Source organism: Streptomyces sp. NPDC017056 (genome assembly GCF_044332485.1).
In the GTDB taxonomy this organism is placed as follows: Bacteria; Actinomycetota; Actinomycetes; order Streptomycetales; family Streptomycetaceae; genus Streptomyces.
This window is the reverse complement of record NZ_JBIRPD010000032.1, coordinates 1-57,671: the sequence shown is the minus strand read 5'-3', so window position 1 is coordinate 57,671 and position 57,671 is coordinate 1. Positions and strand designations below refer to the sequence as shown.

The 57,671-nt window shown below is 71.5% G+C and carries 45 protein-coding genes (1 of these 45 running past the window's edge); 25 read left to right on the top strand and 20 right to left on the bottom strand.

Annotated features, from left to right (window positions below):
• The 4 genes from ACH4OW_RS37315 to ACH4OW_RS37300 form a co-directional block, all read left to right on the top strand.
• Positions 1-762, top strand: partial view of an amino acid adenylation domain-containing protein gene (locus tag ACH4OW_RS37315; RefSeq protein ID WP_398033034.1) — the 3' portion only. 5,745 nt of this gene lie to the left of the window's left edge; the window shows 762 of its 6,507 coding nt (coding positions 5,746-6,507); its start codon lies off the left edge, out of view; the stop codon is at positions 760-762.
• Between the two features lie 206 nt (positions 763-968).
• Entirely contained in the window at positions 969-2,039 is a 1,071-nt protein-coding gene (gntD, locus tag ACH4OW_RS37310; RefSeq protein ID WP_360130982.1) for a guanitoxin biosynthesis L-enduracididine beta-hydroxylase GntD, read from the top strand.
• 57 nt (positions 2,040-2,096) lie between these two features.
• The gene (locus ACH4OW_RS37305; protein ID WP_398033032.1) at positions 2,097-2,867 is read left to right on the top strand and encodes an SDR family NAD(P)-dependent oxidoreductase; all 771 of its coding nucleotides are present in this window, start codon (positions 2,097-2,099) and stop codon (positions 2,865-2,867) included.
• Between the two features lie 55 nt (positions 2,868-2,922).
• Positions 2,923-4,185, top strand: coding sequence for a cytochrome P450 (locus ACH4OW_RS37300; protein ID WP_360130976.1), 1,263 nt, complete (start codon positions 2,923-2,925; stop codon positions 4,183-4,185).
• Here ACH4OW_RS37300 and ACH4OW_RS37295 read toward each other — a convergent pair.
• The gene (locus ACH4OW_RS37295; RefSeq protein WP_398033030.1) at positions 4,174-4,962 is read right to left on the bottom strand and encodes a thioesterase II family protein; all 789 of its coding nucleotides are present in this window, start codon (positions 4,960-4,962) and stop codon (positions 4,174-4,176) included. The two genes, ACH4OW_RS37300 and ACH4OW_RS37295, sit on opposite strands and share 12 nt — an antisense overlap.
• A 215-nt stretch (positions 4,963-5,177) precedes the next feature.
• On the opposite strand from ACH4OW_RS37295, the gene ACH4OW_RS37290 reads away from it, so the two are divergent.
• From ACH4OW_RS37290 to ACH4OW_RS37280, 3 genes are all read left to right on the top strand, one after another.
• Positions 5,178-6,812, top strand: coding sequence for an AMP-binding protein (locus ACH4OW_RS37290; RefSeq protein WP_398033026.1), 1,635 nt, complete (start codon positions 5,178-5,180; stop codon positions 6,810-6,812).
• Between the two features lie 103 nt (positions 6,813-6,915).
• On the top strand, positions 6,916-7,254 hold the full coding sequence (locus ACH4OW_RS37285; RefSeq protein WP_232817160.1) for a PadR family transcriptional regulator: 339 nt from the start codon (positions 6,916-6,918) through the stop codon (positions 7,252-7,254).
• Positions 7,251-8,201 (top strand): HAAS signaling domain-containing protein, encoded by a 951-nt coding sequence (locus ACH4OW_RS37280; protein WP_360130967.1) that lies wholly within the window; start codon positions 7,251-7,253, stop codon positions 8,199-8,201. The genes ACH4OW_RS37285 and ACH4OW_RS37280 overlap by 4 nt, the downstream gene beginning before the upstream one ends.
• A 100-nt stretch (positions 8,202-8,301) precedes the next feature.
• Here ACH4OW_RS37280 and ACH4OW_RS37275 read toward each other — a convergent pair whose 3' ends face one another.
• The gene (locus tag ACH4OW_RS37275) at positions 8,302-9,333 is read right to left on the bottom strand and encodes a diiron oxygenase (RefSeq protein ID WP_398033022.1); all 1,032 of its coding nucleotides are present in this window, start codon (positions 9,331-9,333) and stop codon (positions 8,302-8,304) included.
• A gap of 203 nt (positions 9,334-9,536) precedes the next feature.
• Here ACH4OW_RS37275 and ACH4OW_RS37270 point away from each other — a divergent pair, with 203 nt between their 5' ends.
• Positions 9,537-10,322, top strand: coding sequence for a thioesterase II family protein (locus ACH4OW_RS37270; protein ID WP_398033019.1), 786 nt, complete (start codon positions 9,537-9,539; stop codon positions 10,320-10,322).
• Here ACH4OW_RS37270 and ACH4OW_RS37265 read toward each other — a convergent pair.
• Positions 10,268-11,020, bottom strand: coding sequence for a 4'-phosphopantetheinyl transferase (locus ACH4OW_RS37265; protein WP_398033016.1), 753 nt, complete (start codon positions 11,018-11,020; stop codon positions 10,268-10,270). The two genes, ACH4OW_RS37270 and ACH4OW_RS37265, sit on opposite strands and share 55 nt — an antisense overlap.
• Positions 11,021-11,164: 144 nt before the next feature.
• Here ACH4OW_RS37265 and ACH4OW_RS37260 point away from each other — a divergent pair, with 144 nt between their 5' ends.
• Positions 11,165-12,484, top strand: coding sequence for an MFS transporter (locus ACH4OW_RS37260; protein WP_398033013.1), 1,320 nt, complete (start codon positions 11,165-11,167; stop codon positions 12,482-12,484).
• Positions 12,485-12,546: 62 nt separating this feature from the next.
• Complete coding sequence (locus ACH4OW_RS37255) at positions 12,547-13,575, top strand: 3-oxoacyl-[acyl-carrier-protein] synthase III C-terminal domain-containing protein (protein WP_398033011.1); 1,029 nt, start codon at positions 12,547-12,549, stop codon at positions 13,573-13,575.
• Between the two features lie 93 nt (positions 13,576-13,668).
• Here ACH4OW_RS37255 and ACH4OW_RS37250 read toward each other — a convergent pair whose 3' ends face one another.
• From ACH4OW_RS37250 to ACH4OW_RS37225, 6 genes are all read right to left on the bottom strand, one after another.
• Positions 13,669-14,841 carry a Glu/Leu/Phe/Val dehydrogenase dimerization domain-containing protein gene (locus tag ACH4OW_RS37250; protein ID WP_398033008.1) on the bottom strand — a complete coding sequence of 391 codons (1,173 nt, stop codon included), beginning with the start codon at positions 14,839-14,841 and terminating at the stop codon, positions 13,669-13,671.
• Positions 14,834-16,519 carry a thiamine pyrophosphate-binding protein gene (locus ACH4OW_RS37245; RefSeq protein ID WP_398033006.1) on the bottom strand — a complete coding sequence of 562 codons (1,686 nt, stop codon included), beginning with the start codon at positions 16,517-16,519 and terminating at the stop codon, positions 14,834-14,836. Before ACH4OW_RS37245 ends, ACH4OW_RS37250 begins: the two co-directional genes overlap by 8 nt.
• Positions 16,516-17,001, bottom strand: coding sequence for an SET domain-containing protein-lysine N-methyltransferase (locus ACH4OW_RS37240; protein ID WP_360130943.1), 486 nt, complete (start codon positions 16,999-17,001; stop codon positions 16,516-16,518). Before ACH4OW_RS37240 ends, ACH4OW_RS37245 begins: the two co-directional genes overlap by 4 nt.
• Positions 17,002-17,054: 53 nt before the next feature.
• Positions 17,055-18,320: a beta-ketoacyl-[acyl-carrier-protein] synthase family protein gene (locus ACH4OW_RS37235; protein WP_398033004.1), complete on the bottom strand. Its 1,266-nt coding sequence runs from the start codon at positions 18,318-18,320 to the stop codon at positions 17,055-17,057.
• Complete coding sequence (locus tag ACH4OW_RS37230) at positions 18,317-19,816, bottom strand: class I adenylate-forming enzyme family protein (RefSeq protein WP_398033001.1); 1,500 nt, start codon at positions 19,814-19,816, stop codon at positions 18,317-18,319. The genes ACH4OW_RS37235 and ACH4OW_RS37230 overlap by 4 nt, the downstream gene beginning before the upstream one ends.
• An 81-nt stretch (positions 19,817-19,897) precedes the next feature.
• Entirely contained in the window at positions 19,898-20,194 is a 297-nt protein-coding gene (locus tag ACH4OW_RS37225; RefSeq protein ID WP_360130934.1) for a phosphopantetheine-binding protein, read from the bottom strand.
• Between the two features lie 313 nt (positions 20,195-20,507).
• Here ACH4OW_RS37225 and ACH4OW_RS37220 point away from each other — a divergent pair, with 313 nt between their 5' ends.
• Complete coding sequence (locus ACH4OW_RS37220; protein WP_360130931.1) at positions 20,508-20,852, top strand: acyl carrier protein; 345 nt, start codon at positions 20,508-20,510, stop codon at positions 20,850-20,852.
• The gene (locus ACH4OW_RS37215) at positions 20,849-22,597 is read left to right on the top strand and encodes an acyl-CoA dehydrogenase family protein (RefSeq protein ID WP_360130928.1); all 1,749 of its coding nucleotides are present in this window, start codon (positions 20,849-20,851) and stop codon (positions 22,595-22,597) included. Before ACH4OW_RS37220 ends, ACH4OW_RS37215 begins: the two co-directional genes overlap by 4 nt.
• 52 nt (positions 22,598-22,649) lie before the next feature.
• On the opposite strand, the gene ACH4OW_RS37210 is transcribed toward ACH4OW_RS37215, so the two are convergent.
• Positions 22,650-24,023, bottom strand: coding sequence for a helix-turn-helix domain-containing protein (locus tag ACH4OW_RS37210; protein WP_398032997.1), 1,374 nt, complete (start codon positions 24,021-24,023; stop codon positions 22,650-22,652).
• Positions 24,024-24,527: 504 nt separating this feature from the next.
• Complete coding sequence (locus tag ACH4OW_RS37205; RefSeq protein ID WP_360130922.1) at positions 24,528-26,057, bottom strand: UDP-N-acetylglucosamine 1-carboxyvinyltransferase; 1,530 nt, start codon at positions 26,055-26,057, stop codon at positions 24,528-24,530.
• Between the two features lie 84 nt (positions 26,058-26,141).
• On the opposite strand from ACH4OW_RS37205, the gene ACH4OW_RS37200 reads away from it, so the two are divergent.
• Together ACH4OW_RS37200 and ACH4OW_RS37195 are read left to right on the top strand one after the other, a co-directional pair.
• Positions 26,142-27,182 (top strand): DUF1648 domain-containing protein, encoded by a 1,041-nt coding sequence (locus ACH4OW_RS37200; RefSeq protein WP_398032994.1) that lies wholly within the window; start codon positions 26,142-26,144, stop codon positions 27,180-27,182.
• A gap of 1 nt (position 27,183) precedes the next feature.
• Positions 27,184-27,543, top strand: coding sequence for a GntR family transcriptional regulator (locus tag ACH4OW_RS37195; RefSeq protein WP_360130917.1), 360 nt, complete (start codon positions 27,184-27,186; stop codon positions 27,541-27,543).
• A gap of 37 nt (positions 27,544-27,580) precedes the next feature.
• Here the strand turns inward: ACH4OW_RS37195 and ACH4OW_RS37190 are convergent, their stop codons facing one another.
• The 5 genes from ACH4OW_RS37190 to ACH4OW_RS37170 all read right to left on the bottom strand — a co-directional run bounded on the left by ACH4OW_RS37190 (position 27,581) and on the right by ACH4OW_RS37170 (position 32,925).
• Complete coding sequence (locus ACH4OW_RS37190; RefSeq protein ID WP_398032992.1) at positions 27,581-28,420, bottom strand: alpha/beta fold hydrolase; 840 nt, start codon at positions 28,418-28,420, stop codon at positions 27,581-27,583.
• A complete protein-coding gene (locus ACH4OW_RS37185; RefSeq protein WP_398032989.1) occupies positions 28,417-28,848 on the bottom strand; it encodes a helix-turn-helix domain-containing protein in 432 nt (143 codons plus the stop codon). The genes ACH4OW_RS37190 and ACH4OW_RS37185 overlap by 4 nt, the downstream gene beginning before the upstream one ends.
• Positions 28,849-28,932: 84 nt before the next feature.
• A complete protein-coding gene (locus ACH4OW_RS37180) occupies positions 28,933-31,011 on the bottom strand; it encodes an iron ABC transporter permease (RefSeq protein WP_398032987.1) in 2,079 nt (692 codons plus the stop codon).
• A 22-nt stretch (positions 31,012-31,033) separates the two neighbouring features.
• Positions 31,034-32,011: an ABC transporter substrate-binding protein gene (locus ACH4OW_RS37175; RefSeq protein WP_398032984.1), complete on the bottom strand. Its 978-nt coding sequence runs from the start codon at positions 32,009-32,011 to the stop codon at positions 31,034-31,036.
• Complete coding sequence (locus ACH4OW_RS37170) at positions 32,008-32,925, bottom strand: ABC transporter ATP-binding protein (RefSeq protein ID WP_398032981.1); 918 nt, start codon at positions 32,923-32,925, stop codon at positions 32,008-32,010. Before ACH4OW_RS37170 ends, ACH4OW_RS37175 begins: the two co-directional genes overlap by 4 nt.
• Before the next feature lie 264 nt (positions 32,926-33,189).
• On the opposite strand from ACH4OW_RS37170, the gene acnA reads away from it, so the two are divergent.
• Positions 33,190-35,907, top strand: a complete 2,718-nt coding sequence (gene acnA, locus ACH4OW_RS37165) for an aconitate hydratase AcnA (RefSeq protein WP_398032979.1) — start codon at positions 33,190-33,192, stop codon at positions 35,905-35,907.
• Between the two features lie 91 nt (positions 35,908-35,998).
• Here the strand turns inward: acnA and ACH4OW_RS37160 are convergent, their stop codons facing one another.
• Positions 35,999-36,928: an FG-GAP repeat domain-containing protein gene (locus ACH4OW_RS37160; RefSeq protein WP_398032976.1), complete on the bottom strand. Its 930-nt coding sequence runs from the start codon at positions 36,926-36,928 to the stop codon at positions 35,999-36,001.
• A 116-nt stretch (positions 36,929-37,044) separates the two neighbouring features.
• Positions 37,045-40,470, bottom strand: coding sequence for a GH92 family glycosyl hydrolase (locus ACH4OW_RS37155; protein WP_398032973.1), 3,426 nt, complete (start codon positions 40,468-40,470; stop codon positions 37,045-37,047).
• 419 nt (positions 40,471-40,889) lie between these two features.
• Here ACH4OW_RS37155 and ngcE point away from each other — a divergent pair, with 419 nt between their 5' ends.
• The 10 genes from ngcE (at position 40,890) to ACH4OW_RS37105 (ending at position 53,997) form a co-directional block, all read left to right on the top strand.
• Positions 40,890-42,332, top strand: coding sequence for an N-acetylglucosamine/diacetylchitobiose ABC transporter substrate-binding protein (gene ngcE / locus ACH4OW_RS37150; RefSeq protein WP_360130893.1), 1,443 nt, complete (start codon positions 40,890-40,892; stop codon positions 42,330-42,332).
• 69 nt (positions 42,333-42,401) lie between these two features.
• Positions 42,402-43,325 (top strand): sugar ABC transporter permease, encoded by a 924-nt coding sequence (locus ACH4OW_RS37145; protein WP_360130890.1) that lies wholly within the window; start codon positions 42,402-42,404, stop codon positions 43,323-43,325.
• Positions 43,322-44,224: a carbohydrate ABC transporter permease gene (locus ACH4OW_RS37140; protein WP_398033061.1), complete on the top strand. Its 903-nt coding sequence runs from the start codon at positions 43,322-43,324 to the stop codon at positions 44,222-44,224. The genes ACH4OW_RS37145 and ACH4OW_RS37140 overlap by 4 nt, the downstream gene beginning before the upstream one ends.
• 258 nt (positions 44,225-44,482) lie before the next feature.
• Positions 44,483-45,760 (top strand): ROK family protein, encoded by a 1,278-nt coding sequence (locus ACH4OW_RS37135; protein ID WP_398032970.1) that lies wholly within the window; start codon positions 44,483-44,485, stop codon positions 45,758-45,760.
• 149 nt (positions 45,761-45,909) lie between these two features.
• Positions 45,910-47,019 carry a substrate-binding domain-containing protein gene (locus ACH4OW_RS37130; RefSeq protein ID WP_360130881.1) on the top strand — a complete coding sequence of 370 codons (1,110 nt, stop codon included), beginning with the start codon at positions 45,910-45,912 and terminating at the stop codon, positions 47,017-47,019.
• Between the two features lie 86 nt (positions 47,020-47,105).
• Positions 47,106-47,894, top strand: a complete 789-nt coding sequence (locus ACH4OW_RS37125) for an ATP-binding cassette domain-containing protein (RefSeq protein WP_360141107.1) — start codon at positions 47,106-47,108, stop codon at positions 47,892-47,894.
• A complete protein-coding gene (locus ACH4OW_RS37120; protein ID WP_398032966.1) occupies positions 47,891-49,174 on the top strand; it encodes a sugar ABC transporter permease in 1,284 nt (427 codons plus the stop codon). The genes ACH4OW_RS37125 and ACH4OW_RS37120 overlap by 4 nt, the downstream gene beginning before the upstream one ends.
• Before the next feature lie 487 nt (positions 49,175-49,661).
• Positions 49,662-51,602: a 1-deoxy-D-xylulose-5-phosphate synthase gene (gene dxs, locus ACH4OW_RS37115; protein ID WP_360141101.1), complete on the top strand. Its 1,941-nt coding sequence runs from the start codon at positions 49,662-49,664 to the stop codon at positions 51,600-51,602.
• Between the two features lie 413 nt (positions 51,603-52,015).
• Entirely contained in the window at positions 52,016-53,524 is a 1,509-nt protein-coding gene (locus ACH4OW_RS37110) for an amino acid permease (protein ID WP_398033059.1), read from the top strand.
• Positions 53,521-53,997 (top strand): NUDIX domain-containing protein, encoded by a 477-nt coding sequence (locus ACH4OW_RS37105; RefSeq protein ID WP_398033057.1) that lies wholly within the window; start codon positions 53,521-53,523, stop codon positions 53,995-53,997. Before ACH4OW_RS37110 ends, ACH4OW_RS37105 begins: the two co-directional genes overlap by 4 nt.
• Positions 53,998-54,039: 42 nt before the next feature.
• On the opposite strand, the gene ACH4OW_RS37100 is transcribed toward ACH4OW_RS37105, so the two are convergent.
• Positions 54,040-56,166 carry a 3-hydroxyacyl-CoA dehydrogenase NAD-binding domain-containing protein gene (locus ACH4OW_RS37100; protein ID WP_398032963.1) on the bottom strand — a complete coding sequence of 709 codons (2,127 nt, stop codon included), beginning with the start codon at positions 56,164-56,166 and terminating at the stop codon, positions 54,040-54,042.
• Positions 56,163-57,383, bottom strand: coding sequence for an acetyl-CoA C-acyltransferase (locus tag ACH4OW_RS37095; RefSeq protein WP_360141095.1), 1,221 nt, complete (start codon positions 57,381-57,383; stop codon positions 56,163-56,165). The genes ACH4OW_RS37100 and ACH4OW_RS37095 overlap by 4 nt, the downstream gene beginning before the upstream one ends.
• Positions 57,384-57,671: the final 288 nt, after the last annotated feature.

Here is a 57,671-nt window from a genome sequence, read left to right as displayed (position 1 = left end):
CTGACCGCCGAGCGTTTCGTGGCCGACCCGTACGGCCCCGCCGGGTCGCGGATGTACCGCTCGGGAGACCTCGCCTGCCGCAGGCCGGACGGCACCCTGGAGTACCTGGGCCGGGTCGACCGGCAGGTCAAGGTGCGTGGTTACCGCATCGAACCCGGTGAGATCGAAGCCGTACTGGCCGAGGACCCCGCGGTCGCGCAGGCGGCCGTGGTCGTCCGCGAGGACCGCCCCGGCCTGCGCCGCCTCGTGGCGTACGTCGCCCCCGTGGCCGGCGCCGGGCCCGACCCGGCGGCGCTGCGCGGCAGGGTCGCCGCCGCACTGCCCGAGTACCTGGTGCCCGCGGTCGTGGTCCCCCTGGACCGGCTGCCGGTCACCCCGAGCGGCAAACTCGACCGGGACGCCCTGCCCGAGCCGGACTTCGCCGCGGCCGCGGACAGCCGTGCGCCGCGCACCGACCGCGAGAAGCAGCTGTGCGAGCTGTTCGCGAAGGCCCTCGGGACGAGCCGAATCGGCATCGACGACAGCTTCTTCGACCTCGGCGGCGACTCGATCGTCTCCATCAGGCTGGTCACCCTGGCCCGCGCGGAGGGCCTGGACATGACGCCCCGGGACGTGTTCACGCACAAGACGGTCGCCGAACTCGCCACCGCGGTGAAGGAGCTCGACCCGGCTTCGGAGGCCGACGCCCCCGAAGAGCCGCTGATCACCTTGGGCCACGACGAACTCGCCGAGTTCGGCGAGGACTGGCGGGACACGGAGTAGGCCGCCCCTCCGGGGCCACCCGCACCGACCCCTCCGCACCGATCCCTTCGCACTGATCCCTTTTCGTACGACCGCTGGACCGCACCCAGGCCGGGACCCTGCTCGGCCGGTCCGGCGCGCACAGCAGGCGGCCCGGCCCCCGGCGCGGGCCGCACAGGACCGAACGCCGAAGACCCCCGTGGTCCCGACCCGGTGAGGACACCGACATGCCCCTTACGCTTCCACCCGCTTCCGCGTCCCGCCCGGCCGTGGCCGACACCGCGCTCGACACCCCGCTGGAGTTCCACCTCGACGCCGACGAGGTGGCCGAGCTGCGAGCCGCGGCGGACAAGCTCGGCGAGGTCTGCGGCGATCCCGCCTTGCCGGACTTCTACGACCGGGCGCAGCTCGCCGAGGAACTGCTGCCCGCCCGGCTGCGCTCCTTCCTGACGGCATACCGCCGTACCGCGCGGTCGGCCGCCTGCCTGCTGCACGGTTTCCCGGTGGACGAGGAGCGCCTCGGCCCCACGCCCGGGCACTGGCGGGAGGCCATCGGCGACGAGACCGCACGGGCCCAGGAGACGTGGCTGGCGCTGTGCGGCCTGGCGCTGGGCGACCCGTTCGGCTGGGTGACCCTCCAGGAGGGCCGCATCGTCCAGAACATACTGCCCATCCGCGGCGACGAGGCGCGCCAGAGCGGGCACGGCAGCGAAACCCTCCTGGAGTTCCACACCGAGGACGGCTTCCACCCCAACCGCTGCGACTACCTCCTGCTGTTCGGGCTGCGCAACCCCGACCGGGTGCCCACCATCGTGGCGTCCGTGAGCGACGTACGGCTCGACGACCGCGACCGCACGGTCCTCGCGGAGGACCGCTTCCACATCCTGCCGGACACCGAGCACATCCGGCAGCTGGAGGCGCACGCCCCGGACCACCCCGCGCTGCCCAGGCTGCGTGCCATGCGCGACCGGCCGGCGCCGGCCGCTGTGCTCTCCGGCGACCGGCTCAACCCCTATCTGCGCATCGACCGGCCCTTCATGAACGTACGGACCGGCGACACCGAGGCCGAGGGCGCGCTCGACCGGCTGATGGCCGAGCTGCAACGCGTCCAGCAGGACGTCGCCGTGGGCCCGGGCTCGCTGCTGATCGTCGACAACTACCGCGCGGTGCACGGCCGCAGGCCCTTCACCGCCCGCTACGACGGCACCGACCGCTGGCTCAAGAAGCTGACCGTCAGCCGCAACCTGCGCCAGCACTTCAACGGCTACGCGTTCGACCACCCGCGCGTCATCGTCTGAGCCCGGCCCACCCACTTCCCGTACCGACCAAGCAGACCAGCAGAAGGGCAGCACCCCGTGCGTACCGTCATCGTCTCCGGAGCGTCCAGCGGAATCGGGCACGCCACCGCCGAGCGCTTCGCCGGCGCAGGCGACTTCGTCGTCAACCTCGACGTGCAGGCCCCGCCCGCGGACACGGTGACCGGCCCCCGGGAGGGGGGCGGCCACCTGCGCTGGGTCAACCAGGACGTCGCCGACTGGGAGGGAGTGCGGGCGGCCGTCGACGAGGTCAGGGCCGAACGCGGCCGGCTCGACGTGGTGATCGCCAACGCGGGCATCAGCGTCCGGCACGGCATCCTCGACCTGACCGAGGCCGAGGCCCGGCGCACCCTGGACGTCAACCTGATGGGCGTCCTCGCCCTGTGGCGCCACAGCGTTCCGCACCTGCTGGACCAGGGCGGGGGCGTGCTGCTGGCCACCGCTTCGGTCAACGGCATGCGGGGCTACCCGCTGTACGCCGACTACAACGCCTCCAAGGCCGGTGTGGCCTCGCTGTGCCAGACCTTCGCCATCGAGCTGGCTCCGCTGATCCGCACCGCCTGCGTCGCGCCCGGCGCCGTGCTGACGCCCATGCAGCGGGCCGAGTACACCGACGCCATGCTCGACGAGGTCAACGAGCGCATCCCCGCCCGCCGGCACGCCCGGCCCGAGGAGATCGCCGATTTCTTCTGGTTCCTGGCCTCGCCGGAGGCCGCGTTCGTCTCCGGCCAGCAGTTCGTGGTGGACGGCGCCGAGACCGCCGGGGCCACCACCGCGTTCTTCCCCGGCCCCACCGGGCCGACGCGGTGACCGCCACCGCACCCGTACCGCACGACCGGGTTCCCACTTCGGCAGGAGTTCCACGATGACCGCCATGACCAGCCGCCCCGAGCCGGCCCAGGACGCGCCGGAGGACGTGGACCTCGCGGACCCGCTGCTGCACGCCCGCCACGACCTGGGGCCGCTGTGGCGCCGGCTGCGCACGGAGGCCCCGGTCCACTGGCAGCCGGAGCGCGGCGGCAGACCGGGGTTCTGGGTCGTCAGCCGCCACGCGGACGTCGTCGCGGTGCTCAACGACCACAAGACCTTCACCTCCGAGCGCGGCAACGTGCTCGACACCCTGCTGGCCGGCGGTGACTCGGCCGCCGGCAAGATGCTCGCCGTCACCGACGGGGGCCCGCACAAGGCCCTGCGCAGCGCCCTGCTCAAGCCGTTCTCGCCGCGTGCGCTCGACGTCGTCGTGGACAGCGTGCGGCGGGGCACCCGGGCCCTGGTCCAGGAGGCGGTGGACCGGGGCACGGTGGACTTCGCCGCGGACGTCGCCGCGCACATCCCGCTCGGCGCGATCTGCGACCTGCTCGGTGTGCCGCTCGCCGACCGCCGCCAGATCATCGAGCTGACCTCCTCCGCGCTGTCCTCGGCGGACGGCGTCCCCACGGAGGAAGCGACCTGGTCGTCCCGCAACGGCCTGCTGTTCTACTTCTCCGAACTGGCCGCGGCGCGCCGCGCGAAGCCGCTGGACGACGTGATCAGCCTCCTGGTGACCAAGGAGATCGACGGCCGCCCGCTGTCGCACGAAGAGATCGTCTTCAACTGCTACAGCATCATCATGGGCGGCCACGAGACCACCCGGTTCGCCATGGTCGGCGGGCTGCGTGCGCTGATGGAGCGGCCGGAGCAGTGGCACGCGCTCAAGACCGGCCGGGTGAGCACGGCCTCGGCGGTCGAGGAAGTGCTGCGCTGGACGACGCCCGCGCTGCACAGCGGCCGTACCGCCACGCAGGATGCCTTCTTCGGCGGGCAGTTCGTCGAGGCGGGCGACATCGTCACCACCTGGATGGCCTCGGCCAACCGTGACGAGCGGGTCTTCGACCGGCCCGAGGAATTCGACCTGGCGCGCACTCCCAACAAGCACCTGTCGTTCGCCCACGGGTCGCACTTCTGCCTCGGCGCGTTCCTGGCCCGCGCCGAGCTGGCGGCCCTGCTGGAGAGCCTGTGCGACCTGGTCGCCGTCGCGGAGCCCGCGGGCGAACCTGGGTACGTCTTCTCCAACTTCCTGAGCGGCTTCTCGTCCCTGCCGGTCACGCTCGTACCGGAGGCATCCCGGCCCGCGCTGCTACAGCGCTGACAGTGCCGCCAGTTCCCCGGCCACCGCCGCCACCGTGGTCCGGGCATGGCTCTGCGGGAAGTAGTGCCCGCCGGGCAGGACGTGCATCCGGTGTTCAGCCGTGGTGTACAGGTTCCACGGGGCCACGTGCGCCACCGGGGACACCGTGTCCTCGGCGCCGGCGAAGGCGACCAGCGGGCAGCTCACGGCGGTCGGCCGCGGCAGGAGGTAGCCCTCCGCGAAAGCCACGTCGCTGCGTACCGCGCGCAGCAGGTCCCGCAGGAAGTCGGGAAAGCCGAGCAGTTCGTCGGGCAGTCCGCCGCTGCCGCGCAGCCAGGCGATCAGCCGGGCCTCGTCGCCGCCCGCGACGGTCTCGCCTTCGAGCGGCACATGGGGAGCGCGCGATCCCGACACCAGCAGGGCGCTCGGCCGCCGCAGGTCCGCTCCCCGCCCGGTCTCCCGCTCGATCCGCCGCGTCAGCTCGTAGCCGAGCAGGGCGCCGAAGCTGTGCCCGAAGAACGCGTACGGCACGGTGAACTCGCCGCGCAGCGCCTCGAACAGGGCGTCCACCAGCGCGTCGAAGGACCGCGGCAGGGGTTCGTCGATGCGGGAGCCGCGGCCGGGCAGCTCGACCGGCGCCAGCTCGACCCCCTCGGGGAGGAACGGCCGCCAGGAGCGGAAGGTGCCGGCGCCCCCTCCGGCGTGCGGCAGGCAGATGAGCCGTGACCGGAGCGGTCCGGCGACGTGCCGGGCACTGATCCAGCCGGCGGTGTCCTGGGCGGGGTTCGAAGCGCGCATGGGGCCAGCCTCCGCACTGCCGCAGGCGTCGGCCAGGCAACCGACCGGCAACCGGGATGCTGGTCGAGATGCCGCCGGGCCGCGGGGGAGTTACCGGCCGCTTGCCTGGCCGGGGCGGGGGGCGCGCCGCGATGCTGCGCAGCAGGCGGGCACGTACTCCGCGCCCCGTGCGTACCGGACGTGCCGCACCTCCCTGACCTTCCGAGAGGACACGTATGTTGGGTATACCGGACCGGGGCCTGCTGGAGTGGCTGGACGAGCCGTCCGCCGAGCGCGGCCTGTACTACGCGAACCGCGGCGACGGCTGGGACTTCACGTCCTACCGCGACCTGGCGGAGCTGGTGCTGCGGACCGCCGCCGCACTGCGCGCGAAGGGCGTCGGCGAGGGCGACACGGTGGGGCTGGTGCTGCGCTCCAGCCCCGGTTTCGTCGCCGGTTTCTTCGGCGCGCTGGCCGCCGGTGCGACGCCGTGCTCCATCGCCCCGCCGTTCGCCTTCCAGCGGGCCGACGAGTACGAGCGGCACGCGGCCCACCTGTTCGAGACGGCCGGGCCCAAGTACACCCTCTGCGACGACGAGTCCCTGGAGCGGATCCGCAAGGTCACCGCGGGGGCCGGGGTGCCCGAGCCGGAGGTCTTCGAACAACTCGTCGCGGGCGTGGCACCGCTGGAGCGGCCGCTGCCGCTGCCGGAGACCGCGCTGGTGCAGTTCACCTCGGGCTCCAGCGGCTTCTCGCGCGGCGTGCGGATCTCCGCCGAAGCCCTGCGGGCCAACCTCACCGGCATGCGCCGCTGGATCGGCTGGACCCCGGAACGCCCCGGCATCAGCTGGCTGCCGGTGCACCACGACATGGGGCTCGTGGGCTTCGTGCTGAACGCGGTCGTCACCGGCTGCGACGGCTGGATGATGCAGCCGGACGACTTCATCCGCTCGCCGCTGCGCTATCTGCGGTGCGTCAGCGAGCAGGGCGCCGCCATGACGGGCATGCCGAACTTCGGCCTCGCCTACATCCTGCGCCGGGTCAGGCCCGCCCAGTTGGAGGGGCTGCGCTTCGACACGATGCGGGCCGTGATCATCGGGGCCGAGCGGGTCGACCCGCAGGTGCTGGAGGATTTCCACGCGTTGCTGGGGCCGCACGGCCTCGACCGCGGCGCGCTGCTGCCCGCGTACGGCGGCGCGGAGGCGACGCTCGCGGTGACCGGTCTGCGGCCCGGCGAAGGCTGGTCGACGCGGGTGCCGGATGACGGGGACGCCGCGTCGCTGGCCGGCACGGCGGTGGTCGGCTGCGGCCGTCCGCTGGAGGGCCGGCAGGTGCGGATCGTCTCGGAGGACGGCGAGGAGCTGCCGGACGGCCAGGTCGGCGAGATCGTCGTCACCGGTGTGTCGATCGCGAGCGGCTACGTCGGCGACGAGGGTTCCGCGTCCGGCACCAGCCTCGCCGGCGAGGGGCTGGAGTCCGGCGACGCGGGCTTCGTGCGCGAGGGGCAGCTGTTCGTGATCGGCCGGCTCGGCGACGGGCTCAAGGTCAGCGGGAAGATGGTCTTCGCCGAGAGCCTGGAGACCCTGCTGCACCAGCGGGGCGTTCCCGAGCGTCGGGTCGCCGTCCTGCTCGGTGTGCGGGACGGCCGGGCCACCGGGGTGGCGGTCTTCGGCGGGGTGCAGGACGGCTGGCGGGAGGCCGCCCACGAGGTGCTTTCGGAGTGGCTGGGCGACGCCGACCTCCTGGCCGTCGAGCTGCCCCGCGGCGGCATCGCGGTCACGTCCAGCGGCAAGCCCCGCCGCCGGGTCGCCTGGAAGGCGCTGTGCGCGGGGGAGTTCGCCGATGCCCTCACCCCGCTGACGGGGGCGTGACCCGGAGGGAGGCCGGGCGGGAGGGTGACGCCGCCAAGCCCTGGCACGTCGCCCACTAGTGTTCCGTAGACAATGGTGTGCGACGCACACTATGGTGTCTCACGTGTCCGTAGAAGAACTGACTCTCGCCCAGGCCCACGAACTGCGCCGCGGGACGGTGGTCCTGGCCTGCCTGGCGCTGCTCCGGGAGCCGAGTTACGGCTATGCGCTCCTGGAGACGCTCAACGGCGCCGGGGTCTCCGTCGACGGCAACACCCTCTACCCCTTGCTGCGCAGGCTGGAGAAGCAGGGCCTGCTCACCAGCGAATGGAACACCGACGAATCCCGGCCGCGGAAGTTCTACCGGGTGAGCCCCGACGGCTCCCTGGTCCTCGCCGGCCTGGTCCGCGAGTGGCAGGACCTCTCGGCCACGATCGCACGACTCACCAAGGAGAACGGATGAGCACCAGCACTCTCACCGAGCGCTACGTGGAGGAAGTCGTCCGGCGGCTCCCGGCCGACCAGCGCGACGACATCGGAGAGGAGCTGCGCGCCACGATCGCCGACACCATCGAGGCCCGCCGGGCGGCGGACCCGCGGTCGGCCGAGCGCGACGTGCTCACCGAGATGGGCGACCCCGTCCGGTACGCCGCCCGCTACACCGGCCGGCCGCTCGCGCTGATCGGGCCGGACCTCTACCCGGCGTACATACGCCTGCTGGTGCTGCTGCTGTCCACCGTGCTGCCGGTGATCACCGTCGTGGCCGTGGTGGTGGAACTGGCCGACAGCGGCGACGTCGGCGCGGCGGTCGGCGAAGGCGTCACCACCGTACTGACGCTGGGCGCCCAGATGGTCGCCTGGCTCACCCTCTTCTTCGCCCTGGCCGACCGGTTCCGCGGCCGCGACGGCGCGCCCGCCCGCGCCGGCACGTGGAGCGTCACCGACCTGCCCGAGCCCCGGAAGAAGGAGAAGGGCGGCGCCATGGTCGCCCTCGGAGCGGCGTGGTACGCGCTGCTGATCTCCCTGACCGTGTGGCAGCACGTCGCGAAGCCCTACGGGTCCGACGGCCACGGCGGCGGCAAGGCCGTCGAGGTGCTCGACCCGGCCCTGTGGTCGGGCTGGATCTGGCCCGTTCTCCTCGGCCTCGCCGGCATGCTGGCGGTCTCGGCGGCCCGGATCGCCGCACAGGGGTGGACCGTTCGCCTCGCCGTCCTGAACGCCGCGGCCAGGGCCGTGTTCGCCCTGCCGCTCGCCTGGGTCCTCCACCGCCGGCTGTTCTTCAACCCGGAGTTCCTGAAAACCGCGGCCACGGAAGCGCTGACGCAGCAGGTCTACTCCGGGGTGGCCGTCATCGTGCTGCTCCTCGCCGCGAGCGCCGTGTGGACGGGCTTCCGCTCGGCCCGGCGCTGAGCGGGGGCTTCCGGTGGCACCGGCGCCCGACGCGCCGGTGCCCGGGTGGAGTCCACCCGGGCACCGCGTACCGCCGGCAGGCCGGCCCGCACCGCCGCCCTCAGCGGAGCCGCAGGGTCTCCGGGCGCACCAGGTTCTCCGCGAGCAGCAGGTCCTTGACCCGGTCCGACAGCATGTCCAACTGCCGGAGCACGAAGATGACCTGCTGGAACAGCATCTGCCGGTAGGTGGCCATCATCGGGTTGGTCCGCGCGAAGCGCAGCCCCTTGGCCACGTCGAGGTCCATCCGCTCCCAGACCTCGCGCAGCATGAACCGGCGCGACATCAGCTGGATCGCCTCCAGCAGGAAGTCCTCGCGCTCCCGCAGCTCCGCGGACGTGACCTGGCTGTACATGCCGGTGAGCGCGGTGACGCCGAAGGCGATGTGCCGGGCCTCGTCCTGCGCGACCATCCGGGTGATCTGCCGGATCACCGGGTCGCCGAAGCCGCTGCTCGCCAGGCGCAGCGCGGTGATCGCCAGGCCCTCGACGACCACCTGCATGCCGAGGTAGACAATGTCCCACCGGGACTCCGACAGCAGGTCGTGCAGCAGCGTCTTGAGCCCGGGGTTGATCGGGTAGACGGACTTGAGCTTCTCGTCGACGTACCGGGCGAACGCCTCGACGTGCCGTGCCTCGTCGGCGACCTGCGAGGCGGCGTACGTCTTGGCGTCCAGGTCGGGCACGGTCTCCACGAGCCGGGCCGTGGTCACGAGCGCACCCTGCTCGCCGTGCAGGAACTGGCTGCACATCCACGCCTGGTACTCCCAGCGGAACTGGGTCAGCAGCTCGCGCGGCACCGGACTGCCCTCGCCGACGACGAAGGACGCGAGCCGCGCACCGTTCTCCTCCGACAGCTCGGCGCCGAACTCGACGTCGTGGTCCCAGTCGATGTCGGTGGTGGCGTTCCACTGCGAGACCTTGTTCTTCTCGTAGAGGTTCCACACGCGGCTGTCGCGGTCCCCGTAGTTCCAGTTCAGACACGCCTGGAACATCGCGTCGACCTCCATGAGGTCGGCCTTGACAGCGTCCAGGGTGAAGAGCGTCGGGTCGGACGCCTCGGCGGGCACTGTCTCGTCGGGCACTGTGGTCATTGGATTGCGGTCCACCCCTCCGGCGCGGAACAGGACTGTTCGCCGTCAGTTTTGGTGCGCCGGACCCCTCTCTCCAGGAACTGCCGGGGCAATTTGACGGCAGACCGGTTGCCGGTCCCCTTGCCTGGCCCCGCCCTCCGGGCAGCCGCACGATGGAGCGCGGCGGGCAGCAGCCGCCGCACACCGGCCGAAGGAGAAGCGGGATGGGAACCCGTGCCACCGCACCAGCCGCCTCCCCGGAGGGGGCGCCGGCGCGCGACCGGGCCCGCCCGTGGATCGTCGGCCGGGTCACCGCGCCCGACCCGCGAATGCGGCTGATCTGCCTGCCGCAGGCGGGCGGCAGCGCCGGCACGTTCGCGCCCTGGCGCCTCGTGCCGCCGGCCGGGGTGGAACTGGCGACCGTGGAACTGCCCGGCCGGGGCGTGGGCAGCGCCGAGAGCCTGCCCGGCACCCTCGAAGAGCTGGCCGACGTCGTGATCGACAACATCCGCGACGAGTTCGACCGGCCCTACGCCCTGTTCGGGCACAGCTTCGGCGCGCTCCTCGGCTACGAGATCGCCGTCCGCGTCGCCCGGCGCGGCCTCACCCCGCCCAGCGCACTGCTCGTGTCCGCCGCGCGGGCGCCGCACACCCCGGTGCGCCGGCACGTCTCCGGGCTGGACGACGCCGGCCTGCTCGCCTGGCTGGACGGGTTCGGCGGCTTCCCGCCCGAGCTGGCCCGCTACCCGGCGTACCTCCAGTACGCGCTGCGCACGGTCCGCCGCGACCTCGCCCTCACCGAGTCCTACCTCGCCGCCGGGCCGGTCCGGGTCGGCTGCCCGCTGCACGTCTTCGGCGGTGCCGGCGACCCGCTCGTCAGCGGCGCCCAACTGGAGCGCTGGCGCGACTGCGCCGGGGCCGGTTTCACGCTCCGGTTGCTGCCCGGCGGGCACGACTACCCCTTCACCGGCGCCCAGGCGCTCGACGCGATCGTGTCCGTCCTGGACTGACCGGCGACCGGCCGGTGCTGCGGGGCGGCACCGTGCCTGGCCACGAGTGCCACCGCGGTGAGCACCAGCCCGTCCCGTGCGGTCCAACGGCCGGTGAACCCCGCCGCCCAAGGGCTCTCGGCAGGCCGGGCGGCAACCGGCGGTACCGTACGGAACGTGCCGTCGGCCCGCAGCCGCACGCGGTAGTCCCCGAAGCCGTACCGGGCCCCGGCCCAGGGCGAGAACGCCTTGTAGGACGCCTCCTTGGCGCAGAAGAGCACCCGGTCCAGCGGCACGCCGGCACCCTGCGGAAACTCCTCGCCGAGCCAGCCGCGCTCGGTGCCGGTGACGATCCGGTCCGCGACCGCACGCGGCAGCGGCTCCGCCGGTTCCGCGTCGATGCCCACGGCCGCGACGTCCGCGGCACGCGCGACGGCGGCCGCCCGGTACCCCCGGCAGTGGGTCATGCTGCCCACCACCCCGGCAGGCCAGCCGGGCGCACCCAGCGCACCGGGCACCAGCGGTACGGGCCGCACCCCGAGCCGGCCCAGCGCCGCGCGGGCGCAGCCCCGTACCGTGGTGAACTCCCTGCGGCGCTCCTCGAACACCCCCTCGACGACAGCCTGTTCGGCGGCGAAGAGCGCGACGGCCGCCTCGGGGCCCGCGTCGCCGAACGCCTCGTGGGCGGACACCCCCGCGGGGACGAGCTGACTGATCACCCGCAGATCATGCCACCGGCCCGCCGGCCGGGAGTTGCCGGTGGACTGCCTGGCCCGGCCCCCGGCGCATCGACCAGCATGCACAGGAGGTCCACGGCGCACGCCCGGACGAGCACACACCAACGGGCGGGGAGACGGGTACCCATGGCGCAGTCACGTCCCGCGGAGTCGGCACACGTCCCGAAGCAACCCCCGCCGTTGTGGCGTGACCGCGACTACCTGTACTGGTGGACCGGCAACGGCCTGTCCGCGCTCGGCACCAGCATGTCGACACTCGCCTTCCCGCTGCTCGTCCTCCACCTCACGGGATCGGCGGCGCAGGCAGGGCTCATCACCGTCCTGCACATGATCGGCCGGCTCGCCACCCTCGCGATCGGCGGAGTGCTCGCGGACCGGGTGAACCGCCGCGCCATCCTGTGCCTCGCCCCGCTGGCCCAGGCGCTGTCGATGGGCGCCGTCGCCCTGCTGGTGTACCAGGGCGACCCCTCCATCGCCGTGATCGGCGCCCTGGCACTGGCCGGCGGGCTCGCGGACGGGCTGCGCAACGCCGTGTCGATGCCGGTGCTGCGCCGGATCGTGCCCAAGGAGCAGGTCGCCGCCGCCACGGCCCAGAGCATGGGCAGGGACATGGTCGCGCAGCTGGTCGGAGCCCCCCTCGGCGGCCTGCTGTACGCGATGGGCCGCTGGATCCCGTTCCTCTTCGACGCGCTCTCCTTCCTCTTCGTCACCCTGGGGTCCGTATTGATCCGCCGCCCGCTGGGCCCTGACCGGCGCGCAGACGACCCGCCACGGCCCGGTCTGGCCACGGAGCTGCGGGACGGGCTGCGCATGATCAAGCGCAGCGACTACCTGGTGTTCACGATGGTCTGGGGAGCGCTGCTCAACGTGGTGGCGGAGGGCTTCATCCTGCTCTTCGTCGTGCTCGTGCAGCACCGCGGCGGCGGGCCCGCCGCCGTCGGCACCGCGACCTCCCTCGCGGTGGCGGGCGGTGTCCTCGGGGCCGTCGTCGGGCCGTGGCTGATGGGGCGGCTGGGCGCGCGACGCGTGCTCCTGCTGTCCGCGTGGGTCTTCGTGGCGTCCTTCGCCGCCGCCGTGGCGGTCCCCGGCCCGTGGCAGACCGGCCTGGTCGTCATGGTGGCCATGGTCGCCATGGTGCCGATGAACGTCGTCATCGAGTCCTACGAGGTCCGGCTCGTCCCGGACGAGTACCAGGGCAGGGTCGCGGCACTGAGCCGGTTCTTCGTCCAGGGCCTGCAGTGGATCGGCCCGCTGGCGGCGGGCGTCCTCGCCGACGCGGCCGGGGTGGAGGGGGCCGTGCTCGTCCTGACCGGGGCCATGGCCCTGCTCGCCGTGGCGCTGCACACCTCCCGGCGCCGCCTCACGGTCCTGGACCTACCGCTCGCCGAGGTACGGGAACTCGACCCGCCGCCGGCCGCCCGGCCGCTGCCCGAGCCGGTCGCGTAGCACCGGCCGCGCACCCCGGGGCACCACCCACCACCCACCGCAGGAGAAGGGAAGGACGACAAGTGAGACCGTCAGTGGAGATGGGCATCGTCTCGACCGGCATGGCGTTCGGCGAGCGCCGGGACGTGGCCGCCACGGCAGCCGACTACGTGCCCTACCCGGAGGACGTCGCCGTCCTCGGGTACGAGAGCTACCACCGGATCGCCGACGGCGGCACCGCGACCGCCCTCGCGGCCGAAGCGGCCCGGCAGGCCCTGGAGAACGCGGACCTCGACGTCACCGACATCGACCTGATCATCGTCGGCAACTCCGACGTCCCCGAGTACCTGGGCTGGGACGGTTCGGCGGCGCTCGCGCGGGCGCTGGGCGCCCACGGCACGCCCACGGTGCTCTTCACCCAGGCCTGCGCCGCCTGGTCGCTGGCGCTGGACCACGCGGCCGGCGCGATGGCGCTCTCCGCCGACACGGACACCGTGCTGGTGGTCCTGGTCAACGTGGTCAGCGAGGCGCACAGCAACCGGATGGACTTCAACGGCTCCATCGCCAGCGACGGCGCCGTCGCGGCCGTACTGCGCCGGGACCACCCGCGGTTCAGGCGGCTGGCCTCCGCCCGCTTCACCAACCCGGAGTTCGCCGACCTGTTCCGCATCGAGCTGGGCGGCGCCGCCGCGCCCCTGCCGCTGCCGGGCAACGACCACCTCCGGTCGAACCCCATGGTCGCGGTCTACGAGCACTTCGGACGGGACCCCGAGCGCTTCAAGGGGTTCATCGGGGAGATACACGGGCGGCTCGCCGACGTGGTCGGCCAGGCCCTCGCCAAGGCGGGCAAGGACCGCGAGGACCTCGCCCGGCTCGTCTACGTCAACGAGGGCCAGCCGGGCATGCGCGCGGTGGCCGAAGCGGTGGGCATCCCCTTCGAGCGCACCAACGCCGGACTCGCCCGCGAGCTGGGCCACATGGGCGCGGCCGACCAGCTGGTCTGCCTGTGGCGGCACGTCGAGGCGGGGGAGCTGGCGCGCGGCGACCTCGTGGCGCTCGCGGGCGTCGCGTCTCCGGGCATGCACTGGTTCTGCACGCTGATCGAGGTCTGAGCGGCGCGGCTCGCCTCCCGTACGCGAACAGGCCCGTCCGGGGCCGGGCCATCCGATGCCCCGGCCCCGGACGGGCCCTCACACGCCCCGGGGTCAGCCCCGGGGCCGGTCCCGCAAGAGCGCCATGCACGACTCGGCGCGGGCCGTGGCTGCCTCGCGCGGGGTCGCCGCCCCCTCGGCCGCGCCGTCGAGCGCCGACACGACGAGATCCTTCATCACGGAGGAAACGCGCTCGTACGCCGACTCGGCGGTCGGCTCGATGTCCCCGAACAGCGTCCACCACCACCAGGCGTTGCCCGCCGAGTTCGCGACGAAGTCGGGGATCACGGCCGTGCCCTTGGCGCACAGCGCGCGCTCTGCGCCGGGCGTCACCGAGATGTTGGCGCCCTCGACCACGTAACGCGCGGTCACCCGGTGGTGGTTGTTCTCGTCGATGGCGTACGGGATGGCCGCCGTCACCAGGACGTCGCACGGCACGGACAGCCAGTCGGACTCCACCGGCCGGTCACCGGGGCGCAGTTGCCCGCGGTCGACGAGGCCGTCCGCGGTGCGGTGCGCGAGCAGGTGCTCCACGTCCAGCCCCGCGGGGTTGGCCACCACGCCGCGCTGGTCGGCCACCGCCACCACCCGCAGCCCGGCCTCCGTGAGATAGCGGGCGATGGCGCCCCCCATCGTCCCGAAACCCTGCACCGCGGCGCTCGCCCCGCGCACCCGGTCGCCCCGGTGCTCCAGCGCGGCGACCGTGGCCCTGGCCACCCCGTAGCCGCCGATCAGATCGGCCAGCGAGATCCCGCCGACCTCCGCCGCGAACCCCGCCTGCAAGCGGGCGAGACCCGCCTCGGGGCCGTCCGGCACATGGGGCAGCGCCGCCTGCACGGTCGAGGCGATACGGGCCTCGGCCGCGGCCTCGTCGAGGGTCCGCTGCTGCACCCCGAGGTCCTCGCCGGTCGCCCAGCAGGTGTCGATGTAGGGCTTCATCGCGCGGAGATACCGGGTGAGCACACCGCGGGCCCCGGGGTGGCGCGGATCGAAGTCGATGCCGCCCTTCGCGCCGCCGTAGGGCACATAGCGGTCCGAGGGACGGTAGTTCAGCGCCTCCTTGAGGCTCATCGTCCTGGCGAGGTCCGCGACCTCCGCGAGGGTGCAGCCGCTGCGCATGCGCAGACCGCCGCTGGAGGCGCCGCCCAGCAGCCGGTCGATCACCAGGTAGCCGCGTGCCGTCGTCTCGGTGTCCGTCCAGACCACTTGCAGATAAGGGTCAGTCATTTCCGTCTCCCGGGGTCGGCGAGGGGTCGGGGACCGTGATCAGGGTCGGCCCCCGGCGTTCCAGGGCCGCGGCGACCTCGGCGGACACCGAGGCGGGGCTCGCGGCCACCACGCCGTGCGCGCCGTACGCGGCGGCCAGCGCGGTGAAGTCGGGGCTCGGCAGGTCGGCGCCCAGAGGCGGTACGCCCAGCCGGGACTGCTCCGTGCGCACCGAACCGTAACCGCCGTTGTCCACGATGACGACGGGCAGCGGCCTGCCCAGCAGGACCGCGGTGGCCAGCTCGTTGACGCTGAACTGGAGGCCGCCGTCGCCGGTGAGCGCCACCACCGGCAGGCCGGGGCGGCCCACCAGGGCGCCGATGGCCGCCGGCAGCGCGAAGCCGAGCGTGGCGAACCCGGTGGGGTGCAGGAACGTGTCGGGGCGCGGCACCCGGAAGCCCTTGAGCGCGCCGTAGTGCGACACCATCGAACTGTCGCTGGTGAGGACCGCCTCGGGCGGCATCGCCGCGCGCAGCGCGTCGACCAGCGCGGTCCACCGGGCTCCCTGGCCGACGTGCTCGGCGTCGATCCGGTCCCGGATGCGGGCGAGTTCACGCCGGTACGCCTCGCTCACCGGCGTACGGTCCGGCATGGTGCCGAGGGCCGCCAGGAGCTGCCGGAGGACGGCGTCCGCGTCGCCCGTGAGCGCGCGGGCCGCCGCCGCGTTGCGGTCCCGCTGCCCGGGGTCGATGTCCACCCGGACGACGTCGCCCGGCAGGTCCAGGGGGCCGGACCAGGTGTCGGTGTCGGCCAGTTCGGTGCCGACGGCGAGCACCACGTCGGCACCGCGCAGGAAGTCCCGCGCCGACCGCAGGTGCAGTGCCGCTCCCAGCGCGTGGGGGTGGCCCTCGTCGATCACTCCCTTCCCGTTCGCCGTGGTGACGACCGGGGCGCCGGTCTCCTGCGACAGGCGGGTCACGGCGGCGGACGCGGCGCGGGCACCGCCGCCCGCGACGATGACGGGCCGCCGGGCGCCCGCGATCAGGCGTGCGGCGTGCGCGATGCCGCCGGGCTCTGCGGTCCGCGCGGAGCGTGCCGCAGTGCGTTCCGCGCTCATGTGCGTCTCCGGCGGACCGGCCCACGACACCTCCGCCGCGAGGACGTCGGCGGGAATCTCGATGTGCACGGGCCGCGGGCGGCGGGTGGCGAACTCGTGGAACGCCCGCGCCGGCAACTCCTTGAGCAGGCCCGCGTCGGTGGCCCGCAGGCTCCAGGCACAGATGGCGTCCATCGCGCCCGACTGGTCCTTGACCTCGTGCAGCAGCCCGTCGCCCGGCGGCTGCCCCACCGGGGGCCCGGCGGAGAGGAACAGCACCGGTACGGAATCGGAGTACGCCTGGCCGGCCGCCGCCGCGGCGTTGAGCAGCCCGGGGCCCGCGGTGGTCAGGACGACACCGGGGCGCCCGGTGACCCGCGCGTACCCGTGGGCCGCGTACCCCGCGCCCTGCTCGTGGCGCGGCGTGACGACCCTGATGCCGCTGCGGCCGAGATGCCGGAAGATCTCCAGGTTGTCGATGCCCGGGATGCCGAACACGGTGTCCACACCGAGCCCGGCCAGCGTGTCGACCAGCAGCCGGCCCCCCGTGCCGCGGCCGTCCGCGGCACGGGGAGCCGGCCGGGGGGCGTGCCCGGACGTCATGAGCGCGGCTCGACGTCCCGCTCCGCCAGCAGTTCCTGGACGTGGGCGTTGATGCGGTAGCCCTTGAGGACGTCGTCGGACAGGTGCGCCGCGCCGGTCACCTTGCCCACGCAGCCCGGTGCCGCGCACGCGCAGGTGAACGGGCTGGACATGTCCCATTCGGTGGAGGGGTAGAAGAAGGTCAGCTCGTCCCCGGGCAGGAGGCGGCGGGTGGCGACGACGTTTCCGGCGGCGGCGTCCACGTAGGTGCTCGGGTCGCAGGAGTGGTTGAGGAAGCGGATGTCCGTGCCGATGACGTGCTTGTCCCGCTCGACCTGGATCGTGTACTTGGTGGCTTCCGCCGGGACACAGTCGCCGAGGGTCATGATCTCCGCCCCCTCCTCGATGACCGCGCCGGCCACCAGCCCCTGCCCTACGGCCAGCCCTGTGACGGTCCGGTAGTTGCGCTCCACGGTGAGCTGCGTGCCGTGCGAGTTGCTCATGACTGTGGTGCCCTTCGTCGTTTCTTGAATGGGTAGAGGGGGCGCGGTACGGCTCAGGCGCCGTCGAACGCCTTCACGACCAGGACGGCGTTGTGCCCGCCGAACCCGAACGAGTTGCTCATGGCCGTACGGATCTCGCGGCGCTCGGCGCCCCGCGTGCCGAGGTTCAGCGCCGCGTCCTCGGGGTCCGTGCAGTTCGTGGTCGGCGGTACGGTGCCGGTGCGCATCGCCTCGACGGTCGCGATCAGGTCGACGGCGCTCGCCGCGCCCATCATGTGACCGAGGACGGACTTCACCGAGGTCGTGGGGGTGCCGGGCAGCCGCTCGCCGAACACCTCGCGGAGGGCCGCGAGTTCGGCCCGGTCCCCGCCGACGGTCCCGGTGGCGTGCGCGTTGACGTAGTCGACCCCGCCGGCGTCCGTCTCCGCGTCCGCCAGCGCCAGCCGCATCGCCCGCTGCAACCCCTTGCCCTCCGGGTCGGGGGAGGTCAGGTGGTAGGCGTCGGCGGTCGCGGCGTAACCGGCCACCTCCGCCAGGACGGGGGCGCCCCGCCGCAGCGCGTGCTCCGCCTCTTCCAGCACCAGCACACCGGCGCCCGCGCTCATCACGAACCCGTCGCGCCCCAGGTCGAACGGGCGGCCGGCGCCCGCCGGGTCGTCGTTGCGCCGGGACAGCACCCCTGTCCTGGTGGTGGCGGCCATCTGCACGGCCGTGAGGCAGTCGTCCGAGGCGCCGGCCAGCATCACGTCCGCCGAGTCCGTGGCGATCGTGCGTGCGGCCTCGCCGACGCAGGTCGCCCCCGTGGCGCAGGCGGTGCTCATCGAGCCGGACGGGCCCTCGGCACCGAAGCGCAGCGCGACCTCGACGGCCGCCGAGTCGATGCCGCCGCTGACGGCGTAGTACGGGCTGACGGCCCGGGCACCCTTGGTGACCAGCGCCCGCGCGGCCTCGAAGGCCGACTTCTCCGCCCCGTACCCGGAGCCGACGAGCACCCCCGTCCGGTCGCGCCGGGCCGCCGGCACGTCCAGGCGGGCGGCCTCCACCGCCTGCACCGCCGCGGCGAGCGCGTACTGCGCGAAGGGGTCCAGGCGCCGGACCGTCCGCTTGGGCATGTACGCCGTCGGGTCGAAGTCCTGTACTTCCCCGGCGATCGTCACCTCAAGCCCGGTGGTGTCGAACCCGGTCGCCTCCGCGATCCCGCTCCGGCCGGACAGCAGCGCCTCCCACAGGGAGGGCACGTCCGGGCCCACCGGGGTGACCGCGCCGTAGCCGGTCACCACCACCCGCCGCCGCGCCGTGCGCGCCGCTCCGGCCCTCACCGCCCGGCTCCGTTCTGCGCGCCGCCCCACAGCGCCGGGTGCTCCTCGCGCAGCAGGTTCCGCAGCTGCCCGGTGTCGGTCTTCCCGTTCCGGTTCAGCGGCAGTTCGGGCAGGACCACGACGTGGTTGGGCTGCTCGTACGAGGGGAGCAGCGAGCAGATCAGCTCCCGCCACGCCTTGGGCCCGCCCCGCTCGGGATCGGCCACGACGAAGATCAGCCGGCTTCCCCACCGGTCGTCGTCGACCGGCACGACCACGACCTGCCGGCCGCACCGGCTCGCCTTCGCGGCGAGCGCCTCCGGGTAGAGCAGGTGCCCCATCCGGTGGACGGCCTGGGAACGGCCGATCACGTACAGGTCGCCCTCGTCCGAGAGATAGCCGAAGTCACCGGTCTCGTACCACTCGCCGGTCTGCTCGCGGACCGAACCGTCGGGCTCCAGATAGCCGGCCAGGGCGTCGGGGGAGCGCACCCAGATGTGCCCGAACTCCGCGCTGTGTCCGGTCTCCGGAGCGGGGGAGCCGGGCGCCGCGCCGTCGTCGCGCCCGGGAGCCAACCGGACGTCGATCCCCTCCAGCACCTGGCCGCAGCCCTTCGGCCGGTCGGGGGTGGCGAAGGAGACGTTGCCCAGCTCGGTGCTGCCGTAGCCGTCCAGCACGGGGGCGCCCACGACGGACCGGAACCGCTCCGCCAGGCCCTGGTCCAGCGGGGCGCCCCCGGTGCACCAGAGCCGCACGCCCTCCAGCCCTTCGAGCAGCCCCGGGTTCCGCCGGGCCAGGTTGAGCAGGCTCCGGTACGTCGACGGGGTGGCGTCGACGATGGTGGCGCCGTGCGCCGCGCCCGCCCTGATCGCCAGGTCGACACGGTGGAACGGGGAGATCAGCAGGGACGCGCCGGAGAGCTGGGCGAGGAAGATCAGCGAAAGGCCGTACTGGTGGGAGAACGGCAGCAGCGGAAGGAACGTGTCGCTGTCGCGGTAGCCCATGTGCGCCAGGGTCCGCTCCAGGTTGGTGAGGAACCCGCCGCCCGGCTTGACGATGCCCTTGGCCTTGCCCGTCGAACCCGTCGACCAGGCCACCAGGGCGTCGGTGCGCCGCCGCCACCGGGAGAAGTCCAGCGCGGCGCCGGCCGCGTCCGCCGGCGGTCCCGAGGCCGCGACGAGCGTGTCCAGGGCCAGGAAACGGGGCGCCCCGGGCCCCGCGGACAGCGGGTCGTCCGGCGCGTCACCGATCAGCCAGCGGACCCGGCACTGCTCGACGACCGTACGGGTCTCCTCATCGGTCTGGCGGTGGTCCAGGACGACCAGGGACGCGTCGAGGTGCGCCAGCGCCAGCAGCGTGTACACGTACGCGGCGGAGTTCTCCGCCTTGAGCACCACCCGGTCGCCAGGCCCGAACCCGAGCCGTGTCAATTCCTGCGCGACCGCGAGGGAGGCGCTCGCCATGGCGGCCCCGGTCGGCACCTCGACGCCGTCCGCGACGTCAGCCGGCACACTCATCGTCTCTCCTGAGCTGTTCAACGCGTCACCGACCACGGGCGGCCGTCGTGCGGCCTTCGGCATGCCTACGCCGGCGGCCGCTCACGCCGCGCCGCCACCCGCCGCGGCGCGCTCCGCCGTCTCCCGGATCGCGCGCACCGAGCGGAAGTTGCGCAAAGACAGCGCGTCGGTGGGGACGGTCACGCCGTACCGGTTCTCCAGCCAGGCCACCACGTGCAGCACACCGAGGCTGTCCAGCCACCCTTCGGCGAGCAGGTCCTGCTCGGGGCCGGGGCCGTCCGCGTCGTCGTCGAGGAAGTGGTCGGCGACGAACCGGGCGATCTCGTCCTCGGGGACGACGGGCGTCGTGGCGGGTGCGGCGGGAGGCTCAATGGGCATGGACGTTCCTCTCGAAGGGTGCGGGGCGGCGGGCCGTGAAGCCGTGGCCGGCCGCGAGGCACTCGCCGGCGTCTCCGGTCGCGGCCGCGCTCGCCGCCACGTACCGCCCGCCCGCCGAGTGCCCGACCGGCCACGCCACTTGGCGTGAACCCCGAGATGGATGCTCGGTGATGCCGCACCGCGCGACCAGGCAGCGCACCGGCAATACGGGGGGCCAGAGCACCGGCAACTCAGCAGGCCGGCGCGGAGTTGCCGTGTTTTTGCCGGGCCCTTTGCCTGGGTGCCGGGTCCACCCCGCCCTAGCGTCGTCGCCATGACTCAGACCCCTGCCGCCATCGGCAACGAAGCCGTCGCTCCCGTGGTGAGCGGACTGGTGCGGCTGATCGCACCGCGCAAGCTGGACCGGGTCGAGGCGGACCACCGCCTCGTCGGCGACCTCGGCTTCCACTCGCTCGTCCTCGCGGAGCTCGGCTACAACCTGGAGGAGCTGTACGGCCTGCGGTCGCTCAACCCCGAGGAGGCCATGCGGCTGGAGCGCGTCAGCGACGTGGTCGAGCTGGTCGTCACCGAGGTGGCGGAAGGCAGGGCGGCCCTGCCCTCCGAGGACGACGTCGCCGATATGTTCGCCCGCTACGGCTTCGAGGGCCCCGCGGCATGACGGACCGCGCCTTCGACCGCCCGGCCTACGCGCTGGCCGCCGACCTGGACCGGGCGCTGGGCGACCCGGCAGCGGAGACCGGCCCGTTCAGCCACGCCGAGACGGTCGCGCACGAGGAGAACGGCGAACTGCCGCCCGGCGCGGTGGACCTCATCAGGTCCTGGGGGTTCGCGCAGTACCTGGTGCCCGAGGAGTTCGGCGGCCGGCTGCGGAACCTGGAGCAGCTCTTCCTGCTGACCCGGTCGCTCTCGCGCCGCAACCTGACCGTCGCGGTGATGTTCGGCTCCGCGATCCTCGGCGTCAACCCGGTGTGGCTGTGGGGCGACGAGGAGCAGCGCGCGAAGGTCGCACGGGGCATCCTCGGCGGGGACCTCGCCTGCTTCGCGGTGTCCGAGCCGGACCACGGCAGCGACCTGGGCACCAACGAGACCGCGGCGGTGCCGCACGCGGACGGGTACCTGCTGACCGGCGAGAAGTGGCCCGTCGGCAACGCCACCCGCGGCCGCTTCGTCACCGTCTACGCCGCCGTCGAGGGCGCGGGCTCCTCGCTGCTGCTCCTCGACAAGGAGGAGCTGGACGAGGGCAGTTGGGACAACCACCCCTTCGTACGGACCGTGGGCCTGCGCGGACACGACCTCAGCGGCATCACCTTCCAAGACACCCGGGTGCCCGCCGGGGCGCTGCTCGGCCGCCCCGGCGCGGGCCTGGTCGAAATCCTCCAGGTGCTCCAGATCACCCGCACGGCGATCGGCGGACTGTCGCTCGGCACCATGGACTCCGTCCTGAGGATCGCACTGCGCCACGCGCGGGAGCGGGTCCTGTACGGGCAGGAGATCTACCGGCTGCCGGTGATCCGGCGGCACCTGGTCGGCTCCTACCTCGACCTGCTGATCGCCGAGTGCACGGCGATCCCCGTGGCGCGCTCGCTGTCCGTCGCGCCGTCCCGGCTCAGCCTGTGGTCCTCCGTGGTCAAGTACCTCGTACCGACCCTCGGCGAGCAGGTTGTCCAGGAGTGCGCCCGGGTCCTGGGAGCGCGCGGTTACCTGCGCGAGGGCGTGGCCTCCGGCGTGTTCCAGAAGCTCCAGCGCGACCATGCGATCGCGAGCATCTTCGAGGGCACCACCCACGTCAACCTGCACAGCATCGCCTCGCAGCTGCCGGCCGTGGCCCGGGTGGCCGACCGGCCGTCCCGCGGCGGCGAGGACGTGCTGCGGCAGCTCTTCGACTGGTCGGGGGAAGCCCCCGTGTGGCACCCCTCGGGGCGGGACATGCGGCTCACCAGCGCCGCCGAGGACGAGATCACCCGCGGCTGGGACCCGGCCGTGGAGGAGGCGCTGCGGATCGCGGGGCACGAGCTCCCGGAACCCGAGGGCACGGCGCTCGCCAAGGTCCTCGGCGAACTGTCCGCGCGCCGGGCGGCGTTCTACGCGCGCATCGCCGCCGCCTCGCTCGACGCGGGGACGACGGAGGGGCAGGACCGGGCGGCCGAGCACTGCGTGTACCACGCCGCCGCCTCCTGCCTCTACACCTGGCTCCACACCTTCGGGCCGGAGCGCGCGGCGGCGGGCGGCAGCGGCTGGCTGGTGCTGGTGCTCCAGCGGCTGTTGCAGCGCCTGCAGCCGGAAGCCGTACTGGACGAAGCCTTCCTGCCCTGGCTGGAGGAGCGGATCATGTCGAGTCTCGGCACGGAGGAGTACTTCTCGCTCCGTACGGTCAAGGAGGCCGCCGGGCAGCCCGGGACCTGAGCCGGGTGGGGTGCCGGTCCTTCCGCACCCCACCCAGGACCCGGCCGATCCGCTAGCTGCCGAGTCCGGCGGGCGCGCCGGCTCCCGCGGGGCTGGGCCGCCGCGCGTGGGTGAGCAGCCAGTGCCGTACGAGCCCGTGCACCCGGTACTTGTAATGCAGTTGCCGTTCGATGTGGACCAGCGAGGCATCCGCGAGGTCTGCCAGGAGGTGAGCGACCTGCGTCGCGTCCAAGTGGCCCTGCTGGACCCTGAGCACGTCCTCCAGGGAGAACGGGCTCTGCACCGCGGCGAGTTCGTGCAACAGCTCCTGGTGCGGGGCGGGGAGCAGGTCGTAACTCCACCGCACGCTCTCCGAGAGCGTGCGGTGCCGGGACAGGCGGCCCGCGTCGACCTGGTCCAGCAGGGGGAAGAGGCTGCCGCTCTGCAACAGCGACGTGAGCGGGAGCGACCGGAGCCGCTGGGCCGCTATCTCCAGGGCCAGCGGTATGCCGTCGAGGAGCCGGCACAGCTGGGCGACCAGCGGCAGGTGGTTGCTCAGGTCGAGGGTCGGCAGGCCGGCCTGCACCCGGCGCAGGAAGTGTTCCACCGCGCTCGGCACGGCCGCCTCGCCGTCCTCGGGCCCGTCCACCCGCAGCGGCTCGACGTCCCAGGTCTCCGCGGCGCCCACGGACGGCGCACGGCGGGAGGTGATCAGCAGATGGAGCCCGGGATGCTCGCTGAGCAGGTTCCGCGCGATCCGGGCCGTGTGCTCGACGACGTGCTCGGCGTTGTCCAGCACCAGCAGCCGGCTGCACCCGGCCTGCGAGCCGCCGCGCAAAAACCCGTCCTCGCCGTCCAACTCCCGCACGATGCGCAGCAGTTCACTGCCCGCGAGCGCGGAATCGAGGTGCTCGGGCGGGCAGTCGTGCAGGTCGGCGACGGCCACCCCGTCCCGGAACAGCGGGCGCAGCTGCACCGCGGCCGCGTGCGCCAGCCGGGACTTGCCCACCCCGCCCGCCCCGGTGAGGGCCACGAGCCGGCTGCGCTGCACCGTGGCCACGACGTGCCGCAGGTCCGTCTGCCGGCCCACCAGCGGGTCGTTGAGCAGCCAGGGGCCGTGCCAGGGCGGCAGCTCCAAGGCGTGCGAGAAGTGCGACTCGGTGCGCTGCTCGGGAATCACCGGCCAGCCGGCGCTTCCCCAGGACGCCGCCGGCTCGGCGACGGCCGCGGTCGCGCCGAAGGCGGACAGCAGCAGGTCCACCGAACTGCGGCGCGGGTTGGTGTTGGAGCCGGTCTCCAGATTGCGGATCGTACGGACGCTGACGCCGGAGCGCTCGGAAAGCTCCTCCTGGGTCCACCCGGAGATTTTGCGCTGATTGATCAGGAAGTTCCGCAGCCGATGGATGTCTTTTCTGTCGAGCAGAAAGAGGCCGTTCGGAAACTGCATATCTAAATCCTCCCCCAAGAATTAAATGTACAGCGCCCGGCGTGCCTCACGGCATGCGGCGGGATCGCCAAGCATCGGTCCTGGTGGTCGACAGGACGGTGCTAAGGAATCGGCGATCCGGCCACAAACGAACCGGTTTGTCGAGCGCCGATCTGGATCTTACTCGATCAAACCCACGAGTCCAGCCCCCGGTTCAGCGGCAGGGGCGGCCCTGTGCTGCACAAATACGGGCCCGCACCCCGCAATCCCCAACTCCCCGCATTCCCCCGGGAGTTCATATGCGATCCTGGCAAAAGGCAATTTCGTCAAGACCTTGTCATAACTAAATCAACACACCCCGCCGGCAACGTATGCCGTGTTCACGACATACGAGGCGAACGCGGGCTGCGGGTATTACCTGGATGCAGTTCCCGCAAGTCCCGGGGAATTCCCGCGGAGTCCCGCCGCGCCTCTTCCCGCCCCGTGTCGTCGCGGGCCGGACAAGGCGCGGCGGCTTCCGTCCGCTCAGATATCCCGGAAGATCTCGATCTGCGCCCCGATCGAGTTCAGGCGTTCCGCCAGGTCCTCGTAACCGCGGTTGATGACATAGACGTTGCGCAGGACGGACGTGCCCTCGGCGGCCATCATGGCGAGGAGGATGACGACGGCGGGGCGCAGGGCCGGGGGGCACATCATCTCGGCGGAGCGCCAGCGGGTGGGGCCGTCGACCAGGACGCGGTGCGGGTCGAGCAGTTTGACCTGGGCGCCGAGGCGGTTGAGGTCGGTGAGGTAGATCGCGCGGTTGTCGTAGACCCAGTCGTGGATCAGGGTCTGGCCCTGGGCGCTGGCCGCGATGGCCGCGAAGAACGGGACGTTGTCGATGTTCAGGCCGGGGAACGGCATGGGGTGGATCTTGTCCAGGGGGGCCTGGAGCTTGGAGGGGCGGACCGTCAGGTCGATGAGGCGGGTGCGGCCGTTGTCGGCGGCGTACTCGGCGCTGCGTTCGTGGTTGAGGCCCATCTCCTCCAGGACGGCGAGTTCGATCTCCAGGAACTCGACCGGGACGCGGCGGATGGTCAGTTCGGACTCGGTGACCACGGCGGCGGCGAGCAGGCTCATCGCCTCGACCGGGTCCTCGGACGGCGCGTAGTCCACGTCGCGGTCGATGTGCGCGACGCCGTGCACGGTCAGGGTGGTGGTGCCGACGCCCTCGACCCGTACGCCCAGCTCCTCCAGGAAGAAGCACAGGTCCTGGACCATGTAGTTGGAGGACGCGTTGCGGATGACCGTGACGCCGTCGTGGCGGGCCGCGGCCAGCAGGGCGTTCTCCGTGACGGTGTCGCCGCGCTCGGTCAGCACGATGGCGCGCTTGGGGGAGACGGAGCGGTCGACGTCGGCGTGGTAGGTGCCCTCCGTCGCGGTGATCTCCAGGCCGAAGTGGCGCAGCGCCGTCATGTGCGGCGTGATCGTCCGCGTGCCGAGGTCGCAGCCGCCCGCGTACGGGATCTTGAAGTGGTCCATGCGGTGCAGCAGCGGGCCGAGGAACATGATGACGCTGCGGGTGCGGCGTGCCGCCTCCGTGTCCATGGCGTCCAGGTCCAGTTCGGCCGGCGGCACGATTTCCAGGTCGTTGCCGTCGTTGATCCAGCGGGTGCGGACGCCGACGCTGCCCAGCACCTCCAGGATCCGGTAGACCTCCTCGATGCGGGCCACGCGGCGCAGCGTGGTGCGGCCCGCGTTGAGGAGCGTGGCGCACAGGAGCGCCACGCACGCGTTCTTGCTCGTCTTGACGTCGATGCTGCCGGACAGGCGGCGGCCGCCGACGACCCGAAGGTGCATGGGTCCCGCGTACCCGAGCGAGACGATTTCACTGTCGAGGGCCTCGCCGATCCGCGCGATCATCTCAAGGCTGATGTTCTGGTTGCCGCGTTCGATGCGGTTGACCGCGCTTTGGCTCGTACCGAGTGCCTCCGCGAGCTGCGTCTGGGTCCAGCCCCGGTGCTGCCGCGCGTCGCGGATGAGCCTGCCGATGCGTACGAGGTAGTCGTCTGCCATGAGGAAGACGTTATCTCACATATGAGATCTCTGCTGAGTATGCGTTGTTCTACTACAATGCGAACAATAGGAAAGGAGTGCTCCATGGATGCCGTGCATGCCGGGTCCGCCGCCGGTCGGGCCCCCTTACGTCCCGGACGGGCGCTGATCGCCGTACTGCCGTTCCTGCTCGCCGTGGCCGTCGTGACGGCGGTCTTCTGGGCGCTGCGGGACCGGCTGCCCGATCCGCTGGCGGTGCACTTCACCGCCGACGGCAACAGCGACGACTTCGCCTCCCCGGCCGCCTTCCTCACGGCGTGGCTGGGCATGCCGGTCGTCTCCGGCGCCGTCATCGGCGCACTGGTGCTGCGTGACGAGGCGGCGGGCGCCCTGCGCTGGGTGATCGGCGTCGGCTACGGAATGGCGGCCGTCTTCGGCTATCTGGGTGTGGTGACCCTGCTGGGCAACGCGGACGCCGGCGACGCGTCGGCCGTCCGGATACCGCTGTGGCACCTGGGCGCGATGCTCGGCGTGGCGCTGCTCGCCGGTGCGGTGGGCCGGCTGTGTGCCGGCCGCGACCGCGTCCGGGCGGACGCGGTGCGCGGGCCGTCGGAGGCGGTGCCCTCGCTGGCCCTGGCGGACGGCGAGAGCGCCGGCTGGTCCCGCACCGTGAGCTCGCCCGCGCTGCTCGTCCTCGGGCCAGGACTCCTCGCCGCCGCACTGCTCATCGGTGTCACGGCGAGTTGGGCCGGCGCCGCGTGCATGGCGTTCGCGAGCCTGCTCTGCATCGCGTTCGCGAGCGTACGGGTCACCGTCGACCGCCACGGCCTGACCGTCGCCTCGCCCCTCGTGTCGCGCCCCCGCCTGCGCATCCCCCTCGGCCGGGTTGCGGAGGCGGGAACCCAGCAGGTCAGCCCGCTGCGCGACTTCGGCGGCTGGGGATACCGCATCTGGTCGGGGCGCAGCGGTATCGTGCTGCGCTCCGGCGAGGCGCTGGCGCTGCGGCTGGCCGACGGCCGGGTGTTCGTGGTGACCGTGGACGACGCGGCCACCGCGGCCGCACTGCTCAACGCGCTCGCCGGCCGGTCCCGTACCGGCGCCGGACCGTCGGCCGGCCGCGCCCCCGACCCCGGACGAGGAGTCTGACGTGCTCTTCCGCGTCGATCACGCTTCCCCGGTGCCGCTCGGCGACCAGATCGCGGCCTCGGTGCGCGGCGCCCTCGCCGAGGGCACCGTGTGCGCGGGCGAGCGTCTGCCCGCGGCGCGTGCGGTCGCCGAGTCCCTGGGCGTCAACGTCCACACGGTGCTCCGCGGTTACCAGCGCCTCAAGGAGGAGGGCCTGATCGAACTCCGCCGCGGCCGCGGCGCCGTGGTGACCGGCGACGCCTCGGCGGGCCGCGTCCGCCTCACCGAACGCGTCGGCCAGCTGGTGGCCGAGGCCCGCACCCTCGGCCTGACCGACGACGAGGTCGTGGCCATGGTCCGCACCGGACTGTCGTCGGGGTGAGGGACGGGCTCAGTGGCCCGGGTGCGTCGCGGGGCCCTCAGCTCCGTAGAAACTCCAGTATGGAATCGGTTCGGCCGAGCAGGGCGTGGCCCGCCTCGGGCAGGACGTGCACGGCCGCGTGGGGTACGCACTGGCGGATGCGCCGCGCGGTGCCCGCGGAGTCGAACAGGACGTCGCGGGCGCCGACGGTCACCTGGACGGGTACGGCCAGGCCGCGCAGCTCGTCGTCGGAGAAGACGGGCAGTCGCTCCGTACGCGGCTTGAACTGGGTGAAGGTCAGCACGATCTGGTCGAGGACGGGCCCGTCCCGCGGCGTGTCCAAGCCCGTGACGACCCCCGCCGACCGGCGCACCCCTTCCTTGCCGAACAGGCGCAGGAACACGGCCTTGGCCAGCCAGCCCGTCTTCTGCCTGCCCACGCCCCCGGGGCACAGCACGGCCAGCCGGGACACCCGCTCCGGCCGCCGGATCGCGTAGTCCAGGGCCACCCAGCCACCGAGGGAGGCCGCGACGACCGCGGTGTTCGCGATCCCGAGGCCGTCCAGTACCTCGTCCAGCCACCGGGCGTAGGCGTCGGAGGCCATGGGCGGGCGGGACGGCGCGCTCAGCCCGGGTTCGCCGATGATGTCGACGGCGTACGTACGGAAGTGCCGCGACCAGGAGGCGACGTCGTCCCACCACATCGTGGTGTTCGCCCCCGAGCCGTGCAGCAGTAACAGGGGCGGGGCGTCCTGCGGGCCACAGGCGAGGATGAACGTCTCGCCTTCGCCGGTCGGCACCCGCAGCTCTTCGGAGGGGACCGGCCACGCGTCCAGCGATTCCCGGTACCGGCGCCGGATCTCCTCCCCGCCGGCCGCGGACTTGTAGATCGCGCTCATGACGCGAGCACCCCTTCCATGTAGTCGAACAATCGGGCGGTGTCGCCCAGGGAGCCGATGACGACGACCTTCATCCGGGCCCGTTCCGTGTCGTAGACCGTCTCGATGCGCAGCGGGCTGCCGCCGGCGCCGCGGGTGGCGGCCGCGCTCGTCAGGAGGGTGGTCAGGCGGTGGGCGGTCTCCGCGCCGACCGCGTCGATCTCCACGATGCTCGACACCTCGGTGTGCCGTGCCCGCCCGGTGCTCTCGCCGAGGGGTTCGGGCACCGGGCGGCCGGTGAACGCCTCCAGGTCGGCGTGCGCGATCCGGTACTGCTTGCCGATGCGGACGGCGGGCAGCCGCCCGTCCCGTACGTAGTTGCGCACGGTGCGCGGGTGCAGGCCGAGGCGCTCGGCCACCTGTTCCACGGAGTAAAGATGATCGCTCACCGGGATACCGTAAACTTCCCTATCACTTGGAGCAATAGGGAAGTTTGCGGAAACTGCGGAAAGTGGGGAAAGCGGGGGAGGGCTCTACCGCGCCGTGCCCCGCGTCCGTACCAGCAGCCACAGGAAGTACGGCGTGCCGATGACCGCCGTGAGCAGCCCCGCGCCGAGCTGGGCCGGCGCGATCACCGTGCGGCCCACCACGTCCGCCGTACCCACCAGCACCGCGCCCAGCAGCACCGCCACCGGCACCACCCGCACATGCCGGCGGCCCACCAGAGCGCGCGCCGCGTGCGGGGCGACCAGCCCCACGAAGGCGATGGTCCCGGTAGCGGCGACGGCCGCCGCGCTCAGCAGAACGCCCAGCGCAAGGAGACCGAGGCGCGCCCGGGGGAGCCCGAGGCCCAAAAGCCTCGGGGTGTCCTCGTCGAGCGAGACCAGGTCGAGTTCGGTGCGCCGGGCGACCGCCACGGCGAGCCCGGCCGCGAGGACGACGGCGAGCGGCAGCAGGTCGGGCAGCGTCCGCCCGTACGTCGAACCGGACAGCCAGGTCAGCGCCTTGGTGGCGTTGAACGGGTCGGTGAGGACGATGAACAGGCTGATCAGGGCGGCGCTCGCGGTGGCGGTGCCCATGCCGACCAGGACGAGGCGGTTCTGCCGGAAGCCGCCGCGCGCGGACAGCCCGAACACGAGCGCCGAGGCCAGGGCGGCGCCCGCGAAGGCAGCCGCGGCGAGCCCCGTCGGCCCGGCCTCCGGCACCGTCGTCACCAGGATCACCGCGCCCAGCGCGGCGCCGCCGGAGACGCCCATGACGCCAGGTTCGGCGAGCGGGTTGCGGGTCACCGCCTGGACCAGGGTGCCCGCCAGGGCGAGCGCCGCACCCGCGAGGAGGGCGGCGAGCACCCGTGGCACCCGGGTGTCGAGGACGAAGGCGACGGCCCGCCCGGCCCTGCCCTGCGCCCAGTTCACGACGTCGCCGAGCAGCAGCTTGGAGTCGCCGAGCAGTACGGAGGCGATGGCCACCGCGACCAGCACCGCCACCAGCGTCCCGGCCACGGCCAGGAAGACGGCCCGGCTGCGGATGCGCAGCCGGTCGGGCGGGGCGGCGGCGCCGGTGTCCCGGCCCCTGGTCGCCAGCACCACCAGGAAGACGGCGCCGACCAGGCTCGTCACCACTCCGGTCGGCACGGCCACCGCCGCGTCGGCCGGCACCAGTGCCCGCAGCGCCACGTCGGAGCCGAGCACCAGCGCCGCCCCGGCCAGCGCGGACCGCGTCACGTTCGCGCGCAGCCGGGAGAAGCCCCGGTAGCGGCGCGCCAGCAGGCGTACGACGGCCGGTGCGCACAGCCCGACGAAGCCGATCGGCCCGGCGAGGGTGACGGCCGCGGCGGACAGCAGCGCGGCCAGCACGGTGGCGGTCACCCGGGTGGCCCGCACCGGTACGCCCAGTCCCCGCGCGGCGTCGTCGCCGAGGGCCAGGGCGTCGACCCGGCGGGCGGCCAGCAGCAGCCCCGCCAGCCCGGCGACGGCGAGGGGCAGCATCCACAGCACCCCGCCGAAACCGTTCTGCGCGATGCTGCCCTGGTTCCAGGCGTACAGCCCCTCCGTCCGTTCGGGGAACAGCAGCAGCAACCCCTCCGTGACGGAGGTGAGGCCGAGCGTCAGGGCGCTGCCCGCCAGCACCAGCCGTACGGTCCCGGCGCCCAGGCCGGACAGCCCGAGCACGACGGCCGCGGCCGCCAGGCCGCCGACGAAGGCGACGCCGGAGGAGGCGAGCAGCGGCAGCGAGACGCCGGTCGCGGCGGCCAGCCCGAGCGCGAGGTAGGAACCGGCGTTGACCGCGAGGGTGTCGGGCGCGGCGAGCACATTGCGGCTGACGGCCTGGAGGGCGGCGCCCGCCGCGCCGAGCACCGCGCCGACGAGGAGGCCCGCGGCCGTGCGCGGCAGCCGCGAGGCGACGACGACGGAGGCGTCCGCCGGGTCGGCCCGCCCGGTGAGCGCCTTCCACACCTCCGCGGCGCCGGCACCGGCGCTGCCCTGGGCGATGTCGGCGAGCGCGAGGGCGGCGATCAGCAGGACGAGCACGGCCGTCACCGCGGCCGCGCCGCCTTTCCGTGCTGCCGCCGCGGCGGTGGGGGCAGGGGGAGCGGTGGTGGTGACGGCCATGATGTCTACGCGCGCCTCGCCGTCACTTCTTCAGCGCGGCGACGACGGAGTCGACGTACGACTCCATCGACCCGGTGCCGCCGAACATCCACACACCGTCGGGCAGCCGGTGCACCTTGCCCGCCTCCACGAACGGCAGCGACTTCCACACCGCGTTGCCGGCGAGCACCCCGGTGAACGGCGTGGCGCTCTTGTCGTCGTCGCTGCCGATGTACGCGAACTCCACGTCACCCAGCTTGGTCAGCCCCTCGACGTCGGTCGTGCCGAGCCCGTAGGCCGGGTCGCCCTTCACCGTCCAGGGGTTCTCCAGCCCGAGCTTCTCGTTGACCGCGCCGACCAGCGAACCGCCGGTGTACGGCCGGATGGTCACCTGGCTGCCGGTCACATAGCCGTCGGCGAAGGCGAACTTCGTGCCCTTGCGCCCGGCCTTCGCCAGCTCCCGCCGCCCCTCCGCGAGCTTCGCCTCGAAGCCCTTCTTGAGCTTGGCGGCCTGCTCGGTGGTGCCCGTGGCCTTGGCGATCAAGTCCAGGTCGCCGGTCATCTGCCCGATCGGGTCCGCGGCGTCGGCGGCCTTGAGCTCCAGCACCGGGGCGATCTTCCGCAGCTGCGTGAGGGCGGCCTTGGGCAGGTCGGTGGTGGCGACGACGAGGTCGGGCGCGAGCGCGGCGACGGTGTCCATGCTCGGCTCGCCGCGCGTGCCGATGTCCTTCGGCTCGTTCTTCAGCGGCACGGCCTTGTCCCAGGACTTGTAGCCCTTGACGTCGGCGACGCCGGCCGGCTCGACGCCCAGGGAGACCAGGTGCTCGACGACGTTCCACTCGGTGCCGACGACCTTCTTGGCGGGCCCGTCCAGCTCCACCTTCGTACCGGACGCGCCGGTGAGGGTGATGTGTCCGGAGGACTTCTTCGCCTCATCGGCGGCGGGCTGGGTGGTACCGCACGCGCTCAGGGCGAGCGCGGCGGCGGTGGCCGCCGCGGCGGTGAGGAGGAGGCGTCTCATGAGGTGGCACCGAGCCTTTCGCCGTGCGCGTCGCGCGCGCTGTGCTTGCTGTCTTGCCCCGGGCCGCCGTCCGGCGTCCGGCGGGTGTGGTGGCGGCCGATCGCGCGGGTGCGCAGCAGCCCGGTGAGCGGGTCGGTGGAGACCTCGATGCGGATGCCGTACGTGTCCGTCAGCCGCTCCGGGGTGAGTACGTCCCCCGGCTCGCCGTCCGCGATCACCCGGCCGTCCCGGAGCAGCACGACACGGTCGGCGACGGCCGCCGCCTGGTCCAGGTCGTGCAGCACCACCCCGACGGCGATTCCGTGGTCGTCCGCCAAGTCACGTATCAAATCGAGCAGTTCCACCTGGTACCGCAGGTCGAGATAGGTCGTGGGCTCGTCCAGCAGCAGTACGCCGGTCTCCTGCGCGAGGCACCCGGCGAGCCATACACGTTGCAGCTGGCCACCGGAGAGGTGTTCGGCTCCCCGGTCGGCGAGGTCGGCGACCCCGGTCATGCCGAGCGCCCGGTCCACCGCCGCGCTTCCGCCCGGGTCGGCCCTGCCCCAGCGCCCCCGGTACGGGTACCGCCCGAATTCCACGACGTCCCGCACGGTCAGCCCGCCGGGCGTGGGCCGCCCCTGGGGCAGCAGCGCCACGCGCTGCGAGAACTCACGGGGCGTCAGCGCGAAGCCGTCCGTTCCCCCGCCGAGGGCCAGCGCCGCACTCCGCGCCCGCTGCAACCGCGCCGCGGTCCGCAGCAGCGTCGACTTCCCGCTGCCGTTCGGCCCGACCAGCGCGGTCACCTGTCCAGCCGTCAGTTCGAGGGACGCCTCGTGCACGACGTCGACACCGTCGTACGCCACGGTGACGCCCGAGGCGGAGAGGGCGTGGCCGCGGGTTCGCGCGGCATGGGGGAGTTCTTCACCGACCTTCACGCAACGAAGGTTAGCCTAACCTAATTTTTCGTCGCGGCCCGGCGTTGCCCGCCCCCGGCGTCCGCGTGGCGGTGGGCCGGGCACGCATGACCTCGCGGCGGCGATGTACTAGAGTTATCTCGACATCGAGATATCTGCCGGGAGGCGTACCGCTGCCGCGCTAGTAAGGCTTGCCTAACTTAGCCTTACCTTAGCTGATCGGCAAGGATCTGTGACGGCAGGATTGCGGTGGTACGCGCGAATCATGCATTGAAGGAGACTGTCGTGTCGGCGAACAGCTTCGACGCCCGCAGCACGCTGCGCGTGGGCGACGAGTCGTACGAGATCTTCAGGCTGGACAAGGTCGAGGGCTCCGCCCGCCTTCCCTACAGCCTGAAGGTGCTGCTGGAGAACCTGCTCCGCACCGAGGACGGCGCGAACATCACCGCCGACCACATCCGTGCGCTGGGCGGCTGGGACTCCCAGGCGCAGCCCAGCCAGGAGATCCAGTTCACGCCGGCCCGCGTGATCATGCAGGACTTCACCGGCGTGCCCTGCGTCGTGGACCTCGCCACCATGCGTGAGGCCGTGAAGGAACTGGGCGGCGACCCCGCCAAGATCAACCCGCTGGCCCCGGCCGAGCTGGTCATCGACCACTCCGTCATCGCCGACAAGTTCGGCACCGCCAACGCCTTCCAGCAGAACGTGGAGCTGGAGTACGGCCGCAACAAGGAGCGCTACCAGTTCCTGCGCTGGGGCCAGACCGCCTTCGACGAGTTCAAGGTCGTCCCGCCCGGCACCGGCATCGTCCACCAGGTCAACATCGAGCACCTGGCCCGTACGGTCATGATCCGCAACGGCCAGGCGTACCCCGACACCCTCGTCGGCACCGACTCGCACACCACCATGGTCAACGGCCTGGGCGTGCTGGGCTGGGGCGTCGGCGGCATCGAGGCCGAGGCCGCGATGCTGGGCCAGCCGGTCTCCATGCTCATCCCGCGCGTCGTCGGCTTCAAGCTGACCGGTGAGCTCAAGCCCGGCACCACCGCCACCGACCTGGTGCTGACCATCACCGAGATGCTGCGCAAGCACGGTGTCGTCGGCAAGTTCGTCGAGTTCTACGGCGAGGGCGTCGCCGCCACCTCGCTGGCCAACCGCGCCACCATCGGCAACATGTCGCCGGAGTTCGGCTCCACCGCCGCGATCTTCCCGATCGACGACGAGACGCTGAACTACCTGAAGCTGACCGGCCGCTCCGAGCAGCAGGTCGCCCTGGTCGAGGCGTACGCCAAGGAGCAGGGCCTGTGGCTGGACCCGGCCGCCGAGCCGGACTTCTCCGAGAAGCTGGAGCTGGACCTCTCCACGGTCGTCCCGTCGATCGCCGGCCCCAAGCGCCCGCAGGACCGCATCGTCCTGGCCGAGGCCGCCCGGCAGTTCGCGCAGGACGTGCGCAACTACGTCAGCGAGGCGGACCTCGACGAGGCGGGCAAGGAGTCCTTCCCGGCCTCCGACGCCCCCGCGGTCTCCAACGGCACGCCCAGCAAGCCGACCCAGGTCGTCGCCGCCGACGGCTCGGTGTTCGAGATCGACCACGGCGCCGTCACCGTCGCCGCGATCACCTCCTGCACCAACACCTCGAACCCCTACGTCATGGTCGCCGCGGCGCTCGTGGCCAAGAAGGCGGTCGAGAAGGGCCTGTCCCGCAAGCCCTGGGTCAAGACCACCCTCGCCCCCGGCTCGAAGGTCGTCACCGACTACTTCGACAAGGCGAACCTGACGCCCTACCTGGACAAGCTGGGCTTCAACCTGGTCGGCTACGGCTGCACCACCTGCATCGGCAACTCCGGTCCGCTGGACGAGGAGATCTCGAAGGCGATCAACGAGGCCGACCTCGCGGTCACCTCGGTGCTCTCCGGCAACCGCAACTTCGAGGGCCGGATCAACCCCGACGTCAAGATGAACTACCTGGCGTCCCCGCCGCTGGTCGTCGCGTACGCCATCGCCGGCTCCATGAAGGTGGACATCACCACCGAGGCGCTCGGCACCGACCAGGACGGCAACCCGGTCTACCTCAAGGACATCTGGCCCTCCGAGGCCGAGGTCAACGACGTCGTGGCCAACGCCATCGGCGAGGACATGTTCTCCAAGTCGTACGAGGACGTCTTCGCGGGCGACGCCCAGTGGCAGGCGCTGCCGATCCCGACCGGCAACACCTTCGAGTGGGACCCGCAGTCCACCTACGTCCGCAAGCCCCCGTACTTCGAGGGCATGACGATGGAGACCAGCCCGGTCTCCGACGTCCAGGGCGCCCGCGTCCTGGCCAAGCTGGGCGACTCGGTCACCACCGACCACATCTCCCCGGCCGGTGCGATCAAGGCCGACACCCCGGCCGGCCAGTACCTCACGGAGCACGGCGTCGAGCGCCGCGACTTCAACAGCTACGGCTCGCGCCGCGGCAACCACGAGGTCATGATCCGCGGCACGTTCGCCAACATCCGCCTGCGCAACCAGATCGCGCCGGGCACCGAGGGCGGCTTCACGCGTGACTTCACGCAGGCGGACGGCCCGGTGTCGTTCATCTACGACGCGTCGCAGAACTACCAGGCGGCCGGCATCCCGCTGGTCATCCTGGCCGGCAAGGAGTACGGCTCCGGCTCGTCCCGCGACTGGGCCGCCAAGGGCACCGCGCTGCTCGGCGTCAAGGCCGTCATCGCCGAGTCCTACGAGCGCATCCACCGCTCGAACCTGATCGGCATGGGCGTCCTGCCGCTCCAGTTCCCCGAGGGCGCCTCCGCGCAGTCCCTGGGCCTGACCGGCGAGGAGACCTTCGACATCACCGGCGTCACCGCCCTGAACGACGGCGGCATCCCGGAGACCGTCAAGGTCAAGGCCGGTGACGTGGAGTTCGACGCCAAGGTGCGCATCGACACCCCCGGCGAGGCGGACTACTACCGCAACGGCGGCATCATGCAGTACGTGCTGCGCTCGCTGATCCGCAAGTAAGCCGCACGGCCGCCGCGCGAGCGGCGGCACGACAAGGGCCGCACCCCCCGCTGGGGGGTGCGGCCCTCGGTCGTTGCTCCTGCCGCAGGGGTTAGAACATCCAGCTGTAGATGTTGTAACCGAAGCCGATCTGCTTGCGCGGCTCGAAGGGCGCCGAGGCGTTGCCGGTGCCCTTGTAGAGCCACAGCGTGCCGTCGTTGCCGCGGGCGATCAGGTCCGCGCGGCCGTCGAGGTCCACGTCACCGGTGGAGACGAGGGCGTTGTACATGTTCCAGCCCGCGCCGATCTTGGTGCGCGGCTCGAAGGGCGCCTTGTAGTCGCCGGTGCCCTTGTAGAGCCACAGGACGCCGGAGGCGTCCCGGGCCACGATGTCGGCCTGGCCGTCGCCGGTCAGGTCGCCCTTGCCGGTGATCTGGGTGTAGGCGTTCCAGCCGCCACCGATCTTGACCCGCGAGGACACCTGGCCGTTGTCGTAGCCCAGGTAGGCCCACAGCACGCCCGAGGGGTCGCGGGCGAGGACGTCGTACGCCCCGGCGCCGCCGATGTCGCCCGGCGACAGCACCTTGTTGTACATGTTCCAGCCGCCGCCGACCGTACGGCTCTCGGTCGGGGAGTTGAAGTACAGGTTGCCGGCGTTGTCCCACGCCCACATGCCGTCCCGGTCACCGTCGCCGTTGTTGTCGACCGGGGACGCGGCCTTGAGCAGGTCCCAGCCGTCCGTGACGAACATCCGGTCGTCGAGCCCGCCCTGGCCGTCCAGGGTGTACTGGTACAGGAAGCCGGAGGAGCGCTCGATGCCGAAGAGGCCGAACACGGGGGTGGCCGATGCGGCCTTGGCGCGGGCGGTCGCCCCGGCCTTCGGCGCCGCCTGCGCCGCCTTGCTGAGCTTCTTCACGGGGGCGGGCGCCGGGGCGTCGGCCACCGCTGCCGAGGCGCTGGTGCCGACCAGGGCGGCGGCGACCGCCGCGACAGCCAGGCGCGACAGGGCGCGTCCGTGCTTACGGCCGGGAAGTTTGGCCACGTAATTCTCCATTTGCCATGTGATGAGACGCAACGCGCCTACATGAGGCGCGTTGCGGGATCCTCTGGATCTTTGCACAAGGTCTTCACATGTCAACTGGTTTACGTACGGTCCGATCAGTCGGCGCCGGAGGCCCGACGCACCGGACCGATCAGCTCGACCTCCGCCAGCGTGGCCCGGTGTGCGGGGGTCAGCCGGTAACGGGCGTAGGTGCCGGGGGATTTCACCTGGAATACCCGAGTTTGCCGGTCCCAGGAGAAGGACTCGCCCTCCCTCCGGTCCAGCGCGCGCCAGGTGCCGTCGCTCCCGAGCCCCTCCAGGACCCAGCCGGCCGGGGCCTCGCCCTTCGCCGACGAGGTGAGGGTGTACGAGGTCACCCGCGCCGCCGACTCGAGCGCGACCGGGGCCGAGGTGAAGGACGCCGAGGTGTCCGACGTGTCGTCTAGCAGCGGACCGCCGTCCGGTACGGCCAGGTCGCCGTCGGGCGCGGGCACCCGGTCGTCCCGCGTGACGGACGACGGCGCCGCGTTCTCGCCGGTACCCCAGGAGGACGGCCGCGGGCCCATCGCGAATTCGAGGGTGCCGCCACGGGCGAGCAGCGCGTGCGGCAGCGCGGTGGAATGCCACGCCTTCCCGTTGACCCGCAGCCCCTGCACGTACACATTGCGCGCGCTGTTGCGCGGCGCGCTGACGACGAGATCGCGGCCGTTCTCCAAATGGACGGTGGCCTTCGTGAACAGCGGCGAGCCGACCGCGTATTCGGGCGACCCCATCACCAGCGGATAGAAACCGAGGGCGCTGAAGACGTACCACGCGGACATCTCGCCGTTGTCCTCGTCACCCGGGTAACCCTGGCCGATCTCGCTGCCGAGATAGAGGCGCGAGAGCACTTCGCGGACCTTCTCCTGCGTCTTCCACGGCTGCCCGGCGGCGTCGTAGGCGTAGGCGATGTGGTGCGCCGGCTGGTTGCTGTGCCCGTACATGCCCATCCGGGTGTCCCGGGCCTCGGTCATCTCGTGGATGACGTTGCCGTACGAGCCGGCGAATTCCCTGGCGGCGGTCTCCGGGGTGGCGAAGTAGGCGTCCAGTTTCCTCGCCAGGCCCGCCCGGCCGCCGTAGAGGTTGGCCAGGCCGCGGGTGTCCTGGGGCGCGGTGAAGGCGAAGGACCAGGCGTTGGTCTCGGTGTAGTCGTGGCCCCAGACGCGCGGGTCGAACCGGTCGGGCGGCAGCCGCCAGTTTCCGGCCGCGTCCTTGCCCTGGAAGAACCCGACCTTTGCGTCGAAGTGCTTGACGTAATTGCGGGCACGGTTGAGGAAGTACGCGGATTCCTCTTTGTAGCGGGTCTTCTTCGTCTTCTCGTACAGCGCCTGTCCCATCCGGGCGATGCCGTAGTCGTTCAGATATCCCTCCAGCGCCCAGGACATGCCTTCCTTGGTGCTCGTGGACGTGTAACCGAGGAACGGCGAGGTGTTCATGCCCTTGCGGCCGACACCGGGGCTGGGCGGTACGACGGTGGCGTTCTTCACCGCCGCTTCATAGGCCGCCGCGGCATCGAAACGCACGCCTTTCGCGTAGGCGTCGGCGAACGCCACGTCCGAACTGGTGCCGGTCATCAGGTCCGCGTAACCGGGGGAGGACCAGCGGGAGATCCAGCCGCCGTCCTTGTACTGCTGGACGAAACCGTCGGCCATCTTCCCCGCCCGCGCCGGTGTGAGCAGGGAATAGGCGGGCCAGGTGGTGCGGTAGGTGTCCCAGAAGCCGTTGTTGACGTAGGCCGCGCCGTCGACGATCTTCGCACCGGTGTGCGTCGGGGTGTCGGGGCCGGTCCGCGGCGAGAAGGGGCTCGCGTACCGGCTGCGCCCGCCGACCTGCTCGAAGCCGGAGTTGGGGTAGAGGTAGAGCCGGTAGAGGTTGGAGTAGAGGGTGACGAGGCGGTCCCGGCTCGCGCCCTCCACCTCGACGCGGCCGAGGATGCCGTCCCACTGCGCCCGTGCGCGGTCCCTGACCCGTTCGAACGGGACGCCCGCCGGAATCTCGCGTTCCAGGTTGGCCCGCGCCTGGTCGACGCCGATCAGGGAGGTGGCGATGCGCAGCGTGACCGTACGGCCGGCGCCAGGGCGCAGCTTCAGATAGCCCGTCACGTCCGGGCCACCGCCGCCGCTCAGCCTGCCGCCCGCCGTCACGGGCGCGTCCAGCACGCCGTAGACGAACAACCGGGTCGCGCCGACCGACGAGTTGCTCCTGACGTCCGAGAACCCGGTGACGACGCCCCGCTCGGTGTCGAGCGTGAGTCCGCCGTTGTTGTTGACGTTGTCGAAGATCAGGTTCGCGTCGTCGCCGGGGAAGGTGAAGCGCATCAGCGCCGCGTGGTCCGCCGGTGCGATGTCAGCCCTGAGGCCGTTGTCGAAGGTGACGCCGTAGTGGTGCGGCCTGGCGGTCTCGTTGGCGTGGTGGAAGGGCAGCGCGCGGGCGGTACGGGCGGCGTCCGGCGTGCCGGCGGCGGTGGACGGCATGACCTGGAAGGTCTGCCGGTCGCCCATCCAGGGGCTCGGTTCGTGGCTGGCGGCGAACGCCTGGAGGGTGGGCAGGTTGTCGGCGTTGTTCTTGCGCGCGTACTCGTACAGCCAGTCGGTGGAGCCCGCGTTGGTCACCGGCGTCCAGAAGTTGAAGCCGTTCGGCACGGCGGTGGCCGGGAAGGTGTTGCCGCGGGAGAAGCTGCCGCTGGAGAGGGTGCCGCGGGTGGTCGACACGTGGTCGGAGAGGTGGGCGGGCGCCTTGTCCGGGGCCTCGGGGCCGATGCGGACGTCGTCCACCCAGCCGCGGAAGGCCGGGGTGGTCTTCGGCGCGGCGGGGGAGTCGTACGCCACCAGGATGCGGTCGACGGTCTTGCCCGCCGCGACGGCGCCGATCCGCGACTGGCGGTGGTTCCACTGGTTGACGTAGAGCGTCTTGGCGGCGGCCTGGCCCTGCGGGGTCAGCAAGGCGCCGTTCTGGTCGGTGGCGCCCAGCTCGCTGAGGTAGGTGCCGTCGGTGAAGGCCAGGTCGAGCGCTACGTGGGTCGCGGGGTAGGACAGGTCGGTCGCCGCCATCTCGGGGAAGACCTTGTACGACAGCGACGTGGCGCGCGTGACGCGCGTGTTGACGTCGAAGACCTTGTTGTACGAGTAGCCGCGGCCGGCGGCGGTGTGGGTGCCCGCGTACCGCAGCGCCCGCAGCCCGCTGAACCCGGCGTTCGTCTTGGCGGTGGGGGACGAGGTGGGCCCGGAGTCGGTACGGCTGCTCATGCCGGTGCCGGGGCCGCTCTCCGGGCCGACGCCGGAGGTTTTGGCGGTGCCGTCGGTGCCGGTCTCGACGGTGTCGTTCCAGGCGGGCGGCGGATCGCCGCTCTCGAAGGAGGAGCTGAACTCCGGTGAGGCGGGTGATTCCCGTGGCGGGGAGGCGACGGCGGGGGCCTGCGCCGTCAGGACGAGCAGGGCCGCGGCCGCCAGCGCGACGGGGCGGGCCGTGCCGGGCAGAAATCCGTGCCGGTGTCTGAGCCGCACGCGTACCTCTCAAGAAGGCGACATTCCCACAGTGCTGACATCGTTGTCAGGTGCGTAATGCAGAGATAAGTAAGGTGCGTGGGGCCTTTGTTGTCAAGGGTGACCCTGCGAACGGCGGCCAGAAGTCTGCGGCCCCGGCGACGCATACCGGCGAGGTCTCAACTCGGGAAAGATGGCGGCCCGAACTTGCTTACGATCTTGCCGAGTTGACGTGAAGTGGACTATACCTGTCGGCGTCCGAGCGACTGTGCGAACGACGTCGCGGACCCGGGGGGACCTGCGGAGCAGCACGTGAAATCGGCCCCGCACATCTCTAGCGTGCCCGGTGCACATCCCGTACAACTCAGCTTCATCTGACCCGCGGTGCCGGGGTGGCTCCGGTACACCGCCTGAGTCCTGAAGAAGGCGAGGACTTGCGCATGGGATCCACCTCAGATTTCAGCCGCCGTGACCTGATCAAGCGGGCCGCGGCCCTGGGGATCGTCACCGTACCGGCCATGAGCGCGCTGTCGGCGTGCGCCGGCAGCGGCGGTGGCGGCGGCGAGAAGGTCGAAAAGGGAAAGAAATCCGCCAAGAACCCGCTGGCGGTCAATGAGACCGCGGCCCTCGACGTCGTCATCTTCGACGGCGGATTCGGTGACAAGTACGCCAAGGACGCCCGGGCCGAATACGTCGCCGCCTTCCCGAAGACCAAGGACAAGGTCAAGATCTCCTCCACCCAGAAGATCCAGTCCACGCTGCAGCCGCGCTTCAACGGCGGCAATCCGCCGGACCTCGTCGACAACTCCGGCGCCGAACAGATGGACTTCGGCACGCTCGTCAGCAAGAACCAGCTCTCCGACCTCACCCCGCTGCTCGACGCCCCGTCGATCGACGACCCGGACAAGAAGGTGCGCGACACCCTGCGTCCCGGCGTCGTGGAAATGGGCCAGTTCGGCGGCAAGGAAACCTGGATCATGTACTACGCGTACACGGTCTACGGGGTCTGGTATTCCAAGACCAACCTGAAGAAGATCGCCGACGCCGAATACCCGGAGACCTGGGAAGAGATGCTCGCCGTGTGCGAGAAGGCGAAGAAGAAGGGCGTCGCCGGGTGGACCTACCCCGGCAAGTACCCGTACTACCTGCCGTTCAGCCTGTACCCCTTCATAGCCAAGATCGGCGGCGAAGAGGTGCTGCGCAAGATCGACAACCTGGAGCCGAACGCCTGGAAGGACCCGGCGGTCAAGGCGGCCTTCGAGGCGTACTACGAGCTCTACAAAAAGGGGTACGTCCTCAAGGGCTCGCCCGGACTCGACCACCTCCAGTCGCAGAAGGCGTGGGCCGAGGGCAAGGCCCTCTTCATCCCGAACGGCTCGTGGGTGGAGAACGAGTCGGCCAAGCAGATCGAGAAGAACCCCGATTTCCAGCTCTCGGTCGGCGCCCCGTCCAGCCTCTCCGGCTCGGACAAGATGCCGTTCGGCACCATCTGGGCCTCCGGCGGCGAACCGTACATCGTGCCGAAGCAGGCCAAGAACGCCCCCGGCGGCATGGAAATGCTGCGCATCATGCTCGGCAAGAAGTCCTCGCAGAACTTCATCAAGCAGGTCTCCTCGCTGACCTCGCTCAACGGCGGCACCGAGGGCCTGACCCTGCCCCCGGGCCTGAATTCGGCGCAGCAGGCGCTCGAAAAGGCCGGCAAGAACATCGTCAACCCGCGCCTGCAGGACTGGTACGTGGCGCTGCAGAAAGAGAAGATCGGCGTCGGCGCGCTGGGCGAGATGATGGCGGGCCGCATGACTCCCGACGAAGCGATCACCAAGATCCAGAAGTACGCGGACGAGACGCGTGAGGACAGCAGCGTCAAGAAGTACAAGCGCTGACCGTGCGTCGGACGCGTCACCAGCGGTGGCGGTTGCGCACGCCGCGGGGAAAGAACGGGATCGGTAGTCATGCAGCACGGTAAATACCGCTTCATCGCGGGGTTCCTGGTCGTTCCGCTGGCGATATACGCGATCTTCGTGATATCGCCGTTCGTGCAGGCGATCTACTACTCCTTCACGGACTGGACCGGCCTGAGCTCGGACATGAAGATGGTCGGGTTCGACAACTACACGCGCCTCTTCAAGGACAGCGTTTTCTGGGCCGCGGTGGGAAACAGTGTGACGCTGTTGCTGCTGCTGCCGGTGGTGACGCTCTCGCTCGGACTGTTCTTCGCCTTCATGCTCAACGTCGGTGGCCGCCGCAGGAAGAAGGCGGTCATCGGCGGCGTGCGCGGCTCGGGCACGTACAAGATTCTCTACTTCTTCCCGCAGGTGCTGTCGATCCCGATCGTCGCCCTGCTCTTCCAGTTCGCGTACAACCCGGAGAGCGGCGCGCTCAACGCGTTCTTCCAGGCGATCGGGCTGGACAACGTGCAGCCCGACTGGCTGGGGGACCCGCAGCTCGCGCTCTGGTGCATCATGGGCGCGATGATCTGGGCCAACGTCGGCTTCTATGTCGTCCTCTTCTCGGCCGGCATGAGTTCGATACCGAAGGACTACTACGAGGCCGCGCTGCTGGACGGGGCGAACCGGATCAACACGTTCTTCAGAATCACCCTGCCGCTGCTCTGGGACACCGTGCAGACCGGCTGGATCTACATGGGAATTCTGGCCCTGGACGTGGCGGCCTTCGCGTTCGTGCAGATCATGAGCGTCGGGCCAGGCGGCCCCGACTATTCCACCGAGGTCCTGCCGCTGTACGTCTATCAGAAGACCTTCCGCGACGGTCAGGCCGGATACGCCACCGCGATCGGCGTTTCCCTGCTGATAGTGACCCTGATCTTCTCGGCCGTCGTCATGCGGCTGGGCCGGCGCGAACGACTGGAGTTCTGATGAGCGTGCAGACCAAGACCCCGGTCACGGCGGGCCGGGGCGGCGGGGCCCGCAAGCGCGGCGAGGGCGGCGAGGGAAGGGCCCTGAACGTCTTCTCGCACGGGGTGCTGGTCATCTGGGGCCTGCTGGTGACCATGCCGCTGCTGTGGGCGGTGGTCAGCTCCTTCAAGGACGACGGGGAGATCTTCGGCTCGCCCTGGGGCCTGCCGTCGGCGCTGCACTTCGACAACTGGTCGCGCGCCTGGGACAAGGCCAACATGGGCCAGTACTTCTTCAACTCGCTGATCGTCGTGGGCGGCTCGCTGATCGGCACGATGCTGCTGGGTTCGATGGCGGCGTACGTACTGGCCCGGTTCGACTTCCCGGGCAACCGCTTCATCTACTTCCTGTTCGTGGGCGGAATGGGATTCCCGATCATCCTGGCGCTGGTCCCGCTGTTCTTCGTCATGAAGAACATGGCCCTGCTGGACACCTACCACGGCCTGATCCTGGTCTACATCGGCTACTCCCTGCCGTTCACCGTCTTCTTCCTCAGCGGCTTCTTCAAAACGCTGCCGACGTCGGTGGCGGAGGCCGCGCTCATTGACGGCGCGTCACACACGCGCACGTTCTTCCAGGTCATGCTGCCGATGGCGAAGCCGGGGCTGATCAGCGTCGGCATCTTCAACTTCCTCGGGCAGTGGAACCAGTACCTGCTGCCGACGGTGCTGAACGTCGGCGACCCGGACAAGAAGATGCTGACCCAGGGGCTGGTCGCGCTGGCGGTCAGCCAGGGGTACAAGGGCGACTGGTCCGGCCTGTTCGCGGGCCTGACGATCGCGATGCTGCCGGTGCTCGCCGCGTACATCGTCTTCCAGCGGCAGGTGGTGGCGGGCCTGACGGCGGGCGCCTTGAAGTAGCCGACGGCCGGTCACCGGCACGGCGTACGCCGAACGGCCGAGCGGCCCCCGCCCATCCGCGGGGGCCGCTTCCGGTGCGCCCGGCGGACGGCCTGGTTTTGGCCACAGGCGCCGTGTACCCGGTCGAGGACTTGACGGAACAGGACCCGGGCACGTCAGCTTAGATTCACATGTTGGAGACACGCCGGGTCCCATCGGTGAGGCCCGGCCGGTGGCCGGTCGTCGCGCCGGGCACTACAGGCGGGAGTGGATGAGTCGATGGAGACTCCGGGTTCGCAGTCCTCGCTGCACCGGGCCAACCTGGAGCGGGTCGTACGCGCGGTGCGCATGGCGGGCTCGCTCACCCAGGCGGAGATCGCCCGGACCACGGGCCTGTCGGCGGCCACGGTCTCCAACATCGTGCGGGAACTGAAGGACGCCGGGACCGTCGAGGTCACCCCCACCTCGGCCGGCGGCCGCCGGGCCCGCAGCGTCTCGCTCTCCGGGGACGCCGGCATCGTCGTGGGCGTCGACTTCGGCCACTCGCACCTGCGGGTCGCGGTCGGCAACCTCGCCCACCAGGTGCTCGCTGAGGAAACCGAGCCGATCGACGTGGACGCCTCCGCCGCGGACGGCTTCGACCGGGCCGAGCGCCTGGTCAACCGGTTGATCGCGGCGACCGGCGTCGGTCCGGGCAAGGTCATCGGCGTCGGCCTCGGCGTCCCGGGCCCCATCGACGTCGAGTCCGGCACGCTCGGCTCGACCGCCATCCTCCCGGGCTGGAGCGGCACCAACCCGAGCGAGGAGCTGGCCGACCGGCTCGGCGTGTGCGTGTACGTCGACAACGACGCCAACCTCGGCGCGCTGGGGGAGCTGGTGTGGGGCAGCGGCCGCGGGGCCGCCGACCTCGCGTACATCAAGGTCGCCAGCGGCGTCGGCGCCGGCCTGGTCATCAGCGGCCGGATCTACCGCGGCCCCGGGGGCACGGCGGGCGAGATCGGGCACATCACGCTCGACGAGTCCGGGCCGGTCTGCCGCTGCGGCAACCGCGGCTGCCTGGAGACTTTCACCGCCGCCCGGTACGTGCTCCCGCTGCTCCAGCCCAGCCACGGGCCCGACCTGACCATGGCGGAGGTGGTCCGGCTGGCCCGGGACGGCGACCCCGGCTGCCGCCGGGTGATCGGGGACGTGGGGCGGCACATCGGCAGCGGCGTGGCCAACCTGTGCAACCTGCTCAACCCGAGCCGGGTGGTGCTCGGCGGCGACCTCGCGGAGGCCGGGGAACTGGTGCTGGGGCCGATCAGGGAGTCGGTGTCGCGGTACGCGATCCCCAGCGCCGCACGGCAGTTGGGCGTCGTGCCGGGGACGCTCGGCGGCCGGGCCGAGGTGCTGGGGGCGCTGGCGCTCGTACTGAGCGAGATGGGCGATTCGACGCTGCTGGACGGCGCGCTGCCCGCGGAGGGGACCGTGCAGTCGGGCGGACGGAAGGCTCCGGCGGCGCCGGCGGGCGCCGGTCCCCGTCTCGGTGACGGCACCGGCACCTCGGCCATTGCCTGACGTACGTGCCGCACGCTGAGTTCACACAGCTAACGCATGGCACCGTTGTCATCTCGTTAAGTATTTACTCCTTGACGGTCTGCGAGCGGCCGAGTTGACTTCCAGCCACCTCGGCCGCAACGACGCGGCCTCGTCAGGGAGGTTTCACCGTGAACACGCATCTGCGTCGTGCTGCCGTGGCCGCTGCCGCCGTCTCCATGGCCGCGGGCCTCGCCGCCTGCGGCTCCGCGAAGGAAGCCGGCGGTGACGGGGGCGCCAAGAAGGACGGGAAGGGGCCGCTGACCATCGGCCTCCTGCTGCCCGAGAACCAGACCGCGCGGTACGAGCGGTTCGACAAGCCGCTGATCGAGAAGAAGATCCGCGAGCTGGCGGGCAAGGACACCGAGATCCTCTACGACAACGCCAAGCAGGACCCCTCCGTCCAGCAGCAGCAGGTCGACACGATGATCACCAAGAAGGTCGACGCCCTGATCCTGGACGCGGTGGACGCCAAGTCCATAGCCTCCTCGGTCAAGAAGGCCAACGACAAGGGCATCCCCGTCGTCGCCTACGACCGGCTGGCCGAGGGCCCGATCAAGGCGTACACCTCCGTCGACAACGAGCGCGTCGGCAAGATCCAGGGCGAATCGTTGCTGCAGGCGCTCGGCGACAACGTCGACAAGGGCGAGATCGTCATGATGAACGGGTCGATCACCGACCCGAACGCCAAGATGTACAAGGACGGCGCGCACTCCGTACTCGACGGCAAAGTCAAGATCGGCAAGGAGTACGACACCAAGGAGTGGAAGCCGGAGAACGCCAACGAGAACATGAAGGGCGCCATCTCCTCGCTCGGCAAAGACAAGATCATCGGCGTCTACTCCGCCAACGACGGCATGGCCGGCGGCATCATCACCGCCCTCAAGAGCGCCGGCTTCACCAAGCTCCCGCCGGTCACCGGGCAGGACGCCGAACTCTCCGCCGTGCAGCGCATCCTCATCGGCGAGCAGTTCATGAGCGTCTACAAGCCCTACAAGCCGGAGGCCGACGCCGCCGCTTCGATGGCCGTCGCCCTCGCCCAGGGCAAGAAGCTGGACTCGGTCGCCAAGACCACCGTCGACAGCGCCACCGAGAAGAAGGTGCCGTCCGTCATCGTCACGCCGTTCGCGCTGACCAAGGCCGATATTTCGAAGTATGTCGGCCAAGAGGGCTTCTTCACCAAGGCCGAGATCTGCACCGCCAAGTTCCAGTCCGCCTGCGACCAGGCCGGTCTGAAGTAAGCCCTTCCCGCCCGTCCGGCGCCCCGCCCCGCCCGCGGGCCGGGGCGCCGGACGGCACATCCCCCGCCGGTCAGGCGGCGAAGGAGATGATTCACGTGTCCGCTACGCCCGTGCTGGCGTTGCGCGGAATCTCCAAGCGGTTCGGTGCCGTGCAAGCACTCACCGACGTCGAACTGGAGATCCACCCCGGCGAGGTCGTCGCCCTGGTCGGCGACAACGGCGCCGGCAAGTCCACCCTCGTCAAGGCGATCGCCGGCGTCGGGCCCGCCGACGCCGGCGTCATCGAGTGGGAGGGCCGGCCCGTCACCGTCGACCGGCCGCACACCGCCCAGGAACTGGGCATCGCGACCGTCTACCAGGACCTCGCGCTGTGCGACAACCTCGACGTCGTCGGCAACCTCTTCCTCGGCCGCGAGATCGCCCGCGCCTCGGTGCTGGACGAGGTCGAGATGGAACGCCGCTCCCGCGAACTGCTCGCCACGCTCTCCATCCGCATCCCGAGCGTCCGCATCCCCATCGCCTCGCTCTCCGGAGGCCAGCGGCAGACCGTCGCCATCGCCCGCTCGCTGCTCGGCGACCCCAAGGTCGTCATCCTCGACGAGCCCACCGCGGCCCTCGGCGTCGAACAGACCGCCCAGGTCCTCGACCTCGTCGAACGACTGCGGGAACGCGGCCTCGGCACCATCCTCATCAGCCACAACATGGCCGACGTCAAAGCCGTCGCCGACCGGGTCGCGGTCCTGCGCCTGGGCCGCAACAACGGCACCTTCGACGTCCGCACCACCAGCCAGGAAGAGATCATCTCCGCCATCACCGGAGCCACGGACAACGCCGTGACCCGGCGCAAGGCCCGCACCGCGGAGGACCGGACGTGACCACCAACCTCTCCAAGACCGGCGACGACCCGGCCGGCTCGGCCCCCGCAGCGGGCGCCGTCACCGCCGTCGACCCGCGCCTGCTCGTACGCCAGCAGGGCTTCAAGGGCTACCTCGACGAATTCCGCCGCAAGCTGCGCAGCGGCGAACTGGGCTCCCTGCCCGTCGTCGTCGGCCTCGTCGTCATCGGCATCGTCTTCCAGCTCCAGGACGCGGCCTTCCTCGGCGCCGAGAACCTCTCGAACCTCTTCGTGACGGCCGCCGGCACCGGCCTGATCGCCGTCGGCATCGTCTTCGTCCTCATCCTCGGCGAGATCGACCTGTCCGTCGGCTCGGTCAGCGGCCTGGCCGCCGCGGTCTTCGCCGTCCTCAACATCAACAACGGCCTGCCGGAATGGCTCGCCCTGCTCCTCGCCGTCCTCACCGGCACCGTGACCGGCGCCCTGCACGGCTTCTTCTTCGCCCGCATCGGCGTCCCCGCCTTCGTCGTCACCCTCGCCGGACTGCTCGGCTGGAACGGCCTGATGCTGCAGATCCTCGGGTCGAACGGCACCATCAACCTCGACGACAGCGGGCTCGTCGCCCAGCTGACCAACTACTACTTCAGCGACATCGCCGCCGCGTACGGGCTCGCCACCGTCGCCGTCCTCGCCTTCCTCAGCCTCTCCCTGCTCGACTCGCGCCGCCGCGAGGCCGCCGGCGTGCCCAGCCGGCCGCTGAGCGAGGTACTCCTGCGCACGGCCGTGCTGGCCGTCCCCGCCTACCTGGTCGCCTGGCTGCTCAACCAGTACAAGGGCCTGCCGCTCGCGGTGGTCATCTTCCTCGGCGTGGTCGTCGCCCTCGACTTCGTGCTGCGGCGCACCTCGTACGGCCGCCAGGTCTTCGCCCTGGGCGGCAGCGTCGAGGCGGCGCGGCGCGCGGGCATCAACGTCCCGTTCATCCGCATCTCCGTCTTCTCCCTCGCCGGCACGATGGCCGCCGTCGGCGGCATGTTCCTGGCCTCCCAGATCAACGCCGCCAACCAGTCCTCCGGCGCCGGCAGCCTCCTCATGAACGCGATCGCCGCGGCCGTCATCGGCGGCACGAGCCTGTTCGGCGGGCGCGGCAAGACGTGGTCCGCGCTCCTGGGCGTCCTCGTCATCCAGTCCATCGCCTCCGGCATGGCCCTCCTGGGCATCGCCTCGGCGGTCCAGTTCATGATCACGGGAGCTGTGCTGCTGGCGGCGGTCGTCATCGACTCCGTGTCGCGGCGCACGCAGAAGACGGCGGGGCGCGCGTAGCGCGCTACGCGCGCGGTTTTCCGCTGTTTGCGCTGCGCGCGGGCTTTGCGCTTCGCGCGGGGTTGCGCTGGTTGTGGTTGGGTCGGGGCCGCGCAGGGGGGTGTCTCCTCACCGCACTCGCGGACGCCATGTCTGGAAAGCTGAACCTGGTGTAGCGAGCTGTCGGCTGCGGGGACACCCCCCTGCACGTCCCCTCCGGCCGGATTGGCAGCCCCGCGCGAGTGGGGGTGGGGGAGGAAAAGATCACCATGAGCGCCGCAACCATGTGGTTGTGGCGCTCGTCGTTTGTGAGGGCGGGGGGCCGGGTGCGTGCCGGAGGCGCGGCGGGGACGGCCATCCGCGTGACATACATCGCAAGGCCCGTTCTCCGCCGCCGCAGGCGGAACATTAGACTCGGCAGATCGGCAAGCTCGACCAGCCAGAGCCAGCTACAACCTAGCGAATCTGTACACATCGCTCGAACCAGCTCGACAGCAAGGAGGCACGGGTGGCGCTGCTGACCCGTATCAAGGGACCGCGCGATCTGGACCGACTGGGCCCGGAGCAGCTGGAGCAGCTGGCGGGGGAGATCCGTACGTTCCTCGTCGACGCCGTCTCCAAGACCGGTGGGCACCTCGGCCCCAACCTCGGTGTGGTCGAGCTGACCATCGCCCTGCACCGGGTCTTCGAATCGCCGAAGGACAAGGTGCTGTGGGACACGGGACACCAGTCCTACGTCCACAAGCTGCTCACCGGGCGGCAGGACTTCTCGAAGCTGAAGATGAAGGGCGGCCTGTCCGGCTACCCCTCGCAGGCCGAGTCCGAGCACGACGTGATCGAGAACAGCCACGCCTCCACGGTCCTGGGCTGGGCGGACGGCCTGGCCAAGGCCAACGAGGTGCTGCGCAGGAACCAGCACGTCGTCGCCGTCATCGGGGACGGCGCGCTGACCGGCGGCATGGCCTGGGAGGCGCTGAACAACATCGCGGCCGCCAAGGACCGCCCCCTCGTCATCGTTGTCAACGACAACGAGCGCTCGTACGCGCCGACCATCGGCGGGCTGGCGAACCACCTGGCCACCCTGCGCACGACGGACGGCTACGAGCGCTTCCTGGCGCGCGGCAAGGACCTGCTGGAGCGCACCCCGGTCGTCGGCAGGCCGCTGTACGAGACGCTGCACGGCGCGAAGAAGGGGTTGAAGGACTTCATCGCGCCGCAGGGCATGTTCGAGGACCTGGGGCTCAAGTACGTCGGGCCGATCGACGGGCACGACATCGTGGCCCTGGAGTCCGCGCTGCAGCGCGCGAAGCGCTTCGGCGGCCCGGTCATCGTCCACTGCCTCACCGAGAAGGGCCGCGGCTACCAGCCCGCCCTCCAGGACGAGGCGGACCGCTTCCACGCCGTCGGCAAGATCCACCCCGACACGGGCCTGCCGATCGCCTCCTCCGGCGCCGACTGGACCTCCGTCTTCGGCGACGAGATGGTCAAGCTGGGCCACGAGCGTGAAGACGTCGTCGCGATCACGGCCGCGATGCTGCAGCCGGTCGGCCTGGACAAGTTCGCCAAGGCGTTCCCCGACCGGGTGTACGACGTCGGCATCGCCGAGCAGCACGGCGCCGTCTCCGCCGCCGGCCTGGCCACCGGCGGCCTGCACCCGGTCTTCGCCGTGTACGCCACGTTCCTCAACCGCGCCTTCGACCAGGTGCTGATGGACGTCGCGCTGCACAAGTGCGGCGTCACCTTCGTCCTGGACCGGGCGGGTGTCACCGGCACCGACGGCGCTTCGCACAACGGCATGTGGGACATGTCGATCCTCCAGGTCGTGCCGGGCCTGCGGATCGCGGCCCCGCGCGACGCCGACCAGGTCCGCGCCCAGCTGCGCGAGGCCGTCGAGGTCGACGACGCGCCGACCGTCGTGCGCTACTCGAAGGGCGCGGTCGGCCCGGCGGTCGAGGCCGTCGGCCGGGTCGGCGGCATGGACGTGCTGCGCGAGCCCGCCGAGGGTGTCGAGCGGCCCGACGTGCTGCTGGTGTCGGTGGGCGCGCTGGCCCCGATGTGCCTGGAGATCGCCGACCTGCTCGACAAGCAGGGCATCTCGACGACGGTCGTGGACCCGCGCTGGGTCAAGCCCGTCGACGCGGCGCTGCCGGGGCTCGCCGACGCGCACCGCGTCGTGGTCACCGTCGAGGACAACAGCCGTTCGGGCGGTGTCGGCTCCGCGGTCGCGCAGGCGCTGCGCGACGCGAATGTGGACGTTCCGCTGCGTGACTTCGGCATTCCGGAGCGCTTCCTCGACCACGCCTCCCGCAAGGAGATCCTGGCCGAGATCGGGCTGACGGCCCCGGACATCGCCCGGCAGGTGACCGGTCTGGTCTCCAAGATCGACGGCCGGTACGAGGACGCGGACCGGTCCGTCGACGCCGCGCGGGCCGAGGCCGCGCGGGACTGACCGGAAGGCGGGGCGGAAGCCGGAGGGGCCGGTACGGCGTGACCGTGCCGGCCCGCCGCGTACGCGCAGGTCGTTCAACGGACGCGTAAAGACCGCCCAAGGCCGCATAAATCCGACGTGCAGGAACCGCACAAACACCGCTGAACGGTCATACGATGGGCTGGTGGGCCACCCGAACGGGTGCAACCACCGGCCCTTCGGCATATCCACCCGTCCGTACCATCGGGTGAATCCCCGCCGCGTGCAGGCCCGCCGCACCGTACTCGTCCCGACCATTGCGCAGACTCGGTCAGTTCACGAGTCGCGACGGTCGTCCAGGCGGAGGTTGGCCCATGAGCAGTACACAGCGGGGCGCGGAGCACGGGCCGGGCAGGCCGGGCGGCGCGTGGAGCGGCCGGGGCCGCGGGAACGGCATGTTCCGGACCAAGACCGTCGAGCAGTCGATCCGGGACACCGAGGAACCGGAGCACGCGCTCAAGAAGTCCCTCTCCGCCCTCGACCTGACCGTCTTCGGTGTCGGCGTCGTCATCGGCACCGGCATCTTCGTCCTCACCGGCAAGATCGCCAAGGAGACGGCGGGCCCCGCCGTCGCCCTCGCCTTCGTCGCCGCGGGCCTGGTCTGCGCGCTGGCCGCGCTCTGCTACGCGGAGTTCGCCTCGACCGTGCCGGTGGCCGGCTCGGCGTACACCTTCTCGTACGCCTCCCTGGGCGAGCTGCCCGCCTGGATCATCGGCTGGGACCTCGTACTGGAACTCGCGCTGGGCTGCGCGGTGGTCGCCGTCGGCTGGTCCGGCTACGTCCGCTCGCTGCTGGACACCGCCGGGGTCCACCTGCCGCAAGGGCTGTCCGGCACGCACGACGGCGCCTTCGGCTTCGACCTGCTCGCCTGCGTCCTCGTGCTGGTCCTGACCGTGATCCTCGTCGTCGGCATGAAACTGTCGTCCCGCGTGACCTCGGTGATCGTCGGTATCAAGGTCACCGTGGTGCTCCTCGTCATCATCGCGGGCGCCTTCTTCATCACCGGCGCCAACTACGAGCCCTTCATCCCGCCGAGCCGGGCCACCGGCGGCAGCGACGGCCTCGCCGCCCCCCTGTCCCAACTGATCTTCGGCTTCACTCCGGCCACCTTCGGCGTGATGGGCATCTTCGCGGCCGCCGCCGTGGTCTTCTTCGCCTTCATCGGCTTCGACATCGTCGCCACCGCGGCGGAGGAGACCCGCCTGCCGCAGCGCGACGTGCCGCGCGGCATCCTCGGCTCGCTGGCCATCTGCACGGTGCTGTACGTCGCCGTCTCGGTCGTCGTCACCGGCATGCAGAAGTACAGCGAACTGTCCACGGACGCCCCGCTCGCCGACGCGTTCAAGTCCGTCGGGCACCCCTTCTGGGCGGGGCTGATCAGCTTCGGCGCCGCCGTCGGCCTGACGTCGGTCTGCATGATCCTGCTGCTCGGCCAGAGCCGGGTCTTCTTCGCGATGAGCCGCGACGGCCTGCTGCCGAAGGTGTTCTCACAGGTCCACCCGCGCTTCGGCACCCCGTACCGGTCGACCGTCGCCCTCGGCGCCGTGGTCGCGGTCGTCGCCGGCTTCACCTCGATCGACGAACTCGCCGAGCTGGTCAACATCGGCACCCTGTTCGCGTTCGTCGTGGTCGCCCTCGGCGTGGTCATCCTGCGCCGCTCCCGCCCCGACCTGCCCCGCGCCTTCCGTACGCCGCTGGTCCCCTTCGTCCCGGCGCTGTCGGTGCTGGCCTCGCTGTGGCTGATGCTCAACCTGCCCGCGGAGACCTGGCTGCGCTTCGGCGTCTGGATGCTCATCGGCTTCGTCGTGTACTTCGCCTACGGGCGCTCGCACAGCCGCATGAACCGGCCCGGAAACCGGGAGACGGCCCCCTCCGGGCCCGCAGACCCCGGCCAGGGTCCCTGACCCGGCCGGGAACGCCGCGGCCCCGTACGCGCCTCCCCGACGGCGTACGGGGCCGCCACCGTGCGCCGCCGCGCCGGAATTCGCTGTCGCCTGCCCCGGCAACGGCCTACTCTGCCGGGGAGTCACTGCCCGCCGCGGCGGCGCGGGAACTGGCGGAGGAGACGGGACTTCGGGTGACCCCCGGCGCGCTGGGGCAACTGGTCGCCCATACCTCCGGGTACGCGGAGCTGACCTGGGCGAGCGGCGTGTTCGAGGACGTGTTCTTCCTGCACCGCGTCGTCCGGCACACGGTCGACACCAGTGGCTTCGAGCCACACGAACGCGCCGCGACGGCGGAGCACCGCTGGTGGACGGCGGACGAACTGGCGGCCACCGCGGAGACCGTCTTCCCGTACGGGCTGCCGCCGCTGCTCGCGGGCCTGCGCGACGGCCGGACGCCGGCCGCGCCCGTGCGACTGCCCTGGCACCACTGAGAACAGCGGTACCAGGGCAGTCGGCGAAACGGTCGTCCTGCCTTAAGCGGGCACGCTCGCGACGCCCGGAGCCAGGAACTTCTTGCCGTTGACGCGCTCCGAGACACCCTCACGATCCAGGTACGGCGTGATGCCGCCCAGGTGGAAGGGCCAGCCCGCGCCGGTGATCAGGCACAGGTCGATGTCCTGCGCCTCGGCGACGACACCCTCGTCCAGCATCAGGCCGATCTCCTGCGCGACGGCGTCCAGGACGCGGTCGCGGACCTGCTCCTCGGTCAGCACCGAGTCGCCCTGCTTGAGGAGCGCCTTGACCTCCGGGTCCAGCTCCGGCTTGCCGGAGTCGTACACGTAGAAGCCGCGCTTGCCGGCCTTGACCACGGCGGCCAGGTTCGGCGAGACGGTGAAGCGCTCCGGGAAGGCGCCGTGCAGCGTCTCGGAGACGTGCAGGCCGATCGCCGGGCCGACCAGCTCCAGCAGCACCAGCGGCGACATCGGCAGACCGAGCGGCTCGACGGCCTTCTCGGCGGTCTCGACGGGGGTGCCCTCGTCGATGACGTTCTGGATCTCGCCCATGAAGCGCGTCAGGATGCGGTTGACCACGAACGCCGGGGCGTCCTTGACCAGCACCGCCGTCTTCTTCAGCGACTTGGCGACGGAGAAGGCGGTGGCCAGCGACGCGTCGTCGGTCTTCTCCGCGCGCACGATCTCCAGCAGCGGCAGGATCGCGACCGGGTTGAAGAAGTGGAAGCCCACGACCCGCTCGGGGTGCTTGAGCTTGGACGCCATCTCGGTGACCGAGAGGGACGAGGTGTTCGTGGCGAGGATGGCGTGCTCCGGCACGACCGCCTCGACCTCGGCGAACACCTGCTGCTTGACGCCCATCTCCTCGAAGACGGCCTCGATGACGAAGTCCGCGTCGCCGAAGGCGGCGGCCTTGTCGAGGTGGCCGCTGACCAGGCCCTTGAGGCGGTTGGCCTTGTCCTGGTTGACGCGGCCCTTCAGAAGCAGCTTGTCGATCTCGCCGTGGACGTACTCCACGCCCTTGTCGATACGGGCCTGGTCGATGTCGGTCAGCACGACCGGCACCTCCAGACGGCGCGCGAACAGCAGCGCCAGCTGCGAGGCCATCAGGCCCGCGCCGACCACGCCCACCTTGGTCACCGGGCGCGCGAGCGACTTGTCCGGCGCGCCGGCGGGACGCTTGGCGCGCTTCTGCACCAGGTTGAACGAGTAGATGCCGCTGCGCAGCTCGCCGCCCATGATCAGGTCCGCGAGGGCCTGGTCCTCGGCGTCGAAGCCCTGGCGCAGGTCGCCGTTCTTGGCGGCCGCGATGATGTCCAGCGCGCGGTACGCGGCCGGGGCGGCGCCGTGCACCTTGCCGTCCGCGATCGCCTTGCCGCGCTGCACGGCCTGGTCCCACGCCTCGCCGCGGTCGACGTCGGCCCGTACGACCTCGGTGTCGCCCTTGAGGACCGAAGCGGTCCACAGCAGCGACTGCTCCAGGAAGTCCGCACCCTCGAAGATCGCGTCGGCGATGCCGAGGTCGAAGACCTGCTGGCCCTTGAGCTGCTTGTTCTGGTTCAGCGAGTTCTCGATGATCACCGAGACCGCGCGGTCGGCGCCGATCAGGTTCGGCAGCAGCACACAGCCGCCCCAGCCCGGCACCAGGCCGAGGAAGACCTCGGGCAGCGAGAAGGCGGGCAGCGCCTTGGAGACGGTGCGGTACGTGCAGTGCAGACCGACCTCGACACCGCCGCCCATCGCGGCGCCGTTGTAGTACGCGAATGTCGGCACGGCCAGGCCCGACAGCCGCTTGAAGACATCGTGGCCGCCCTTGCCGATGGCCAGCGCGTCCTCGTGCCGCTTGAGCAGCTCGACGCCCTTGAGGTCGGCGCCGACCGCGAAGATGAACGGCTTGCCGGTGATGCCGACGCCGGTGATCTTCCCGTCCTTGGCCTCCGCCTCGACCTGGTCGATCGCGGCGTTCAGGTTCGCCAGCGACTGCGGGCCGAAGGTGGTCGGCTTGGTGTGGTCCAGGCCGTTGTCCAGCGTGATCAGCGCGAAGGTACCGGCGCCCGGCAGCTCCAGGTGCCGCACGTGCGCCTGCGTGACGACCTCGTCCGGGAACAGCTCGGCCGCGCCCTTCAGCAGTTCGGTAGTGGTGCTCACTTGCCTGCTCCCTCGAAGTGCGGGTTCTCCCAGATGACCGTGCCGCCCATGCCGAAGCCGACGCACATGGTGGTGATGCCGTAACGGACGTGCGGCTGCTCCTCGAACTGCCGCGCCAGCTGCGTCATCAGCCGCACACCGGAGGACGCGAGCGGGTGACCGAAGGCGATCGCGCCGCCGTACTGGTTGACCCGCGGGTCGTCGTCCGCGATGCCGTAGTGGTCCAGCAGCGACAGCACCTGGACGGCGAACGCCTCGTTGATCTCGAACAGGCCGATGTCGTCGATGGACAGCCCGGCCTTCGCCAGCGCCTTCTCCGTCGCCGGAACCGGACCGATGCCCATGACCTCGGGCTCGACGCCCGCGAAGGCGAAGTCCACCAGGCGCATCTTGACCGGCAGGCCCAGCTCGCGGGCCACGTCCTCGGCGGCGATCAGCGAGGCGGTGGCACCGTCGTTCAGGCCCGCCGCGTTGCCGGCCGTGACGCGGCCGTGCGGGCGGAAGGGCGTCTTGAGGCCCGCGAGGTTTTCGAGGGTGGTGCCCGGGCGCATCGGCTCGTCGGCGGTCGCCAGACCCCAGCCGGTCTCGCCGGCCTCCGCGTTGGTGCGGCGCACCGAGATCGGCACCAGGTCGGCCTGGATCTTGCCGTCGGCGTACGCCTTGGCGGCCTTCTCCTGGCTGCGCACCGCGTACTCGTCGGCGCGCTGCTTGGTGAGGTGGGGGAGGCGGTCGTGGAGGTTCTCCGCCGTCATGCCCATGAAAAGGGCCGACTGGTCGACCAGCTTCTCGCTGACGAACCGGGGGTTCGGGTCCACGCCCTCGCCCATGGGGTGACGCCCCATGTGCTCCACGCCGCCCGCGACGGCGATGTCGTACGCACCGAAGGAGACGCCGCCGGCGATGCTCGTCACGGCGGTCATGGCGCCGGCGCACATCCGGTCCACGGAAAAGCCCGGCACGGACTGCGGGAGCCCCGCGAGGATGCCGGCGGTACGGCCCAGGGTCAGACCCTGGTCGCCGATCTGCGTCGTCGCGGCGAGGGCGACCTCGTCGATACGGGCCGGGTCGAGGTCCGGGTTGCGGCGCAGCAGCTCCCGGATGCACTTGACGACGAGGTCGTCGGCGCGAGTCTCGTGGTAGATGCCCTTCGGGCCCGCCTTGCCGAACGGGGTGCGGACGCCGTCGACGAAGACGACGTCCCTAGCGGTACGAGGCACGTTGGCTCTCCTCCAGGTGCGGGGTGGCACTGCTGCGGGCGCGCCCATGGGGCGCGTCACGCCCCTCATGCTACTTGCGGGTAACCAGGCTGCACAGTCCTTGTGGGGGGAGCGGCGAACGTCACATGTCGCGCTGGTGCGCGGTTGCCTCACTTGCCTGGTCGCGCTTCGCGCGTTTGCGCCTACGGCTGGGTGGGTGGGGGGCCGGGGCCCCGCAGGGGTCTCTCCTCACCGCAGTCGCGGAAGCCTTGTCTTGAACGCTGAACCTGGTGTTGCGACGTGTCGGCT

Excerpts from the sequence above, each read along its gene's own strand:
- gntD (WP_360130982.1), top strand. The coding sequence starts at position 969 with ATGCCCCTTACGCTTCCACCCGCTTCCGCGTCCCGCCCGGCCGTGGCC.
- ACH4OW_RS37300 (WP_360130976.1), top strand. The coding sequence starts at position 2,923 with ATGACCGCCATGACCAGCCGCCCCGAGCCGGCCCAGGACGCGCCGGAG.
- ACH4OW_RS37295 (WP_398033030.1), bottom strand. The coding sequence starts at position 4,962 with ATGCGCGCTTCGAACCCCGCCCAGGACACCGCCGGCTGGATCAGTGCC.
- ACH4OW_RS37290 (WP_398033026.1), top strand. The coding sequence starts at position 5,178 with ATGTTGGGTATACCGGACCGGGGCCTGCTGGAGTGGCTGGACGAGCCG.
- ACH4OW_RS37280 (WP_360130967.1), top strand. The coding sequence starts at position 7,251 with ATGAGCACCAGCACTCTCACCGAGCGCTACGTGGAGGAAGTCGTCCGG.
- ACH4OW_RS37275 (WP_398033022.1), bottom strand. The coding sequence starts at position 9,333 with ATGACCACAGTGCCCGACGAGACAGTGCCCGCCGAGGCGTCCGACCCG.
- ACH4OW_RS37270 (WP_398033019.1), top strand. The coding sequence starts at position 9,537 with ATGGGAACCCGTGCCACCGCACCAGCCGCCTCCCCGGAGGGGGCGCCG.
- ACH4OW_RS37260 (WP_398033013.1), top strand. The coding sequence starts at position 11,165 with ATGGCGCAGTCACGTCCCGCGGAGTCGGCACACGTCCCGAAGCAACCC.
- ACH4OW_RS37250 (WP_398033008.1), bottom strand. The coding sequence starts at position 14,841 with ATGACTGACCCTTATCTGCAAGTGGTCTGGACGGACACCGAGACGACG.
- ACH4OW_RS37245 (WP_398033006.1), bottom strand. The coding sequence starts at position 16,519 with ATGACGTCCGGGCACGCCCCCCGGCCGGCTCCCCGTGCCGCGGACGGC.
- ACH4OW_RS37240 (WP_360130943.1), bottom strand. The coding sequence starts at position 17,001 with ATGAGCAACTCGCACGGCACGCAGCTCACCGTGGAGCGCAACTACCGG.
- ACH4OW_RS37230 (WP_398033001.1), bottom strand. The coding sequence starts at position 19,816 with ATGAGTGTGCCGGCTGACGTCGCGGACGGCGTCGAGGTGCCGACCGGG.
- ACH4OW_RS37225 (WP_360130934.1), bottom strand. The coding sequence starts at position 20,194 with ATGCCCATTGAGCCTCCCGCCGCACCCGCCACGACGCCCGTCGTCCCC.
- ACH4OW_RS37220 (WP_360130931.1), top strand. The coding sequence starts at position 20,508 with ATGACTCAGACCCCTGCCGCCATCGGCAACGAAGCCGTCGCTCCCGTG.
- ACH4OW_RS37215 (WP_360130928.1), top strand. The coding sequence starts at position 20,849 with ATGACGGACCGCGCCTTCGACCGCCCGGCCTACGCGCTGGCCGCCGAC.
- ACH4OW_RS37210 (WP_398032997.1), bottom strand. The coding sequence starts at position 24,023 with ATGCAGTTTCCGAACGGCCTCTTTCTGCTCGACAGAAAAGACATCCAT.
- ACH4OW_RS37205 (WP_360130922.1), bottom strand. The coding sequence starts at position 26,057 with ATGGCAGACGACTACCTCGTACGCATCGGCAGGCTCATCCGCGACGCG.
- ACH4OW_RS37200 (WP_398032994.1), top strand. The coding sequence starts at position 26,142 with ATGGATGCCGTGCATGCCGGGTCCGCCGCCGGTCGGGCCCCCTTACGT.
- ACH4OW_RS37190 (WP_398032992.1), bottom strand. The coding sequence starts at position 28,420 with ATGAGCGCGATCTACAAGTCCGCGGCCGGCGGGGAGGAGATCCGGCGC.
- ACH4OW_RS37180 (WP_398032987.1), bottom strand. The coding sequence starts at position 31,011 with ATGGCCGTCACCACCACCGCTCCCCCTGCCCCCACCGCCGCGGCGGCA.
- ACH4OW_RS37175 (WP_398032984.1), bottom strand. The coding sequence starts at position 32,011 with ATGAGACGCCTCCTCCTCACCGCCGCGGCGGCCACCGCCGCCGCGCTC.
- ngcE (WP_360130893.1), top strand. The coding sequence starts at position 40,890 with ATGGGATCCACCTCAGATTTCAGCCGCCGTGACCTGATCAAGCGGGCC.
- ACH4OW_RS37145 (WP_360130890.1), top strand. The coding sequence starts at position 42,402 with ATGCAGCACGGTAAATACCGCTTCATCGCGGGGTTCCTGGTCGTTCCG.
- ACH4OW_RS37135 (WP_398032970.1), top strand. The coding sequence starts at position 44,483 with ATGGAGACTCCGGGTTCGCAGTCCTCGCTGCACCGGGCCAACCTGGAG.
- ACH4OW_RS37125 (WP_360141107.1), top strand. The coding sequence starts at position 47,106 with ATGATTCACGTGTCCGCTACGCCCGTGCTGGCGTTGCGCGGAATCTCC.
- ACH4OW_RS37110 (WP_398033059.1), top strand. The coding sequence starts at position 52,016 with ATGTTCCGGACCAAGACCGTCGAGCAGTCGATCCGGGACACCGAGGAA.